Annotated in this window: 50 protein-coding genes and 1 pseudogene (1 of these 51 only partly in view); 34 read left to right on the top strand and 17 right to left on the bottom strand. The window is 40.3% G+C overall.

Translation table 11 applies throughout. The features are described 5' to 3' along the window. The 3 genes from NH454_RS14900 to NH454_RS14915 all read right to left on the bottom strand — a co-directional run. A protein-coding gene (locus NH454_RS14900) for a PAS domain-containing methyl-accepting chemotaxis protein (protein ID WP_138558234.1) crosses the window boundary here: on the bottom strand, positions 1–79 show its 5' portion. It extends 1,238 nt beyond the left edge of the window; 79 of the gene's 1,317 nt are visible here — the first part of the coding sequence; it begins with the start codon at positions 77–79; its stop codon lies off the left edge, out of view. A gap of 208 nt (positions 80–287) precedes the next feature. After that, on the bottom strand, positions 288–1,604 hold the full coding sequence (locus tag NH454_RS22370) for a PAS domain-containing methyl-accepting chemotaxis protein (protein ID WP_063529392.1): 1,317 nt from the start codon (positions 1,602–1,604) through the stop codon (positions 288–290). Positions 1,605–1,701: 97 nt separating this feature from the next. Continuing rightward, positions 1,702–1,956: a YfhL family 4Fe-4S dicluster ferredoxin gene (locus tag NH454_RS14915; protein WP_135926816.1), complete on the bottom strand. Its 255-nt coding sequence runs from the start codon at positions 1,954–1,956 to the stop codon at positions 1,702–1,704. Positions 1,957–2,558: 602 nt separating this feature from the next. On the opposite strand from NH454_RS14915, the gene NH454_RS14920 reads away from it, so the two are divergent. The 11 genes from NH454_RS14920 (at position 2,559) to NH454_RS14970 (ending at position 17,078) form a co-directional block, all read left to right on the top strand. After that, complete coding sequence (locus NH454_RS14920; protein ID WP_253039490.1) at positions 2,559–5,531, top strand: TonB-dependent receptor; 2,973 nt, start codon at positions 2,559–2,561, stop codon at positions 5,529–5,531. A gap of 207 nt (positions 5,532–5,738) precedes the next feature. Further along, entirely contained in the window at positions 5,739–7,277 is a 1,539-nt protein-coding gene (locus tag NH454_RS14925) for a tryptophan halogenase family protein (protein ID WP_253039492.1), read from the top strand. Beyond that, positions 7,274–8,761, top strand: coding sequence for a tryptophan halogenase family protein (locus NH454_RS14930; RefSeq protein WP_253039493.1), 1,488 nt, complete (start codon positions 7,274–7,276; stop codon positions 8,759–8,761). The genes NH454_RS14925 and NH454_RS14930 overlap by 4 nt, the downstream gene beginning before the upstream one ends. A 494-nt stretch (positions 8,762–9,255) precedes the next feature. Beyond that, positions 9,256–10,584 (top strand): GH1 family beta-glucosidase, encoded by a 1,329-nt coding sequence (locus NH454_RS14935; protein WP_253039494.1) that lies wholly within the window; start codon positions 9,256–9,258, stop codon positions 10,582–10,584. 13 nt (positions 10,585–10,597) lie between these two features. After that, positions 10,598–12,130 carry an MFS transporter gene (locus NH454_RS14940; protein ID WP_253039495.1) on the top strand — a complete coding sequence of 511 codons (1,533 nt, stop codon included), beginning with the start codon at positions 10,598–10,600 and terminating at the stop codon, positions 12,128–12,130. 34 nt (positions 12,131–12,164) lie between these two features. Further along, positions 12,165–13,172 carry a LacI family DNA-binding transcriptional regulator gene (locus NH454_RS14945; RefSeq protein WP_253039496.1) on the top strand — a complete coding sequence of 336 codons (1,008 nt, stop codon included), beginning with the start codon at positions 12,165–12,167 and terminating at the stop codon, positions 13,170–13,172. A 68-nt stretch (positions 13,173–13,240) separates the two neighbouring features. Next, a complete protein-coding gene (locus NH454_RS14950) occupies positions 13,241–13,582 on the top strand; it encodes a MerR family transcriptional regulator (protein WP_063527686.1) in 342 nt (113 codons plus the stop codon). Between the two features lie 309 nt (positions 13,583–13,891). Next, positions 13,892–14,584 carry a DUF4336 domain-containing protein gene (locus tag NH454_RS14955; protein WP_199527513.1) on the top strand — a complete coding sequence of 231 codons (693 nt, stop codon included), beginning with the start codon at positions 13,892–13,894 and terminating at the stop codon, positions 14,582–14,584. Positions 14,585–14,766: 182 nt separating this feature from the next. After that, complete coding sequence (locus tag NH454_RS14960) at positions 14,767–15,339, top strand: NAD(P)H-dependent oxidoreductase (protein ID WP_199527512.1); 573 nt, start codon at positions 14,767–14,769, stop codon at positions 15,337–15,339. Positions 15,340–15,443: 104 nt separating this feature from the next. Next, a complete protein-coding gene (locus NH454_RS14965; protein WP_063530194.1) occupies positions 15,444–16,217 on the top strand; it encodes a class I SAM-dependent methyltransferase in 774 nt (257 codons plus the stop codon). Between the two features lie 201 nt (positions 16,218–16,418). Then, a complete protein-coding gene (locus tag NH454_RS14970; RefSeq protein WP_135926808.1) occupies positions 16,419–17,078 on the top strand; it encodes a LysE family translocator in 660 nt (219 codons plus the stop codon). 60 nt (positions 17,079–17,138) lie between these two features. Here NH454_RS14970 and NH454_RS14975 read toward each other — a convergent pair whose 3' ends face one another. The 7 genes from NH454_RS14975 to NH454_RS15005 form a co-directional block, all read right to left on the bottom strand. Further along, positions 17,139–17,927, bottom strand: coding sequence for a LytTR family DNA-binding domain-containing protein (locus tag NH454_RS14975; RefSeq protein ID WP_135926807.1), 789 nt, complete (start codon positions 17,925–17,927; stop codon positions 17,139–17,141). Continuing rightward, complete coding sequence (locus NH454_RS14980) at positions 17,924–18,910, bottom strand: histidine kinase (RefSeq protein WP_253039497.1); 987 nt, start codon at positions 18,908–18,910, stop codon at positions 17,924–17,926. Before NH454_RS14980 ends, NH454_RS14975 begins: the two co-directional genes overlap by 4 nt. Before the next feature lie 129 nt (positions 18,911–19,039). Further along, positions 19,040–21,571 carry a glycoside hydrolase family 3 protein gene (locus tag NH454_RS14985; protein WP_253039498.1) on the bottom strand — a complete coding sequence of 844 codons (2,532 nt, stop codon included), beginning with the start codon at positions 21,569–21,571 and terminating at the stop codon, positions 19,040–19,042. A 37-nt stretch (positions 21,572–21,608) separates the two neighbouring features. Further along, entirely contained in the window at positions 21,609–22,385 is a 777-nt protein-coding gene (locus NH454_RS14990) for a family 16 glycosylhydrolase (protein WP_138558242.1), read from the bottom strand. Positions 22,386–22,451: 66 nt separating this feature from the next. Further along, positions 22,452–25,142: a TonB-dependent receptor gene (locus NH454_RS14995; RefSeq protein ID WP_138558243.1), complete on the bottom strand. Its 2,691-nt coding sequence runs from the start codon at positions 25,140–25,142 to the stop codon at positions 22,452–22,454. A 232-nt stretch (positions 25,143–25,374) separates the two neighbouring features. Beyond that, positions 25,375–26,124, bottom strand: coding sequence for a subclass B1 metallo-beta-lactamase (bla, locus tag NH454_RS15000; RefSeq protein ID WP_135926802.1), 750 nt, complete (start codon positions 26,122–26,124; stop codon positions 25,375–25,377). Positions 26,125–26,403: 279 nt separating this feature from the next. After that, complete coding sequence (locus NH454_RS15005; RefSeq protein WP_253039499.1) at positions 26,404–26,976, bottom strand: cytochrome b; 573 nt, start codon at positions 26,974–26,976, stop codon at positions 26,404–26,406. 473 nt (positions 26,977–27,449) lie between these two features. On the opposite strand from NH454_RS15005, the gene NH454_RS15010 reads away from it, so the two are divergent. The 3 genes from NH454_RS15010 (at position 27,450) to NH454_RS15020 (ending at position 30,166) form a co-directional block, all read left to right on the top strand. Continuing rightward, complete coding sequence (locus NH454_RS15010; RefSeq protein WP_063527308.1) at positions 27,450–27,662, top strand: DUF2061 domain-containing protein; 213 nt, start codon at positions 27,450–27,452, stop codon at positions 27,660–27,662. A 402-nt stretch (positions 27,663–28,064) separates the two neighbouring features. Continuing rightward, positions 28,065–29,108, top strand: coding sequence for an iron-sulfur cluster-binding domain-containing protein (locus NH454_RS15015; RefSeq protein ID WP_253039500.1), 1,044 nt, complete (start codon positions 28,065–28,067; stop codon positions 29,106–29,108). Then, complete coding sequence (locus NH454_RS15020; RefSeq protein ID WP_253039501.1) at positions 29,105–30,166, top strand: acyl-CoA desaturase; 1,062 nt, start codon at positions 29,105–29,107, stop codon at positions 30,164–30,166. The genes NH454_RS15015 and NH454_RS15020 overlap by 4 nt, the downstream gene beginning before the upstream one ends. Before the next feature lie 29 nt (positions 30,167–30,195). Here NH454_RS15020 and NH454_RS15025 read toward each other — a convergent pair whose 3' ends face one another. Then, positions 30,196–30,552 carry a helix-turn-helix domain-containing protein gene (locus tag NH454_RS15025; RefSeq protein WP_054553546.1) on the bottom strand — a complete coding sequence of 119 codons (357 nt, stop codon included), beginning with the start codon at positions 30,550–30,552 and terminating at the stop codon, positions 30,196–30,198. Between the two features lie 127 nt (positions 30,553–30,679). On the opposite strand from NH454_RS15025, the gene NH454_RS15030 reads away from it, so the two are divergent. The 6 genes and pseudogenes from NH454_RS15030 (at position 30,680) to NH454_RS15055 (ending at position 35,434) form a co-directional block, all read left to right on the top strand. Further along, a complete protein-coding gene (locus NH454_RS15030; RefSeq protein WP_105181677.1) occupies positions 30,680–31,261 on the top strand; it encodes an NAD(P)H-dependent oxidoreductase in 582 nt (193 codons plus the stop codon). Positions 31,262–31,270: 9 nt separating this feature from the next. After that, complete coding sequence (locus NH454_RS15035) at positions 31,271–31,819, top strand: redoxin domain-containing protein (protein WP_135926799.1); 549 nt, start codon at positions 31,271–31,273, stop codon at positions 31,817–31,819. Positions 31,820–31,828: 9 nt separating this feature from the next. Next, complete coding sequence (locus NH454_RS15040) at positions 31,829–32,194, top strand: hypothetical protein (RefSeq protein WP_240704567.1); 366 nt, start codon at positions 31,829–31,831, stop codon at positions 32,192–32,194. Positions 32,195–32,206: 12 nt separating this feature from the next. Continuing rightward, on the top strand, positions 32,207–33,409 hold the full coding sequence (locus tag NH454_RS15045; RefSeq protein WP_253039502.1) for a low temperature requirement protein A: 1,203 nt from the start codon (positions 32,207–32,209) through the stop codon (positions 33,407–33,409). Positions 33,410–33,682: 273 nt separating this feature from the next. Continuing rightward, positions 33,683–34,489: pseudogene (dkgB, locus tag NH454_RS15050) on the top strand (2,5-didehydrogluconate reductase DkgB); the annotation flags it as partial. A 60-nt stretch (positions 34,490–34,549) separates the two neighbouring features. After that, the gene (locus NH454_RS15055; protein ID WP_253039520.1) at positions 34,550–35,434 is read left to right on the top strand and encodes an alcohol dehydrogenase catalytic domain-containing protein; all 885 of its coding nucleotides are present in this window, start codon (positions 34,550–34,552) and stop codon (positions 35,432–35,434) included. 37 nt (positions 35,435–35,471) lie between these two features. On the opposite strand, the gene NH454_RS15060 is transcribed toward NH454_RS15055, so the two are convergent. Further along, positions 35,472–36,326: a DUF417 family protein gene (locus NH454_RS15060; RefSeq protein ID WP_253039503.1), complete on the bottom strand. Its 855-nt coding sequence runs from the start codon at positions 36,324–36,326 to the stop codon at positions 35,472–35,474. A gap of 274 nt (positions 36,327–36,600) precedes the next feature. Between NH454_RS15060 and NH454_RS15065 the strand changes: the two genes are divergently transcribed. The 4 genes from NH454_RS15065 to NH454_RS15080 all read left to right on the top strand — a co-directional run bounded on the left by NH454_RS15065 (position 36,601) and on the right by NH454_RS15080 (position 39,849). Continuing rightward, positions 36,601–37,431: an AraC family transcriptional regulator gene (locus tag NH454_RS15065; RefSeq protein WP_253039504.1), complete on the top strand. Its 831-nt coding sequence runs from the start codon at positions 36,601–36,603 to the stop codon at positions 37,429–37,431. Positions 37,432–37,457: 26 nt separating this feature from the next. Further along, positions 37,458–38,060 (top strand): LysE family transporter, encoded by a 603-nt coding sequence (locus NH454_RS15070; protein WP_199527504.1) that lies wholly within the window; start codon positions 37,458–37,460, stop codon positions 38,058–38,060. A 59-nt stretch (positions 38,061–38,119) separates the two neighbouring features. Beyond that, positions 38,120–38,830, top strand: a complete 711-nt coding sequence (locus NH454_RS15075; RefSeq protein WP_253039505.1) for an AraC family transcriptional regulator — start codon at positions 38,120–38,122, stop codon at positions 38,828–38,830. 98 nt (positions 38,831–38,928) lie between these two features. Continuing rightward, positions 38,929–39,849 (top strand): EamA family transporter, encoded by a 921-nt coding sequence (locus tag NH454_RS15080; protein WP_253039506.1) that lies wholly within the window; start codon positions 38,929–38,931, stop codon positions 39,847–39,849. A gap of 101 nt (positions 39,850–39,950) precedes the next feature. Here the strand turns inward: NH454_RS15080 and yegQ are convergent, their stop codons facing one another. From yegQ to NH454_RS15100, 4 genes are all read right to left on the bottom strand, one after another. After that, positions 39,951–41,336, bottom strand: a complete 1,386-nt coding sequence (gene yegQ / locus NH454_RS15085; RefSeq protein ID WP_253039507.1) for a tRNA 5-hydroxyuridine modification protein YegQ — start codon at positions 41,334–41,336, stop codon at positions 39,951–39,953. Positions 41,337–41,680: 344 nt separating this feature from the next. After that, on the bottom strand, positions 41,681–42,166 hold the full coding sequence (locus NH454_RS15090; protein ID WP_135926792.1) for a hypothetical protein: 486 nt from the start codon (positions 42,164–42,166) through the stop codon (positions 41,681–41,683). 79 nt (positions 42,167–42,245) lie between these two features. Further along, entirely contained in the window at positions 42,246–44,867 is a 2,622-nt protein-coding gene (locus NH454_RS15095; RefSeq protein WP_138558254.1) for a hypothetical protein, read from the bottom strand. After that, on the bottom strand, positions 44,867–45,478 hold the full coding sequence (locus NH454_RS15100) for a hypothetical protein (protein ID WP_199527499.1): 612 nt from the start codon (positions 45,476–45,478) through the stop codon (positions 44,867–44,869). Before NH454_RS15100 ends, NH454_RS15095 begins: the two co-directional genes overlap by 1 nt. 720 nt (positions 45,479–46,198) lie before the next feature. On the opposite strand from NH454_RS15100, the gene ndk reads away from it, so the two are divergent. From ndk to NH454_RS15150, 10 genes are all read left to right on the top strand, one after another. Continuing rightward, positions 46,199–46,630, top strand: coding sequence for a nucleoside-diphosphate kinase (ndk, locus tag NH454_RS15105; RefSeq protein ID WP_036972405.1), 432 nt, complete (start codon positions 46,199–46,201; stop codon positions 46,628–46,630). A gap of 170 nt (positions 46,631–46,800) precedes the next feature. Beyond that, a complete protein-coding gene (locus NH454_RS15110) occupies positions 46,801–47,931 on the top strand; it encodes a bifunctional tRNA (adenosine(37)-C2)-methyltransferase TrmG/ribosomal RNA large subunit methyltransferase RlmN (protein WP_135926790.1) in 1,131 nt (376 codons plus the stop codon). Positions 47,932–48,045: 114 nt separating this feature from the next. Beyond that, the gene (gene pilW, locus NH454_RS15115; protein ID WP_253039508.1) at positions 48,046–49,815 is read left to right on the top strand and encodes a type IV pilus biogenesis/stability protein PilW; all 1,770 of its coding nucleotides are present in this window, start codon (positions 48,046–48,048) and stop codon (positions 49,813–49,815) included. Further along, the gene (locus tag NH454_RS15120) at positions 49,812–50,684 is read left to right on the top strand and encodes a RodZ domain-containing protein (protein WP_253039510.1); all 873 of its coding nucleotides are present in this window, start codon (positions 49,812–49,814) and stop codon (positions 50,682–50,684) included. Before pilW ends, NH454_RS15120 begins: the two co-directional genes overlap by 4 nt. 5 nt (positions 50,685–50,689) lie before the next feature. Beyond that, complete coding sequence (gene ispG / locus NH454_RS15125) at positions 50,690–51,808, top strand: flavodoxin-dependent (E)-4-hydroxy-3-methylbut-2-enyl-diphosphate synthase (protein ID WP_054553525.1); 1,119 nt, start codon at positions 50,690–50,692, stop codon at positions 51,806–51,808. Positions 51,809–51,940: 132 nt separating this feature from the next. After that, positions 51,941–53,215, top strand: a complete 1,275-nt coding sequence (gene hisS, locus NH454_RS15130) for a histidine--tRNA ligase (protein ID WP_138558258.1) — start codon at positions 51,941–51,943, stop codon at positions 53,213–53,215. 24 nt (positions 53,216–53,239) lie between these two features. Next, complete coding sequence (locus NH454_RS15135) at positions 53,240–53,860, top strand: tetratricopeptide repeat protein (protein ID WP_135926786.1); 621 nt, start codon at positions 53,240–53,242, stop codon at positions 53,858–53,860. 9 nt (positions 53,861–53,869) lie between these two features. Beyond that, a complete protein-coding gene (gene bamB, locus NH454_RS15140; RefSeq protein ID WP_135926785.1) occupies positions 53,870–55,048 on the top strand; it encodes an outer membrane protein assembly factor BamB in 1,179 nt (392 codons plus the stop codon). 75 nt (positions 55,049–55,123) lie between these two features. Beyond that, the gene (gene der, locus NH454_RS15145) at positions 55,124–56,593 is read left to right on the top strand and encodes a ribosome biogenesis GTPase Der (RefSeq protein WP_135926784.1); all 1,470 of its coding nucleotides are present in this window, start codon (positions 55,124–55,126) and stop codon (positions 56,591–56,593) included. A 118-nt stretch (positions 56,594–56,711) separates the two neighbouring features. Next, positions 56,712–57,092 carry a VOC family protein gene (locus tag NH454_RS15150; protein WP_135926783.1) on the top strand — a complete coding sequence of 127 codons (381 nt, stop codon included), beginning with the start codon at positions 56,712–56,714 and terminating at the stop codon, positions 57,090–57,092. Positions 57,093–57,104: 12 nt separating this feature from the next. On the opposite strand, the gene NH454_RS15155 is transcribed toward NH454_RS15150, so the two are convergent. Continuing rightward, a complete protein-coding gene (locus NH454_RS15155) occupies positions 57,105–57,545 on the bottom strand; it encodes a MarR family transcriptional regulator (RefSeq protein WP_135926782.1) in 441 nt (146 codons plus the stop codon). Positions 57,546–57,671: the final 126 nt, after the last annotated feature.

A 57,671-nucleotide genomic window follows, 5' to 3' on the forward strand; every position in this document is an offset into this window, starting at 1 on the left:
TATCTTTTACTTGCATAACACTAAATAATTCATTCTCTAAATCGGCAATTCTATTCTTCAATGGCTGAGTAAAAAACATGGCTCTTCTCACCTTAAAATCATATGAAAACAACACAGAGCAGTACTCTAAGAACTACATGAGCTGTAACTTTTAATGATTTTAGCCGAATTGAATGAATAAAAACTCAGCTTTTACGACAATAAGAAGTTTCTCGGGTGAAAATAAGAAATAATTTAATTTTTTGAAATAATAAAAAACCTAGTAAAACTAGGCTAAGCATATAAGACTATTTAAGTTTGTTTACAAACTGACCAATTGTATCAACCACCTGTTGAGCGCCATGCTGAATATCTTCCATCACCTTACCCGAGTCATTTGACAACGAGAGCCCTTGCTCAGCTTGTATCTTACCTTCTTCTATCACTTTTACGGTGTTTTTGGTTAGTGACTGGTTGTGTTGTACTACATCAACAATTTCTTCAGTTGCTTTTGAGGTTCTTGAAGCTAACTGCCTTACTTCATCAGCAACCACAGCAAACCCTCGCCCTTGGTCACCTGCTCTAGCTGCTTCAATTGCAGCATTAAGCGCTAGTAAATTGGTTTGTTCAGCAATACTACTAATACTTTCTACGATATTTGAAATTTGCTGTGACTGCTTATCGAGCGCCGTTATTTCCTCTGCAGCTTGCTCCATTTGCTGAGCAAGATCTGCCATCACCTTCATCGTGTTACGCAAAACATCAGCTCCTTGCTGAGCCAGTTTGTCCGTCTCAACCGATGTGCTGTAAGCTATTTCTGCAGCTTGCGTGGTTGCCAGTTCACGGTTTACTTGTTCAGTAATAACCGTTGCAAACTTCATAACTTTATATTGCTCACCAAAATCATTAAAAATAGGATTGTATGACGCTTCAAGCCACACGGTGTTACCGTATCGGTCAACACGCTTGAAACGATCAGCAATAAATTCTCCTCGCCTTAATTGCTGCCAAAACTGCGCATATTCAGATGACTCCACAACCTCTGATTCACAAAAAATACGGTGATGCTTGCCAACAATCTCTTCTTTCTTATAACCCATAGAATCTAAGAACAGCTGGTTTGCATTAATGACTTTTCCTTCAAGATCAAATTCAATAACAGCCATTGAGCGGTTTATCGCATTAATAACATCACTATTTTCACGAGATGTGGCAATTACATCCGTACATACAGAACCATAAATAGCATAATAATTAAATTCACCATGCTCATTTAAAACTGGTTGAACAATAATACACAGCCACTCAACCTGCCCATCATAACGAGCAACCTGCATTTGCCCTACCCAGTGTCGTTGATTTGCAAGTGCATTATTTAAGTCTGAAAACTGATAAGTATTGCGTGATTGAGGGGTTATAATCGTTTGAAAAGGAGCATCAATTAACTTTTCATGTGGATAACCAAACTCATTTAAAAAGTTTTGATTCATGTAAGAAATCGTACGATCTTTACGAAGTTTCAATACCAGCATTTCTTCATCAATGCCTGAAATAAGGCCCTTGAGTGGATGGAGCTCAGCATTTAATGCTGCTATTTCATTTTGTAATGCTTTATTGAACCACATATAACGCCCTAGATTAAATCACTAACATATTGTTGTTAATGTGATTGTAGAACATTCAGTATGAGATGCTAGTTTTGGGCACTTATATCGATAAGGATTAGCAAGCCTGTGAGGTTAATTTGACATACTTGTCGGCTAATTCATCTAGTGACTCTCGGTGATTTGGGTCTGGCTTAATGCAGTCAATTGGACACACACTCACACAGGTAGGATTATCATAATGCCCAACACATTCAGTGCATTTGTTAGGGTCAATTTGATATATCTTCGCCCCCATATAAATAGCCTCATTCGGGCACTCAGGATCACACATGTCGCAGTTAATACATTTGTTATTGATGAGTAATGCCATGACACACCTTTAAGCACGATGATGGAGTATTGCCTTTAAAAGCTAATCTAGAATTCAAAAAGCAGCGAAAATTGCAGCCGCGTAATATAGATGGCTGCGAATGAAGTTTCTTTGATCTAGATCAAACGACAAGCCACTCTGGAAAAGTAATTACTTTGGCCGACAATTCACTTAACCATAAACAATTGCAAACTCCTTAAGTACACTTTAACAGAAGCAAGTTTGCTTATTTAAAACCCTAAAAAGAGCCAACTCATTTTTACTATCCGTTATTTAAAAACACTGTATTTCATATAGTTACCATCTTGACTTTACTTTTTAAGCTCCTGAAATAAAAACAGTTTTTAAATATTTCGTTGCGATAGAAGCTGTCAAAACCGACCCATTCCTCGTTTAATTTTCACACAACTTTTTTAACAATTTATTGATATAGCTGTTGACGTAAACTGCAAATCACACTACCCTTTTCTGGAAGCGCTTTCATAAGGGCGATTTTCAACCTCTTTATGGTAGCGCTTCCAGATGCATTTAATAATCTATTTTCGACAACAATATCATGCCCTAATTGCATGAATAACAATGATAAAAATGAGGGAAACCTGATGCCAAGCCATAACTTCAAAAGAACAAAGTTAGCTTCTAGCTTATCTTTGCTTTTAGGTGCTAGCACCTGCTTTTCTGCCTATGCAGAGCAGTCTGAACACAACGATGACATTGAAGTCATTCAAGTAACAGGATTTAAAGGTAGTATTAAAGAATCAACCCAATTAAAGCGCTACTCTTCAGGTGTTGTTGATGCTATTTCATCAGAAGATATAGGTAAATTCCCAGATACTAACCTAGCAGAATCTTTGCAACGTATTACAGGTGTATCGATAGACCGTAGTAATGGTGAAGGCTCAAAAGTAACAGTACGTGGTTTTGGTCCAGACTATAATATGGTGACTTTAAATGGGCGTACTATGCCAGCAGCCTCACTTCCTGCTGGCGGTGGCTCTCCAAATTCTAGTGCATATGATTTTGCTAATTTGGCATCAGAAAGTGTTAAGTCAGTTGAAGTCTATAAAACCGGAAAAGCAAATATTGCATCAGGTGGTATTGGGGCCACAATAAACATTAATACTGCCCGCCCTCTAGACAATCCAGGTTTAATTACCAATGTTGGTGTAAAAGCTATGCACGATACAACTAATCGTGTCGGCGATGATATTACACCAGAAATCTCAGGTATCTTTAGTTGGACTGACGAAGAAGCGAAGTTTGGTGTATCACTTACTGCAAGCGTTCAAAAACGTGATAGTTCGGCAGCAGGTGCTTTTGTTAACGAATGGAGAACGACTGCATACGACGGCACAATTCCTCAATCTGCAGATGACATCATCATCGAAAATGCACCTGCAATGGGGCAATATTATTCAATGCCTTCCGATCTTCGTTACACAATCGCCGATCGCGAACGCACTCGAACAAACGCTCAGCTAACACTGCAATATAGTCCTGTAGAGTCACTTACCGCAACACTTGATTACACTTACTCTCAACAAGAGTTATTCGAGTCACGTGCTGAGCAGTCAATCTGGATGGATAACTATAAAACGCACTTAATCTTTGATGACAATGCGGTTAAAACACCAATCTACTATAAAGAAGAACGCCGCGATCTATCAACGCGTGACCTAGGATTAGCGTTACAAGAGCTCAATCAACTTAATAAAAATGACTCTATTGGTCTTAATCTTGAATACTTTGTAAATGACCAACTCAGTTTTGTATTTGATGCGCATAGTTCAAAAGCAACGAGTGAGCCCGATGCGCCTTATGGCAGCTGGGTAAATGCAGGGTTAGGAGCGAATATTGTCGCTTCTCAAGAAGTCGATTTTAGTCGTGATTTACCCTCTATGGTGATTGATTTTGATGATTGTAGTCGTACTAATTTAAACTGTAATGGAGTGTTAGACCAAGATGATGTTGGTACTTCTATACTTGATTCTAACTTTGCACGCCAAGAATCAACGGTTGATGAATTCCGATTACTTGGTAAATATGAAATTGAGTCAGGGGTAATAGACTTTGGTATTGAGTCACGCTCAATGGAAAGTCATTCATTGCAGTCACTTACTCGTAATACGATGGGTAACTGGGGTATCGAAAACCCTGGTGAGTTACCTGATGGCTACCTTGACCCGACAAATTTCTTAAGTGAATTAGACGGCTACAATACCTCAGGTTCATTTGATCAAGGTTTCACTGGCAGTGCGTCAGAAATTGGTTATTGGGCAGCAAGCCAATACGGGTTTAATTTTGCAGCAGATGGCGCATTTGCAACAAACCGTACTATTAAAGAAGATATTCAAGCTGCATTTGTACAATATAAGCATCAAGGTGAAATTGGTGATATGCCATTTAACCTCTTAGTTGGTGCTCGTTACGAAACCACAGATATCACATCAACAGCAAATATTGACTTACCAAATGCCGTCGCTTGGGAAGGTAATAACGATTTTAATGTGCGATATGGCACTGACAAACAAGATTACTCTCTAAGCTCTGATTATAATCACTTTCTACCTAGTATCGATTTTGATATTAACGTGGTTGATGATGTAAAAATTCGTGCTTCATATAGCACCACAATCGCACGACCTACTTATGATAATTTAAGCTCTGCAGCAACGGTTGGAGTACCAACGGGGCCAAGTTTAATTCCAGGTACCACTAATGCACCAGCTTCAACGGGTAACCCAGGCTTAGTACCGCTTGAATCAGATAATATCGATGTTTCAGCTGAGTGGTACTACAGCGATGTTAGTTATGTTTCTGTCGGTTATTACAATAAAAAAGTTGATAATTTTATTGGCTTAACACCAATGACTCAAAATTACTATGACTTACGAGATGTTTCAGCAGGTCCCCGCGCTCAAGCAGCAAAAGCTGAACTAGAGGCTAGAGGTCTTGCCGTTACTGACTCAAACCTATTCCAAATGGTTGCGGCTATGGAAAATGGAGTTGCTTTTGATTCAATGACTTATGAAGAATTTGAAGCAGCCTACGATATCTTGCCTAACAGCGATGATCCACTAATGGAATTTACAGCTCAAGTTCCTACTAACAATAAAGACGCAAAAATTGACGGATATGAATTTGCTATCCAACATTTCTTTGGTGATTCGGGCTTTGGTATTCAAGCAAACTACACGATTGTAAATGGCGATGTTGATTTTAATGTCGCAGCAGATCCTACGACAACGCAGTTTGCATTAGTAGGTTTAAGTGACACAGCTAACTTAATTGCAATGTACGAAAATGATAAGTTTCAAGCTCGTATAGCCTATAACTGGCGTGATAAATTCTTAAACAATGCAGCTCGCTATGTAAATGAACCTGCATTTACTGAAGAGTATTACCAGGTCGATTTTAATGTAGCTTATAACTATAGTGAGAAACTCTCTTTCTTTTTAGAGGGAATTAACATTACAGAGCAAGACAACCGCCAACATGGACGATACAAAGCGCAGTTATGGAATTTAGACAAAAATGGTGCTCGCTACAATTTAGGTGTACGTTATAACTTCTAAGCTATTGCTGAAGCAAGAGTATACGGTCTAATAGCAATTTACTTAATATGTGGGCTCTTGGGGATAGAAAGGCGTTATTTTTTAGTTATTCTTAATTAGATATTTTTAACGCTAATAGCGTCAATTTAGATCCCTAAAAGTTCACGATTAGCGTGAATTGATAAAAAGCCGCTCCTATTGAAGCGGCTTTATATTTAAAGTAAGCATATGAGCAAAATAATTAATAATATTGTGATCATTGGCGGTGGCGCTGCGGGGTGGCTTACAGCCGGATTACTAGCAAAAGAACATCCACATCTTCATATCACTCTCATTGAATCTGCTGATATTGGTATTTCTGGTGTTGGTGAAGGCACATGGCCGTCAATGCGAAATACATTACAGCGAATTGGGGTCAAAGAAACTGACTTTTTACGTCAATGTGATGCGTCCTTTAAACAAGGTTCAAAGTTCATCAATTGGCGAGGGGAACAGCAAGGAGATAACTATTATCACCCTTTTATGATTCCTGAAGGCTACTATGAATATGATGTTCATGCTGCTTGGAAGCAATTATTTTCTCATCAAAAATATGCTGATGCTATGAATATGCAAAGCTTTATTTGCCAAGCAGCACTAGCGCCAAAACAGATTAATACACCACAGTATGCTGGTGTTACAAATTACGGCTATCATTTAGACGCTCATAAATTTGCACGCTTTTTAACACAGCATTGTGTAAATACGCTTAACGTAAAGCATATTGTTGATAATGTGATTTGTGCAAATAACGATGAGCAAGGCTACATTAAAAGTGTCAGCACACAGCATAATGGAGCGATAACAGGTGACTTATTTATTGACTGTTCAGGTAGTCAAGGGCTATTAATCGCCAAGCATTATCAAATCCCGTTTTTAGATCAAAGCCACATTCTATTTAATAACACAGCAGTAGCAGCCCAAATACCATACGAAAGCCAATCTCAAAATATTGCCTCTGCGACATTATCAACTGCACAATCCGCAGGTTGGATTTGGGATATAGGTTTACCAACCAGACGCGGAATTGGCTATACATTTAGCGATAAATATTGTGACGAAGCAAGCGCAATAGAAACACTAAAAAGTTACGCGGCACAAACGATAGGCACTCAACAAGCAGACACAATTGAAACACGAACACTTCGTTTTACCCCGGGTTACAGAGAAATATTTTGGCATAAAAACTGTGTCGCGATTGGCATGTCACAAGGATTTATAGAACCATTAGAGGCATCTGCGTTAGCCATGGTTGAACTTAGTATCAGTATGCTAAGTGAGCAGATGCCTGTAGACCAAGATCACATGCAGTTATTGAGTACCCGGTTTAATAAACGTTTTAAATACCGCTGGGAGCAAGTCATTAACTTCCTAAAACTTCATTATGTATTGAGTAACCGTGATGATAATGGTTATTGGCATGCTAACCGCAACCCTAATAGTATCCCACTTGAATTACAGAACCTGTTAACACTGTGGCAGTATCAAGCACCCAGCCGATTTGATTTGGTCGAAAATGAAGAAACCTTTTCTTCTGCAAGTTATCAATATGTGCTTTACGGTATGGGGTTTGAAACCAGTCTAACCACAAAACTTGATGGCCAAAAGTGCCACAAAGCAGAGCAACTATACCAACTCAACCGCAACAAGATTGCACAATACTTACAAAAATTACCCACTAATCGACTGTTATTAGAACAATTACAAGGGAGTAAGGTGGCAACATGAGACAACAATCAATTAAACAGGTGATCATCGCTGGCGGCGGAACTGCCGGTTGGATGACCGCAGCTGCGTTAGCCAAATTACTAAATAAAGATATTAAAGTCAGCTTAGTTGAATCGGACGACATTGGCACCGTAGGTGTTGGCGAAGCAACCATTCCACCTATTCGTACCTTTCATAAATTACTAGGTATTGATGAAAAACTTTTTATGAAAGCTACCCAAGCAACCTTTAAATTGGGGATCAGCTTCGAGAACTGGCACAAGCCACAAAGTGACTATATTCACTCATTTGGTATGACAGGTAAAGAATGTTGGGCTGGCGAGTTTCATCATTTTTGGTTACATGCAAAAAAAATGGGGAATAAAGACGACTTTGGAGATTACTGCTATGAATTACAAGCAGCTAAACAGGGGAAATTTGGTATTAACCCTCATAACCCAATTAATTATGCATTTCATATGGATGCTAGCCGTTATGCGGCATTCTTACGAGAGTTCGCAGAAAATCTAGGTGTAAAACGCTTTGAGGGCAAAATTGAACGAGTAAATAAACATGCTGATAATGGCTTTATAAAGAGTTTATTGCTCGATGACGGCACAGAGATAACGGGTGACTTCTTTATTGATTGCACTGGTTTTAAAGGTTTACTGATAGAGCAAGCCTTACATACTGGTTATGAAGACTGGTCACATCTATTACCTTGCGATAGTGCAGTAGCAGTTCAAACGAAAGGGACACCCGAAATCGCTCCTTACACGCGTTCCATTGCTCATCAATCAGGTTGGCAATGGCAAATTCCTTTACAAAATAGAGTTGGCAATGGCTTAGTCTATTGTAGCCGTTATTTATCAGACCATGATGCAACTCAGTTATTATTAAATAATCTAAGCAGTGAAACTCTCACCGAACCAAAAATTATCAAATTTAAAACTGGCCGACGACGCAAGGGTTGGAACAAAAACTGTTTAGCGCTGGGTCTTGCCAGTGGTTTTTTAGAGCCTCTTGAATCAACCAGTATCCACCTCATCATGACTGGGATTATTCGCTTTATGCGATTATTTCCTTTTACAGGCATAACCCAGCACGCTATTGATGAATACAATAAACAATTACAGTCAGAGCTTGAAAGTATTCGTGACTTTATTGTTTTGCATTACAAAGTCACCGATAGGGATGACAGTGAATTTTGGCAGCATTGTAAAACAATGGAAACACCTAAGTCACTTGCTCATAAAGTCGCATTGTTTAAAGAGACTGGACGGGTTTTCTTAGATGATGGTGATATTTTCCGCGTCGACTCTTGGGTGCAAGTCATGCTTGGGCAAGGCATAATGCCAGAGCAATACCATCACGTAGCTTCTTTGATGAATGATAAAGAGCTAAGCCGATTTATGCAGGGGATCAAACAGCAAATAGCGCAACGCTTACAACAATTACCGACACATAGAGCGTTTATTGAACAATACTGCCCTGTAGATACTTAAGTCTAAAAAAGGCATTACTATTGCTAAAATATTTATAATTAAACAAACTGTAAAGCCACATCAAAAATGTCGGCTTTACCTTAATTGTAAGCTAAATGATGTCTCTTTTGACGATACTTATAAGCGTTAAACCTTCCTAACTATTGAAGAGCTGAGCGTGCTGGCTGTAAAAAGTTAAAGCTAGCAACATAATACAGCACCTAGCTTAGTTACGTCGTTATTAGCTCTTAAATTAGCGCTAAACTTATAAAACCAACAAACCATTAACCTATTAATTATTAAAAGATAAAGCAGATTTTCACTGTATATTTAGGGCTAAATAAAATAAACGGTTGACCGTTTGCAGATTAGCCTCTAACCTAAATATGGAAGCGCTACCACAAAACACCAAACATCCTTATAGGGTGTCACGGTAATTTTATGGAAGCGCTACCATAAAATTTTAAATTTAGCCGCAAGATTTACTTGCTCTTGTTTACCAAAGGTTTCATTTCATGACTCAGCTCACGTTACCAAAAAACTCAACAATGCTTAGCAAAGACTTTATCTATGGCGTTGCGACAGCTTCGTTTCAAATAGAAGGAGCTGCCGATAAGCGCCTTCCATGTATTTGGGACACCTTTTGCGCGACTCCAGGAAAAATCGCTGATAACTCAAATGGTAATTTCGCTTGCGAGCATGTCAAAAAATGGAAAGACGATATTGAACTAATCGACTCTTTGGGTGTAGATGCTTACCGTCTTTCTATTTCATGGCCAAGAGTCATAAAATTAGATGGCACTTTAAATCAAGAGGGTATTAACTTTTACATTAATATTTTAGACGAGTTAATGCGTCGAAATATTAAAGCATTCGTCACTTTATACCACTGGGATTTACCACAGCATTTAGAGGATAAAGGCGGCTGGTTAAATCGCGAAACTGCTTACGAATTTGCGCATTATGTAGACCTAGTTAGTCAGGCCTTATCAGGAAAAGTCTATTCATACGCGACCTTGAATGAACCTTTCTGCAGCTCTTATTTAGGCTATGAAATTGGTGTTCATGCCCCTGGGATCAAAGGCCGAGAATTTGGACGTAAAGCTGCCCACCACTTGCTGCTTGCACATGGCTTAGCTATGAAAGTACTAAATAAAAATAGCCCAGAGTCACTTAACGGTATCGTACTTAACTTTACTCCTTGTTATCCTGTATCGTCTAGCGAAGCCGATTTAGCTGCTACAGCTTTTGCTGATGACTACATAAACCAATGGTATATGAAACCTGTAATGCAAGGAGCTTACCCTGACATTATCGAACAGTTGCCAGCCGCTCATAGACCTGACATTCTAGCTGGCGATATGGAGATTATTTGCCAACCATTAGACTTCTTGGGCGTTAACTTTTATACCCGATTACGTTATGAAGCAAGTGACACTGATTATTATCATGAACTGCCTCATCAAGCGCCAATGACAGATATCGGCTGGGAGATATATCCACCAGCATTGACTGAGTTATTAGTCTCTTTGCATGAAAAATATGAGTTACCGCCAATCTATATCACTGAAAATGGCGCTGCGATGGCTGACAAAATGGTAGATGGAGAGGTAAACGATCAAGACCGTGTTGACTATTATAATGCACACCTAAATGCTGTGAATGACGCAAGATTACAAGGCGTAAACATGGCTGGCTACTTTGCATGGAGCTTAATGGATAATTTCGAGTGGGCAGAAGGTTATTCAAAACGCTTCGGAATTGTTCATGTTGATTACGATACACAAGTACGAACAGTAAAGCTAAGCGGTAAAGCATATAGTCAGTTAATCACGCGCCGATAATAAGACAACAATAATGATAAAACACACTCTTCCTATCTACGAAAAAATAGGCTACGCGATGGGCGATGCCGGCGCTAATTTAGTTTGGCGTGGTGCCTTGGCCTATTTAGCCGTTTTTTATACAGACACATTTGGTATTTCTGCCGCCGCTGCTGCGTTACTTTTTTTAGTTGTGCGCTTATCAGATGGCGTGACAGATATAATAATGGGGATGATTGCAGATAGAACGCAAACACGTTTCGGTAAATTTCGTCCTTGGATATTGTGGTCAACTCCTTTTCTAGCCTTGTTTATGGTGTTGTGCTTCACAACACCTGACATAAGCCCAGCAGCTAAGCTATTTTATGCTTATTTCACTTATATAGGGCTCACTCTAGCTTATACGGTAAGTAACGTACCCTACTCTGCTTTAATGGGGGTTATGACTGGTGATGACCTAGAGCGAACTAAACTGTCTGGCTTTCGCTTTGCCGGAGCATTTGCAGGTGGCTTATTAGTTATGGGCTTTTTACCTGATTTAGTTGCATACTTTGGGCAAGGAAATAGCGCACAAGGTTACCAATACACTATGTATGTATTTGCGGCCTTACTCACTGTACTCATGTTAATCACGTTTGTAAGTACAAAGGAGCGCGTTCAACCTGCAACAAACACGCAAGTTTCACTAAAAACTGAGCTAACTGATTTAAGTAAAAGCTTACCTTTTATCATTCTTCCTTTATTGGCGATCACATTATTTTTCTATTATCGCGAGCTCTACTCCGGTTTGTTTTTTGCGGCAACAATGATTTTTATGACTGTCGTAATTCGTCGCTTACTTGCAAGCGATCATAGTAAGCTAAGTGGCACTCAACGAGATATGGTTGATTTACTTACAAATAAACCATGGCTGATCTTATTAGGTATGGGCTTTTTAACAATGATGTTTAATGGCATTAAATATGGTGTCATTGCTTATTATTTTAAATATTACGTAGGTAATGAGCTTTTAACTGGCCAATACTTTATAGCTTTATTAATCGTCTCAATTTTCGGCGCGTTAAGTACAGGAAAATTAGCTGAGATTCTGGGTAAACGTACTTTGTTTATCGCTTCATTATTACTAAGTGCCTTCTTTACCATTTGTTTCTTTTGGCTGCCAAATGATAACCTCAGCCTGATCTTTGTTATGGGTTGTCTGTCTGAATTCTTCGCAGCCATGATGCCTACCCTGTTTTTTACGATGCTTGGGGATAGTGCTGACTATTCTGAGTGGAAAAATAAACGCCGTGCCACTGGCCTCATATACTCAGCAGGAACTTTCGTGCAAAAAACAGGGGGTGGATTTGCCGGAGCCTTAGTGCTTGTTGTACTTGCAAGTTATGGCTATGACGGAATGGACGAAACCACCATTGCACACTCACTCGATGGCATGATACTACTAATGAGTTGGCTACCAGCAGCGTTTGCTCTACTAGCCGCAGCACTGATGGCCTTTTATCCATTAACATCTGAAATGACAGAAAAAATAACAGAAGACTTGGCAATTAGGCGTGCAAGTCTGTAAATTAAACAGTTAAGGTTTATATCAAACAGTAATTATGGCAACTATTTATCAGGTATCAGAGCTCGCTGGCGTTTCTTTATCAACCGTATCTCGGGTGTTAAATGAAAATGATTACGTCAGCAAAAAAACCAAACAAAAAGTCCTCGATGCGATGGAGCAGCTAGGTTACAAACCAAATTCGATAGCGCGCTCTCTTGCTTCAAATTGCACCAATAGTGTGGGGATTTTAGTCTCTGAACTAGACGGTGCATTTTTTGGTGAAATGATGTCTGCTATTGAAGCCCAATTAAGGGCAGCTGGTAAACATGTCATTATTACGCCTGGACACAGTGAAGAAAACAAAGAAAAAAGTGGCTTAGAATTTTTAATTTCTCGTAACTGTGATGCGATCATCGCCCACGTTGAAGCCGTAAGTGATGAATATTTAGTAAAATTAAATAAAGGTAAAACCCCAATCTATCTAATCAGTCGCTATGTAGATCAAATGAAAGAAAACTGCATTAGCCTCGATAACGTAATGGGTGGGTATTTAGCGACTAAGCACTTACTTGAGCAAGGCCATAAACAGATTAATTACATAGCAGGCCCTTTATTCAAGCCAGATGCTTATAACCGACTTGAAGGCCACAAAAAAGCGCTAAAAGAATATGGTATTGCATTTGACGAGCAGTCTCTTTTCGTGGGTGACTTTAAAGAAACAGGCGGATACAAAGGCTTACAGCATTTCTTCAACATCAATAAAGAATTTACAGCTGTTGTATGTGCAAATGATGAAATGGCCTCGGGCGTAATGAAATGTGCAAGAGAGCACAAGCTTGATCTTCCTAAAGATCTGGCAATCATCGGCTTTGATAATGTTCATTTCACAAATTATTTATATCCAACTTTGACGACCGTTGATAACCCTGTCGAAAAAATGGGTATTATGGCCGCGAACTTAGTGTTAAAACAGGTGTATAAACAAAATCGCGCTAATATAGAGCATATATTTACGCCAAACTTGTTGATCCGCGATTCAACAACACGTTTAACCAGATCTTAATAAAAAGCGAATACGATATCGCTTGTTAAAAAGTAACGAACAAAATTGCTATAGAAATGGAGAAGCAGGTGTTTATCGGTGAAGTAGCCAAAAAAACCAATTTATCCGTTAAAACAATTCGCTTTTACGAAGAAAAAGGCCTCATAACAACCCCTCAACGTCAAGGAAAATACCGTGTTTATACAAATGAACACATAGAGGTATTAAAGCTAATCTCAGAAGCAAAATTACTAGGGGTTACACTCGCTGAGTTGAAGGGTTTTATAAAGTATGAAAACGGGCAAGCAAACTGGGCCGAGATTAGAGAATTTTTGTTGCATCTTAAGAGTCGATTGCAAACACAAATTGAGCAGACAAAACAAAAAATCGCCCATATTGATTCATGTGTTGGCCTTATTAACATCAAATAGTTAGTTGACTCTCCCCTTAAGTGGAGAGTTTATAATCGCTGTAGGTTATTGATTTAATCAAGCTAGATAGCATACACAGTGTGCTTTCAATAAAGTCGTTTTTATATTTTCAAAAATTGGGCCTTTAATAACTTCGATTTCATACCAATTCGCTCTATTAGGTAGCAATTTAGACAAATTAAATCTCGTTGATAACGGGGCAAAGATTACTGATTTAGTTGTTCTAAATAAGAAATCATTAATGCAGGTAGCGACAGGCTTAATCCCTGAAAATAATTAAGCGTTCTTACGAATTAATTAAGGAAGATCATGGAAAAGTTAGCAACCGACATTTGGATTTTTGATGGTGAAGCAGTAACGTTCTTTTTTTTACCTTTTACAACCCGCATGACTGTTATTAAACTCGCGAATGGCGATCTATGGGTGCACAGTCCTATCCACCTAAGTGATGCCTTAAAGAGCCAAATAGACCAGTTAGGCCCGGTTAAATACCTTATAGCTCCTAATCACTTACATCACTTGTTTTTACCACAATGGATTGCAGCGTATCCCGATGCTAAAACTTATGGCACTAGTGAGGTCATCAAAAAGCGCAATGATATCTCTTTTGATGCATCCCTTAATGACGACTTGGACTGGCAGTGGCAGGCAGATATTTCCCAAGAGTTATTTACAGGCTCACCCTTTATGGAAGAGTGTGTGTTTTTCCATAACAACTCAAAAACATTGATTGTGACTGATCTGATTGAGAACTTTTCTGGTGACAACTTTAAGGCTTGGCAAAAATGGCTCGCAAAAGGTGCGGGGATCTTAGCTCCTAACGGAAAAACACCGATAGATTGGCGCCTCAGCTTTATGTTTAAAAAGCCTCAAGCTAGACAGCATTTTGAAAAAATATTGGCTTGGGAGCCGGAAGTTATCATTATGGCTCATGGAGAATTAATAAAACACCACGCCATGGGGTTTTTACGTGAGTCGTTTAGTTGGCTTAATAAAATCTAACTATATTGCACCTGTTGACCACTTTATAAAAGCGTTTATATCAGTTTAGTAACTGCACTTACGGAAATTTCGTCGGAACGTTGACTGAACAAAATTTCAAAGTTTTTTCAGATAGTGATTGACTCTCCCGTTAAGGGGAGGCTTTAGAGTAGCAATTATTTCCTAACACAAAGGTCTTGATTGTGAAAAACATACTCATTTTAAACGGAAACCCAAAACCCAATAGCTTTGCTGACTCTTTAGTGGATGCATATGAATGCACTGCTAAAGAAACGGCAAATATACGTACTTTTAGACTGTCTGAAATGGACTTTAACCCAGATCTCAGCTTTGGTTATGATCAGGTACAGCCGTTAGAGTCATGCTTAGAAGCATTTACAAATGCACTCCTTTGGGCCGATCATCTCGTGCTTATTTCGCCAGTTTGGTGGGGTAGCCTACCCGCTAAATTAAAAGGGCTGTTTGATCGCGTTTTTTTGCCTGGGGTTACCTTTACGTTTGAACAAAATAGTTTACTTCCAACACCACTTTTAACCGGCAAAACAGCAAGACTTATCCTAACCATGGACACCCCAAAGGAGCTAATAGATCAATTAGCACAGCCTATTTTAGAGCAGTTGGGTCGACACACGCTTGAGTTTTGCGGTTTTGCACCGCCAAAAGTTAACTTATTTGGCTCAGTTATCTTATCAAGCGACAGGCAAAGATCGGACTGGCAGACTACTGTGAGAGAACTGGGTTCTCAATGTGACTAAAGGCTTATGTTTGTTGTGTAAAATATAATATATTATTATTTCTATTAGGCATTGCTGCAATGATTGAGCAGTGCCTAATTAGAAGTTAGCTGGATAGGACGCATATGGATTATATTAAAGTAAATAGAGATACATGGAATAAAAGAACTGATCTTCATACCCAGTCTAGTTTTTACAATATACCAATGTTTAAAAATGGGAGAAACTCACTCAATCCCATCGAGCTCGCCCTACTCCCAGATGTGAAAGATAAATCGCTATTGCACTTACAGTGTCATTTTGGTCAAGACACGCTCTCTTGGGCAAGGCTTGGCGCGTGTGTAACAGGTGTTGATTTGTCGCCTACTGCAATTGAGTATGCCAATGAGCTCAAACAAAACTTAAATTTAGAAGCCACTTTTATCGAAAGTAATGTTTACGATTTTGACGCTATCAACCAGCAACTTTTTGATATTGTTTACACTTCTTATGGTGTTCTAAATTGGTTACCAGATTTAAATCGATGGGCTAAAGTAATTGCTAACTCTTTACAAGCTGGCGGCACTTTATGTCTGGTTGAATTTCACTCTTTTAATGAGTTATTAAATGGCTACTCTTATTTTCATGACTCTGAACCTACCATTGAAGAAGAAGGAACATACACCGAAAATTGTGATGGTACAAAGTCAAAAACAGTAACCTGGAGTCACTCAATTAGTGACATTATAAACTCACTCATTCAGGCTGGTTTGACGATAGAGTCATTCGACGAATACCCATATAGCCCTTATGACTGCTTTGAAGGCTTAGAGTATGTTCATGATAAAGGCTACCAATTACTTCACAAAGGACATCAAGTTCCTTTAGTGTTTTCGATTAAAGCAAGAAAAGGATGTTAATTTGACCCATTTAATTTTTGAATATGGCAATTCACTTAATTAAGCAATCTACTCTGAGGCAATAAAACCTCGCTAATAACACGGCAATAATTTCGTTATTTAGTGGTTCTAAATAAGAAACTTTAACGCAGCTAGCGACACGTTTTATCCCTTAAAATAATTAAGTATTGCAGATTGGTATTATTATTTTTTGAGGAATTTATGGATATTAATTTAATCAGTATATTTGTTTCGGTTGCAGCTGCACACTTTCTTGCATTGCTAAGTCCTGGGCCCGATTTTGTTTTGGTTGTTAAAAGTGCATTAAAAGGCAATCAAAAGAATGCGATTGGTGTAGCACTTGGGATTGCAACAGCTAATGCAGTGTATATTACCTTATGCTTAATTGGAGTTGGTGCCATATTATCCACCTCAATTGGTTTGATGGTAACGCTCAAAGTTATTGGTGGCTTATTTTTGATGTATATAGCCTATCACGCCTTAAAAGCCCCTAAAAATGCCTATGCTAATTTCTCGACAAATACCAAGGCATCCACTGAATTTTCATTATCATGCTTTTGCAAAGAGTTTGTAACTGGGTTTCTCTCAGGTATTTTAAACCCTAAAAACTTATTATTTTATTTAAGCTTGTTTACTGTTGCACTAACCCCTGAGGTCAGCATTAGCTTTAAAGTGCTTTTAGGAGTATGGATGACATTAGTCGTCTTTTTTTGGGATGTGGCAATTATTTATATGTTGTCAAAAACGACTATCAGACAAAAATTCATTAGAGCCGCATTTTATATTGATAAAGTAACAGGTGTCGTTCTCGGTGCGATAGGGTTTAACATTCTAAAATCAGTTTGGTCAAAACAGCCGTAAATACTACTGCATAGTAAGGTGCTGTTTATAACGCGGTGTTGTAAAACAGCACCGATTTATTTAAATCAGCTTTTTTAATTGCTTACTGTAGGTTCGACTTACTTTTAAGGTTTTACCTGTAGTTAAGGTTGCCATGTACTCTGAGTTGCGCAATGGCTCAAGCTGTCTTACATAGGCTAAGTTAACAATTGTCGACTTATGGATCCGCAAGAATGCCTCTGGCAGCATATTACTTTCGAGTTCCTTTAATCTTGCTCGCATAACATGGGTATCGGTAGCGGTGTGCACACACATATAATCGCCAGCCGCATCAATCCAAAGAATATCGGTGAATGAAATTATTTGAATCGGGTTTTTAGCATCCCGGATAACCAAGTGATCACTGTCAAAATTATAGTCTGACTGATTAGCAGAGTGTTTGTTTTGCTCTGACTTGCTACTCACTTCTTGTTGTAGCGCTATCAACTCACTTTTTTGAAATAGCTTTACTTTACTTATAACTCTTTCAATAGCTTCAGCAAGTCTATCTAGTTTTACCGGTTTTAATAAATAATCGATGGCTCTAACTTCAAAAGCTTGGACCGCATGTTGATGAAATGCTGTGACAAAGATGACCGCAGGACATGCCTCAGGTTGAAAATGCTTTATCAATTCAAAACCTGATTTAGAGGGCATTTCGATGTCTAAGAAAATTAAATCTATTTCTTTGTTATTTATCAGCTCAATTGCATCGTCAACACTGCATGCACTACCAACAATATTAATTTCAGGAAAATGTTCGAGTCGAATACGTAAACCTTCGACGGCGCTGTATTCATCATCAACCAGTATCGTGTTTAGTTTTATCATTTATTATGACCACTCATAGGTAATGTTATACATATCCAAGCACCACCTTCGCTTAAGTTGCCCTTTTCTATACGGTGTGACTTTCCGTACATTAGCTTTAAACGCTGCTCACAATTGGCTAATCCGATACCTCTTTTGTTGGTACTTTCCTCACCAAATCCCTTGCCAGTATCAGACACTTTTATATTTAAATAACTCTTCGTTTTTTCTATTGCAATGGTGATACACATTTTCTGGTTTGAACACATACCATGCTTTAAAGCATTTTCGACAAGGGGTTGAATCAACATAGAGGGGATCAACAACTCGTTGCAACCATCGGCAACAGAAATATCAACAACAAGCTTATCAGTAAATCGACACTTTTCTATATCCAAATAATTGCTAAGAATGCCAATTTCTTCCTTAATTGTTACCTTCTCAAGTGGATCTGTATATAAGCTGTGGCGCAATAGATCACACAGTTTTTCGAGCATTTTGACAGCTTCTAAACTTTCTTTCTTCAAAATCAATGTACAAATCGCATTTATACTATTGAACATAAAGTGGGGATTAAGCTGATAACGCAGCATTTTTAATTGTGACTCTTTTGCTAGGTGTGTGGCTTCAGCTGCTTTTTGCGTTTGCTCTAAGTTATCTAAATAAATCTTGATCCCATAATAAAACGCGGCCCATGTTGAAAGCACTGTTAATGACGCCGACGTCCATGTACCAAAGTCAAACCACGTCATTGGTTGCCAAAAGTTTCCATAAAACCACTGCAGCGTAATCCACTTTATTTGTGTCCAAATTAACGTCGCAGTTATAACAACGACAACATGAAGCGCAATCTTCAGTTTTAGCTCAATAAAATTGATATAGGAGAATACTTTTCGCAGGAACAGGGTAATTAAAAAGCCGCAGATTGTATCAATAATCAGATGCGGGATATGGATAGTCCAAGGCTCATCACTTGGTACTTTAATCATTAATTCGGTTAGCATTGCGTAAACAACCCAACCACATATCTGAAACAGCCAAAATAAGTGGCTGCGGGGGTTACTAGTATTCAAATTATTCAATCCATAAGGTAAAGCTGATGGGCATTACTTGCTCATCAGCTTTACTAAGATTTAGTCAGAGCATGAGAGTAAATAAGCATCTGCATTTGGTTTACTAGTCAGTGCTATATCCGCAACAGCTAAGCTGGCAGCATTTGCTGAAACGTTTAGCACCTCTGTCACCTTGGTCATAGTATTTAACGCAGATGGACAATTTAACGGTATCGCTAACGTATGCCATTTCTTATCATTCATCAAGGCTTCTATTGATTCAAACTTAATGTTACGCATGCAATGGTTATTGTTACACATTAATTGTATTTGAGTCGCTTTACTTGGCGCTGTGTTAACTCTCATTTTAAGTTCAAGAATAGCTGACTTACTTGCATCACTGAGTACTTCAGGCTGCTGATAGCTTAAGCTCAAAGTAGCTTTCTTTGCGCCTGCTCGCCAAATGAATTGTCTTGCATCTTCCTGATAAGACAAGTTAACTGATTGCATTAACAAACTAGCACCATCACCACTGGTTGCAGATGAACCTGTTGTTTCGATGGCAGCGGTATTTGCGTCTTTTAAGCGCCAAACTAAGTTCTCTGCTAAGCCTCTAACAAACAGTGGCTTTGCGTCTTCATTAGCTTGCTTTTTAGGTGATGTTTTTTCACTCAGTAAAGGCACATTAACCGTGTCTTGGTAGGTTAATCCGTAGTCGTAAGCAAACAATGGATCATAGTTTTCATCACCTAAGTTTAATGTGTATTGCGTGTCATACTTTGGCCATGAAAAGCTCAACTTACCTGAAAAATCATGTTGAATGTTGCCTTTCTTATCGGTCAATAAAACATCTGCTACGCCCTCGCCTTCTGAGCCAGGTAACCATGCAGCAACAAATGCATCAGATGCATTGAGTTCTTTATTTATCCAAAGTGGTCTACCGCTCAAAAATACAGTAACAACCGCAATGCCGTCTGCTTTTAACTTTTTCAATAATGCTAGATCTGCTTTTGTTTTATGCTGATATTCAAGATATTCGATATCACCAAACCACTCTGCATAAGGTTCTTCGCCAATAACAACAATAGCTACATCAGGTTTGACCGAGTAGTTTCCGGTTTCATTAAGTTCAATTTGCCCACCGGCATTTTCAACTTGCTTCTTTAAACCAGCAAAAATTGACGTCGCATTTGGAAAGTCGTCATTGGTGTTGTCTGTGCCTTGCCACGAAACACTCCATCCACCTGCTTGCTTTGCAATACTATCGGCACCATCACCAGCAACCAGTATCTTGCTTGTTGCTTTAATTGGCAGTATTTTGTCATTATTTTTCAATAATACTAATGATTTACGAACAGCTTCTCTAGCAAGCTCACGGTGCTCGGCAGCACCTAACCATTCAGGATGCTGAGATTCAGATCGGCTTGATGGTTTACCTCTTGAGAATAAGCCCCATCTGATCTTCGCTCTTAAAAAACGTCGAACAGCATCATTAATTCTTTCTTCAGAAATAGTACCCTCTTTCACTTGCGCAACCGTGTTGTGATAAAAGGCTTCAAAGTGCTCTGGAACCATAATAACATCAACACCTGCATTGATAGCTGCAGCACATTGCTCTAAATCACAACCCTCAACAAATTTGTGAGCATTCCAGTCACTGACAACAAAGCCATCAAAGCCCATTTGCTTTTTAAGTACCTCTGTTAGCAAATACTTATCACCGTGCACACGTTGACCGTTCCAGCTATTAAAAGATGCCATAACTGACTGAACACCTTCATTTATTGCTGAAAAATAGCCAGGACTATGAATATCTCTCAAACCTTTTTCATCAATAATAGTGTTGCCACGGTCTATACCACGCTCAGTTCCACCATCACCAACAAAGTGCTTTGCTGTTGCAATACGATTTGTTCCTGTTAAGAAATCATTGTTGATGCTTCCCTGAATACCTACAACCATTTCGCCTGCGTAATCTTTAACTAAATCAGGGTTCTCAGAATAACTCTCATATGTTCTGCCCCACCGATCATCTCTGACCACTGCGACAGTAGGCGCAAAACTCCATTCTATTCCGGTTGCAGCAACTTCTTTTGCTGTCGCTTGACCAATGCGTTTAATTAGCTCTTTATCTCTGGTTGCACCTAAACCTATGTTATGTGGAAATAACGTAGCTCCATAAACATTGCTATGTCCATGCATTGCATCTGTGCCCCAAACCGTCGGAATTGCGCTTCCATCTATCGATGCATCTACTGATGCCTGATACATCTCATCGGCATATTGAAGCCACTGTTTCATCGAGGCACGTTTATTACCATAAGGCGCGGTGTTACCACCATTTAAGTAGGATCCAAAGCCATACTTGCGCATCTGTTCGACACTTAAATAGCCTATTTCAGGTTGAACCATTTGTGCTACTTTTTGCTCAATTGTCATTCCTTCAATGAGCTCATCAATTTGCTTCTCAACAGCAGGGTCTTGTTTGAGTTTAGTGTTTACATCAGGCCAGTTTACCTGTTCGCTGTCGATGGCATGTGAAAGATGACTATAAACAAGCCCAATAAGAACCAATGGGCTTAATAATAATGGTGGAAATTTAAATCTAGACATTTAAAACCTATAATACAACACGTTGAAAAATAAATAGTTAGTTAGGTATGTATTCAATAAAATCATAATATACCCAAGATGAAGCACCATAATATTGCCCAGGAAAGTAATTGGCTTCTTGTGAGTTATCGCCGTGCCAGTGATTAATCATAATTTTGGTGTTATCAACAGGCCAAGCGTATGCAGGTATCTCATTATTTGCCAGCACACCATCACCATTATCTTTATAAACGGTACGAATAGTTTGCTCTTGGCCATTGGCATCATACAGATACCAACGAATAACACTGCTAGACCAATCAAAGCCTATCATGAGCAGATTTTCACGGTAATCAAGCCCAAATTGGCTTAAATCGATGTCTTGTTCCCAGCTTTGATATAAACCACCTTGCGGTTGATAGATAATATTTGTATGTACAACATTACCAAGTGAGGGCAGCAATTCAATGTCTATTTCTTGCCATGCTCGACCTGGACTATCCCACCATGAGGTATAAGTGAATATCGATGAAACCGTACCAGCAACATTGCCTGACTTTAATCGACCTTGTACCTTGCCATAACTGTAAAACTGATTGCTCTGTAATTCTGAGCATGTGCCTTGCGATAAGGTTAGTGTTAAGCCATGCTCGCTGGGGCTTTGCATATTAGGCTCAAAGGAGCACCCAAATGGCGTGCCATTGTCACCTTGTCGTGCAGTCCAAATACTCGTGTTGTATCCCCAAGAAAAGTTATCTTTGAAGTAGTTTGCACTTAAACTAGGGGATAAAAAAGCAACACATAAAGTTGCTAGAGGTAGCCATAATTTTTTCATTTTTTTGCCTCTTAATCTGGTTAGCTCTCATATTGCTGAGCAATATGAGAGCGCTTAATCGTAAGGTTAAAATGAGAAACCGGCTCTAACACCATAGTATCTCGGCATGCCAAAACTACCTTTTGGTACACCTTTACTTGTGTTGTTCCAATATTGAATGGTCTCATCAGAAGCGTTGTTAATGAATAACTCCGCATACCATTTTTGGCTTTGAGGCTCATACTTCAAAGATGCGTTATAAACGGCGAATGCATCTCGGCTATCATCAATATATTTTGTCGCTTCGTCTGAAACTGCAAAATCCATATCATCTAAATGTTTATCAAGATTCCACACCGTTGAATACGATTTATCTTTCCAACTTGCGTTAAACCAACCATGAATAAAGCCATACTCACCTAAATTGAACGTATGCGTATAACTAATATTCGCAGTGTATTTAGGTGTCATTGCTAGGTTGTTACCTTTGAGGTTTGTCGCTAACAATGTGTTTTCTGGATCTTTTGATTCTTCATAAGAGATATCAAATAGATACTCTGAATCATAATCCCACTTAGTATTCCAATCTTCCGTAATTTTAGCGTCAGTCCAAGTTACGTAACCTGTAATGCGACCATTTGGATATGGCTTCCAGTCAAATTCAAATTCAATACCTTTAATTGTTGATGCTGGAACATTCTGAGTGTAATAAGCAATCACAGGTTGATTTTGATAATCAAGAAGAGGCTCGCCATCATCACCTAAAATCGGTGTTCCGTTATCATCTTCCACAACTGATAAGCGTTCAACATTACCGATCGAACCAACCGATGCATATTGCATATCTGTATAGTCTGTATAGAAAAAAGCAGCTTTTAAATTCAGTGAGTTATCAAAAAAGCTTGATTTAGCCCCTAGCTCCCACGTTAATACTTCTTCTGGATCAAACTTCGTTTCAAACCGGGTAACATCACCGGTTCTATCGTTAACTACTTCGTATACATCACCAATGCCACCCGCTTTAAAGCCACTCGCTAAATATGCATACAGCATGGTTTCTGATGAAATGTCATAATCTAAGCCAACACGGAAGTCATGATGTTGCCAGCTTCCTTTGTTGTCATTTTCAAAGTAGGACGCATATATAGATGGGTCTTCGTAATAGTCGACTGGCAGATTGTTTAGGTCTGTTCTATTTAACCAACCTACAGCACACCCATCGGCATTTGAGCATCGATACGTTCTGCCGCCTTTGTCTTGCTTAGTTTCATCACTAAAACGATAGCCTAAAGTTGCATGTAACTTCTCGGTTAGTTTGTATGTTCCTTGACCAAAAATGGCAAATGCATCTGTTGAGCGATCAGGTTGATCCCAAAACGCTTTATCATCCATTGGATTATCATAATAACCCACGGTTGTGGTTTTTTCGTGGAAGTAGTTTGCCCCTACAATCCATATGAAGTCACCATATTCATCAGATTGAAGTTGTAATTCTGTTGAAAACGATTCAGCCCCAGTGCCGTTTAAAAAGTAGGTTGCACCATCCCATGGGTCAAGACCTACTTCACTGTCTTGTGCTGACTCTCTTTTCATGTCTTCATAACCCATCAACCAAACGATATTGTATTCGTCATTTAGGTTATAATTTAATGTGTTGCGAAGATAAGTGATGTCTAAATCTAATTGTCCAGGAACATTCACAACCGCTTGATAAGTGTTGTCACTTGGCAAGAAATTTGAGCAATCGCCCCCCATTTCAGCTGGACGTCCTCTTAACTTATCACAGTTAACTAAATCAAGATTATTGTTGCTGTTATTTACGTACTTTTGGAAAACCGTATGGTTTGAGAAATTACCATTTAATGGCTCCCAAAGTGTGCTCACACGGAATGAATATTCATCTGCATTGTTATAAAAATCACTTTTATCTGCAGGTGTTAATGCGCGAACTTTTTGTGCTTCAGGATCGGTACCAGCACCATCAATCCACCAGTTTTCTCTTTGAGTAACAGTTTGACCAACACCTTGATAAGAGTCTTCTGATATTACAGGTGCATTTAATACATCATCAGAAAGCCTGCGAGTATCGTACTGGTTAGGATCATAGTAGCCTTCTAAATAAGAATCACGCTTCAAACCTTTTGCTGCGAAACGAACTGCAAATTCCTCGTTAATTGGAATATTAACAACGCCATCAATGTTTTTGCTGTTGTACTTACCTGCCTCAACATTCACATTACCAAAGAAATTTTCAAATTGTGGCTTTGCAGATATAACATTAATACTACCAACCGTAGAATTTCGGCCGAATAAGGTGCCTTGAGGACCACGTAATGCTTCAACACGGTCAATATCGTACATCAATGCAAGCGCACCTTGCATTCTCGGTGAATACACACCATCTAAGTGCACACCAACCGCTGGATCACCTAGCTCTGTTAGATTGGTTGAGCGTACCCCGCGCATTGAAATAACGGGTGCTGATTGGTCGGTTGCTGTTGAAATATCAAGGCTAGGAACAAGGTTCGCAATATCCTTAATATTATTAACACCATTTTTTTTAAGCTCAGCTTCTGTTAACGCCGTAATTGCTACCGGTGTTTCCATCAACTTCGTTTTGCGTTTTGTTGCCGTAACAGAAATGATTTCTAAGCCACTTTGCGGCTCTTTTGATACTTTATTGTCAATATCCTGCTGATTTTCGTTTTGTGCATGTACAGGTAATGAGCAAGCTAAAGCGACAGCAACTGCTAATGCCTTTTTATTTATTGTGTGCATATTCAACCTTTAGATGTGTGTTCAAATTTAAAAGTATTTACTTTTAATTAACAGTATCTGCAGGTTCATTTTTCATTACCAGTCAAATTCGGCAAGACGAGTTTGAAATAATACAAAGCGAATTTAAAGTTACTTTTACGTTGGGTTTTACGTACTTTTTGAGCGCAGACCACAAGGAAATAAAGGGGCTTTAAACTGTTCAGATTTAGTTTAAAGCCACCATCATCAATGTCTATTTAAGGTGATCGGATATTAATTTTTCTGTGTGAGAGAGCAACTCATATCCGCCTACATCACCATGCCCAGGAACAACCATCACTGCGCTTTTAAATTGTTTATTTAATTGCTTTGTTATATTTAGCCAAGAATGAATGTCGCCATGAACTAAGTTACCAACAGATGATGACTGAAGTGATCGAACCGCACAACCACCAAATAAAATTCTTTTTTCAGGTAACCATGCCATAACATTGTCCATTGCATGCCCGGCCCCTGGATAAAACAGCTCAAGTGAGCCAAATTTAACAACTGAGCCTGCTTCTTTAAGCTCTTTAATGGTATTGTTTGGCACTGCCGCTCCTTGCTCTGTCGTTAGCTGAACAGTTAATGGATGGGCAAAAACATCGATCCCCTTAGATTCAAGTACATCAACTCCTGCTGCTCGGTCACCGTGGGCATGTGTAACAAATGCTTTGCTTACTGGCAGTTTAATTTCAGAGTGTATTGCTTCGAGAAGATCTAAAGTGAGTAACTCTCCCCACGCAGTGTCGATAAGTGTCAAACTATCTCCTTCTTTAACAATTAAGCCATTTGAAGGAAATCGTGTACCATTTGGGTAAGTATAATAAGATGTATGCAGCCACACCCCTTCATCTAGCGCAGTGATAGTGACTTGATTAGGCTTGCTATCTTGCGCTGCACCATGAAAACTACATATTAAAAGAAAAAAAACAAAATAACCGAGCATCCTAAATTTCATCATCGCTCTATATATCCCTGAATTAAGACCAAAAAAAATAAATTATAATAAAAACTACCAATAGGTAGGAATATAATTATGAAGCACTATTTATTTGTAAGTCTATAAGAAGTAGTACTATTTTTTAGTGATATAGAAAGCGAGTATGAGAATTAGTCAGTTATAGCTTTTAAGATGTTCGCTAACTAATTCTCTTCAGTGTGATTGAAGAAAGTGGCAATAGTGGCTCTTTGCGCCATAAACATAACACCATAAATCATGGTATGTGGCTTCAAGGTTTAACTACTCAGACTTATCTAAATGTTCACTTTTTAGAGGTAACATACGTTTTAAAGTGTTATCAGCCAAAAAGTAATGGTGAACTAATGCAGCAGCGGCATGTATACCTATTAAGTAGTAGCCAACTTCACCCACTGTCTCGTGTAATTCTTTAATCGTTTTAGCAAGGTCTTTATTTTCACTTGCTAAAGGAGGAAGCTCTAAGCCAAAAAATGGCACTGCTTTACCAGCCATACTCAATATCAGCCAACCTGCTATTGGCATTGCAATCATGAAGACATAGAGCGCAAGGTGCACTAGTTTAGCCAATGTATTTTGCCACTTTGCAGGCTCAGGTTTTATCGCAGGCGTTGAGCCTGCCAGTACACGCACCACTAACCTGATACCTACTAGAGCTAAAACAGATAAACCCAACATAAAATGCCACATTTTAAAAGCGTCGCGGGTTTCTGTACCTTTATCAAACAACTCGCGCAATTCAATACTGCCAAAAACAGTGACGATTAAAATAAACATAAGCCAGTGCAATACAATAGAAAAAGTATTGTAATGAGTCGTTGTATTTTTAATATTCATAATGCCTCTTTAGTAAAAACGCCTTTAGATAAGTGCCCAATTTATACGTAATATAGACTCACAATTAAGCTATCCTTTGAGCGCTCTTGTTGTAATGATCTAAAACAAAAAATGAGCTATCTAAAATTATCTTGTTTACTTATTAGCGAAACTCTACTGTACTTGTTTAAACTTAAAATAAACTTAAGTCATTTAATTATATAAGCTTACTACTCTTTATAGCCCTCAAGATCCGCCTTACATTATCGTGAGCAATACGCAGTTTATTACCCCAACTGACAAGCATATTTCCGAACAACTCTCACCATCTACTTCTATTTGAGTTCGTAGAATTTGAAATAAAACTTCATGAGCATTACCGTGAAAATTACAATCCACTTTTCCGATTACAATAATCTTTTTATTCCATTTTAAAGATTAAAAATAATGAGCAATACTAAACTCATCAAATTATGAGAGTTAGGGTATTCAAAATGATTAAAACAGTTACTTTTGCAATAATGCACTTCACAATCGCGTTTACAGTGACCTACTTTTTAACAGGTAGCTTTTTAATTGGTGGCTTGGTTGCCATTGTTGAGCCTGCGGTCAATACGGTTGCGTTTTACTTTCACGAAAAGGTGTGGCGCAATCTAGAGAGTAAGGATAGCTTCAAACAAAACCCAGATGGGATAATGTTTGCATAAGAATTAACTAGATTGAATTGGCTCACAAAGCAACGAATACCCCATCTTACATCTCAAACTGTCAATTTAGCTTTGCCACTAGGGCCGGTGGCAAAGCTGCAAACTAAACTGGCTATTGTTGTTAAGCTTTATAGCCAAATTCAAACACGTCCTGTAAATGAGCTCTACACTCTCACTTCCCTGAATAATTACCTACATGAGCTGAACCTATCAAGCATATCCCCATGAATTAAAATAAAAAGCAGCTATTCCTAAAGCTCTCCTTATCACATTTTAAATTCTTAAAAGTTGAATAAAGCTCCGTCAATTTAGAGCTAATACTCAAATTAGACTTGCAATTATCACTTTTCGACTTACACTTGTGCGCTAAGTGAGCGTACAGCTGTAAGCTAAAGGCAAAAAATGAGCGCGTTATTTAATTCATTATCAAAACACTTATTACATCATCAATCATGGTCTGGATACTGGGAACCTGTGATCCAGTGCTTTAAACCTGGCTGGCGCGAAGGCTACTTTCGTGCACAAGTAAAACACGTACAAGTGTTTGCTGAACAAAGTGTTGAGCTGGTTCTTGAACCAGAAAAAGCATGGCCAATTCATCAAGCAGGCCAGCATATTGCGTTAACTATACAAACAAATGGGCGATTGCTAACGCGTGTATTTACCATCGCAAGCGAACCACACATGGCAAAACAGCAAGGTCAAATTAGGTTACTGATCCGCAGTCAAGAGATAGGCGCGTTTACATCAAAGCTAACTAGTCTGAAGTCTGGGCAATGGCTTAATATTTCTGAGCCTAAAGGCCAGTTTGTTATGCCAAATACTGCTCGCTCTTTAATTATGCTTGCCGGTGGTTCTGGCATTACGCCATTTATAGCTATGCTTAAATCTATACCCGCTGATAGCAAAAAAACCATAACCTTGCTTTATTACGCAAAACCAAACAGCCACTGGCTTAAAGATGAGCTTGAGCAACTAAAACAATCACTGAGCAATTTTGATTACCACTTACTTGAGCGCAGCAAAGATGGCGATGCGACGACATGGCTGACACCAAATGCGCATAAACACTGGTTAGTATGCGGCCCAACTTCTTTGTATAACCAAGCAGCCACTTTAGCTGAACAGTTAGATACACCTATAAATAGTGAGCATTTCAGTGCAGTCCCAGCTGTTTTAGCAACCACTGATAAGCACGAATTAACACTCACTCATCAGGGCAAAACATTCACTATTGATAACCAACAAACCCTGCTTTCTCACTTACAAGCAAATAAGCAACCGGTGACAGTTGGCTGTGGTATGGGCATTTGCCATCAATGCCAGTGCGTTAAAAAGCAAGGCATCGTGCGTGATATTCGTACCGGTGAGCTCTCTGATAGCTCAGAGCAATTAATTCAACTTTGCATATCGCAACCAGTCAGTGACGTGGAGTTATCAGCATGAACACAACAAAAACAGTCAATTTTGAAAAATTAGCAGCTCAACTCGATAGCGTTAAAGCAGATGTAAAATCAAAACTCGGTGAGCAAGACGCGAAATACATTCGCCGCGTTATTGTTTGCCAACGAGTGTTTGAATGGAGTGGCCGAATTCTATTAATGCTAGGCTTTATTCAGCCTGTTTTATGGCTCGTGGGGGTGCTTAGTTTAGCCACTGCAAAAATCCTCGATAACATGGAAATTGGCCACAATGTGATGCATGGCCAATACGACTGGATGAATGATAAATACATAAATTCAAAGTCTTACGAGTGGGATATAGCGTGCGATGGGGCTAGCTGGAACCGCGTTCACAACTACGAACACCACACCTATACCAATATTATTGGTAAAGATCGCGACTTCGGCTATGGATTACTGCGCTTATCGAATGACTTTCGTTGGCGGGTAAAAAACCTTTGGCAGTTTGTTACTTACCTATTACTCAGTGTGCTGTTCCAATGGGGTGTGTCGTACCATGAAATGGCAGCCGAGCGAGTATTTTTTGGCAAGAAAAAAGATGACCGCGATTACAAAGTACCGCACAGCGAACTGAAAAAACGCTTTTTTAGTAAAGGAGCACGCCAGTTAGTGAAAGACTACCTGCTCTTTCCATTGCTTGCTGGGCCTTTATTTTTGTGGGTTTTCACAGGTAACCTAGCGGCTAACTTATTACGTAACCTATGGACCTCAACCATTATCTTTTGCGGGCACTTTACCGGTGAAGTTGAAACATTTAACCAGCAAGACTGCGAAAATGAATCGCAAGGTCAGTGGTATTACCGCCAAGCGTTGGGCTCATCAAATATCAAAGGGGGTAATCTGTTTCATGTAATGACTGGGCACTTGAGCTATCAAATAGAGCACCACTTATTCCCAGATTTACCCGCAAAACGTTACCGCGAAATAGCCCCTAAGGTGCAAGCTATCTTTAAAGAGCACGGCATCCACTACAATACCGGCGGCTTCTTTCGCCAGTACTTTTCTGTAGTAAAACGAATTGTACGCTACTCTTTTCCGTAAGTAATACACGCCAGTGCATAGCGCTGGCGTTAAATCTCATTCGATTCAGACCAAACCCGTAACTCATCGAGAATATGCAGTGCTGAGCGACCAAAGTCAGTAAGCTCATAGGTCACCGCTATCGGGCGGGTGCTAATAACATGACGGGTGATCATCGCTCTACTTTCAAGCTCTTTTAGACGTTGGTCTATCATCTTTTTGCTTGCACCACCCAGCATACGCGTTAAATCATTAAAACGCACAGGGCCATCTTTTAAATGATAGATAATAGATCCCGTCCATTTACCGCCAATCAAACGCATGCCTTTTTCAATAGCACACGGCTCCATGCAAGCATTTAAAACTTTTTTTCTACCCTTACTATCTGTTTCTACTGAACTTTCCAAAACATCCTCGCATTTTTCAGACTAGTTACAAAAAGGTGACTGGTTGATTAAATAATCTAGGTTACTATTATATACCACAGAATGTATTTTGAACACGATAAAGTAACTAGCAAACGGATACTCAACTATGAAAAACGTATTAATTCTTAACGCACATCACTATTACCCTTTTTCTGAAGGTAAGTTAAATGCTGCTTTAATCGAAAAAGCCGACGCTTTTTTTCAAGCAAAAGGCTATCAAACTCGGGTGGTTAATACACAAGACGAATTTGATGTAGAAACTGAACTTGAGAACCATCAATGGGCAGATATCGTCTTTTTGCAATCACCTATTAACTGGATGGGTATGACTTGGTCATTCAAAAAATACATGGATGAAGTGTACACCGCGGGTATGGGTGGAGCGCTTTGCCATGGTGATGGTCGTCATCAAGACAATCCAAAAGCCAATTACGGTAAAGGCGGAACCTTAAATAACACTCAATACATGATGTCGCTGACTTTAAATGCACCTGCAGAATCATTTGCAGATGCCACTGACTTTTTTGAAGGTAAAAGTGTTGATGACCTTGTTTTCCCAATGCATATGAACTTTAAGTTTTTCGGTATGCAAGGGTTACCTACTTTCGCCTGTTATGACGTGATGAAAAATGCAGACATCGACAGCGACTTTGCGCGCTTTGAAAAACACTTAAACGAGAACTTTTAAGGAGCACTCATGAGTAACGAATCTGTTTATAGCAATAAACTCCATCCGGGCAGTGCATTTCCTAGTATTAGTGCTGCACTTTTGAATGGTGAAGAGGCTGTTCTTGGTCAACCTCAACACGGTGCAAGCTGGCAGCTTGTTGTTGTTTATCGTGGTAAGCATTGCCCTTTATGTACTCGCTATTTAAACAGCCTCGAGCAGTACAAAGCTGCGCTATTAGAAACGGGTGTTGATGTAATTGCTGTTTCAGGTGATAGCAAAGAGCAGTTAGAAGCGCATTTAGAACAGTTATCTGTGTCATTTCCACTTGCTTACGGTTTGACTACAGAGCAAATGCAAACATTAGGTACTTACATATCTGATCCCCGTTCACCGCAAGAAACAGATCACCCTTTCGCAGAGCCTGCTCTGTTTGTGGTTAACGAGCAAGGTAATGTACATGTGGTTGATTATTCTAATAACCCATTTGTAAGACCTGATTTAGCAACCTTGGTAAGTGGGCTTAGCTGGATACGCGACCCAAAAAATAACTATCCAATTCGCGGTATGCATAAGTAGAGAGTAGCCATGAGCAAATTTACAACTTTGCTGATTGGCTTGGTGAGCATAATGATGTGCTCACCACATGCCTTTTCAGCACAACTCCCCCATGCACATATTGCTTCACCTAATCACTATGAAGTATTGCTAGATAACAGTGAAGTACTTGTTTTGCGTATGACTTTAGCACCAGGTGAGCAAGATAATTGGCATAAGCATAATGCTGAAACTGTCTACTTTGAGACAGGTGGAAAGGCAACCATCAGTACTAAAGAGTCACAAACAACACTTGAGATCCCCAATGGCTATGTGATGTGGCATGACGCATGGACTCATCAAGTCAAAAATGAGGGTGAAACCACCATCACTGCAATTATTGTCGAAAGGAAATAGATAGGATCAATTATGGCATTAGAAAACCACCCAATGTGGCGCTTACCTAAGCATCACCTAGATTTAAAAAGTTCACATGACCATGTTCATTGGGTTGAATTATTTTATGATCTTATCCATGTGGTAATCATTTTTCTGCTAGGTAATTTTTTAAGCGACCACTTACATTTAAGTGGTTTTCTTACTTTTGCAGGTTTATTCATCACCGTATGGTTCGCGTGGGCTGACTCCAGCGTTTTTAACTCACTCTATGTCAGTACCGATGTAAAACATCGGCTGATAATGGCCTGCCAAATTGTCACAGCCATGGTTATGGCAGCCTCTATTCCCCATGTACTTGACAAAGGCTGGACATATTTTGCATTGACCTATGCAGCTAACCGACTTATTACAGCGTATCTATTTCATCGCACCAATCAATTGGGGATCGAATCAACTAAATTAGCACGCAGTGTGAGCCGTAACTACTTTGCACTTGCCATTATCTTTGCGACCACAGCTTTTATGCCTGCACCCTATCGTTATTGGGTATTTGGCACTGCGATTGCCGCTATCCAAGTTTTGTATATGGCTCCAAAAATTGGTGTACTTGAAAATAAACGTTTTTTACCACGCCTTGGGCATATGTCTGAGCGCTTTGCCCTTTTACTGCTCATTGTCGTAGGCGAAGGTTTCTTTAAATTGGTGATTACTTTATCAGAAAAAGGAATTTATAAAGTCGACCCCTCTGTACTGGCTAACTTTATGTTTGGCGGTATTGCAGTATTTGTTCAATGCTGGATTTACTTTGACTTTGTTGGCAATGGTAAACCTAAGAATCAACATAAATGGACACTCGTAAGTTGGTGGTTAGCACACCTATTTTTAATGTTATGTGCAGTTATGGTCGGCGTTGCGCTCGCCGGCGAAGTGAAAGCTGGGTTTTGGCAACCTTACCCACTTAAATATGGTGTCATTGGCTGTGTAGGGTTAGCAGGCTACTTATTGAGTTTATTGTGGATCCAGTTAATGATCGAACACCGTGTAGCCCATCGTTTTGCAACAGCTAAAGTAAGAATGTTTGGCGTTATACTCGCTTTAGTTACCATTCCCATTTTACCCCATGTGCCTTCGCTCATTGGCAACTTACTTTGGGGCACAGCACTGATTTCACAAATTGCCTACCCTGTCACTCGCGCATACTTTACACTTTCAAAAGAAGAAGCTAATTCATAACGATTAAAACACCTTTGCAAAAACGACAAAGGTGTTTTGTTATCCCTGCTGTTTTTCGTAAAGACTTTCCTAGCAATAATATCGCTATTCAATCGCCCCTCTTTAGGGGTTGAAACAAGCATTAACGGACTCATGTCATAACTAAAGGCAATGAAAAATGCCGGTGTGAATCACATTGGCCTGCACTTTAGACGTAACGAATTACCCATCGAATGGGCATTAAAGCACATCGGCGAATATGTTTTGCCCAAGTTCCATAATTAAGGAGTTATGATGTCACAATCAATTATGCCAAAACTGGGTTTTGGTACATTTAGATTACAAGACGAAGTTGCATATCAAAGTGTGCTAACAGCTATTGAAGAGGGCTTTAGACACATCGACACCGCGCAAATTTACGGTAACGAAGAAGCTGTTGGCCGAGCGATTAAAGACAGTGGTGTTGCACGTGGTGAGTTATTTATTACCACCAAAGTATGGAATGATAAGTTAAATAAAACGGACTTTATTAACAGCGTAAAAGAAAGCCTGACTAAGCTCCAACTAGATTACATCGACTTACTGCTTATTCATTGGCCAAGCCCAGCCAATGGCGAAAGCATGGATGAGTACTTAACCGAGTTACAATCAGCAAAAGAGCTTGGTTTAACGAAAAAAATTGGTGTTTCAAACTTTACCACTGCACAAATGGAAGAAGCCTTAAATATTTTGCCAAAAGGCGCGTTATTTACCAATCAAGTAGAAGTACATCCCTACCTAACCAACCAAAAGGTACGTGATTTTTGTGCGCAAAACGACATTCTCGTTACCGGCTATATGCCATTTGCGGTAGGTAAAGTACTTAAAGATCCAACCATTAAAGCGATTGCAGACAAACACCAAGTGAGCACCGCTGAAGTGGTCATTGCTTGGGAATTAGCGCATGATATGGTGACGATACCGTCATCGACCAAACGCGAAAATATGGCTACCAACTTAAAAGCCCTTTCGCTTAGCTTAAGCCAAGACGAGATTAATCAAATTGATGCCCTTAGCTGCGGCGACAGGCAAGCCAACCCAGATTTTGCTCCTAACTGGGATCATGATGAAGTAAAAACAACTCACGCTTGGCAATTTCAAGGTGCTGATAAAGCACTCGGTTTGGGATTAAAAGATGTACCAGCACTAAAAGCAGGGCAAATTTTAGTCCGTAACCTTGCAATTGGTATCAATCCAGTTGATTGGAAGTTTATCCAAGCTGATCCTATTAATTGGCCAGATGCACACACGCCAGGCGTAGACGGTGCTGGGGTTGTTGAGCAAGTTGGCGATGGCGTCGACACTAAACTAATTGGTAAAACCGTCGCTTATCATCACAGCTTGAGTGAAAACGGCAGCTTTGCTAAACACGCGGTGCTTTATGCTGAACGTGTTATGCAGGTACCAAAAGAGTTAGCTGCTAATGTTGCTGCTGCATTGCCTTGCCCACTTCTTACTGCATGGCAAGCCTTTAGCAAAATACCATTACGCAAAGGCGAAAAAGTTTTAGTTACCGGCATGGGGGCTGTTAATAAACTACTGACGCAAATGCTGAACCACAGTGGCTTTGAAGTTCATGCATTATCAAAAAGCTTAACGACAGAACAAGCTGAAAAACTTGGCGTTAAGTTAGTATTACGCGACGCGCCTTCTGAAGGTGGCTACTTTGCACTCTTTGATGCTAACGGCCCTGAAGAAGCTAAAAAGTTAGTGCCACTCCTAAAAGCAAATGGCCATGTGATCAGTATATTAGGACGTATTGAAACACCTGTAGATGAGCCATTTACGCGCACTATTTCTTATCACGAGATTGCCCTTGGTGCATTACATGATTATGGCGATACACAGCAATGGCAACGCCTTGTAAGTGATGGAGAAAAACTCCTTAATGACATTGCTTCGGGTAGTTTAAATGTTGAAGAACCTACTGACTTTGAATTTAACAATCTCAACGATGCGCTTGAGTTTTCTAAAGTTCAAAAGCAAAAAGCCGTTGTAGTTGTTTAGTTCTCATTTTAAAGGCCTCTAATGAGGCCTTATTATTTTATTCTGCTGTTTGATTAGGTGTTTTATTAATTACAGCTAAGTGATAGATAATCACTAAGTTCGCAATAAACCACAGATCTTTAATCACAAATTGACCAAGTCCTGCTAAAACGGTTGTACTGCTAAGCGCATTCGGTGCGGTAATTAAAAATGTTTGTGTCATGATAAAAACAGCACAGCAGGCAAGCCCAGCTAACACTATTAGTTTGTTGTTCTTAATTAACAAGCCAACACAAAGCAACAGCACACTGACAATATCAAACACGCCAATCACATTCGATGCACCCTGCACACTAAAAACCTGATACAACCACGACATAAACGGCGATGTTTCTACAAGGCTCACAATTCCCTTCGCTTCAAAAGCAAAAAACTTCATGGCGCCAATCCAAACCAGCACTAATGCCACCGATGCATAATTCAGAGCAATATGCGCTTTATCAGTTAAAGCATCTTTGTAAAACACAAATATAAACAGTGGAATAACAGCAAAATACTTAATGATCCCCTGCCCCGAACCAATCACAGGGAAGCCCCCTTCACTAGCAAGCCAACGATTAGCGCCAAGCAGAGTTAGTAAACATACCAGTGAGATAGCAAGTGCGGTGACGGTCGGAAGCGCTTTATTAATAAACCCCAAATGTGAATGAAGGCTGGTAATGCCAACAAAACAAAATGCAAAGCCTGCTATCATACTCATTAAATGAGCAGGCACCTGAGCGTCTAAACCATAAAACGAAAATATACTGCCAATGGTATTGGGGTTTGCCCCTAAGATAAAAGACAAGCCCAATAACGAAAAGCTGATAGTGATAAGTGCAACCACTAAATTATTTGCTGTACGTAAATTCATTTAACCCCCACTTTACTGCTTATTTAAAAGACCCAAGTTAGGGATAAAAACATTCACACTAAAATCAAATATAAGAAAAGCCAGACCGGAACTATTTATAAGAAATTGAAAAATAAATAAAATCATCACTGCTATTTGCTGTTATTCGCTGTTAATTAGGCAAAAATAAATCTCTCCCATTCAATATCAGCAATTTTGTTCAAGTTTTTAGGTTGCCTGCTTCGCTATATTGGCGTAGGAATAATAACGAAGCGCACAACCTTCAGGAGCATCTGTGAGCAAAGACAATCACTTTAAGTACATCAACAACGAACAGCATCAGAGCATCTCGATGTTGACTGCGACTATGAGTGATTTTACCTATGCAAAGCATGCTCACGAAGAGTATTCAATTGGCATTACTCTACAGGGGCGGCAAGATTTCTTTTGTCGTAATGCGTTTTATAAAAGCGTACCTGGCAATGTCATTTTGTTTAATCCTGAAGATATTCACGATGGTCACTCTGGCACTGAGCAAAACCTAGAGTATCTAATGCTGTACATTCATCCCGATGAATTTCAGCCGTTGTTCAAAGCGCTTGGGTATAAGCAAGATTGCACATTACGTATGGCAAACACCTTGTATGCTGATCCATTACTGCGTAATCAAGTGATTAACTTATCGAGGCTTTTACAAACCAATAGCACCAGCAAAATAGAGCGAGAAGCTGCGCTATTGCAAATGGCGCAATCTTTAGTAAGGCTAAACGGTAGCCTTGATTTACCGGCTTTAAGCACCCGAGTTGATAGCTTACTTCTGCGCGCAAAAGACTATATTTTGGCAAATATCAACAATGACATTGCTATTGATGACATTGCCCATGCTGCCACTATGTCTAAGTTTCATTTTATCCGCCGCTTTCGCGAGCACTTCGGTATTACTCCACATCAATATGTTTTGAACTGTCGTATTAATTATGCCCGTAGAGCGTTACAAGTTGGCCGCGATGCCACCAGCGTAGCGGTTGAATCTGGCTTTGCAGATGCCAGTCACCTCAATCGTAACTTCAAACGAGTATTCGGTATGACACCAAAACAATTTCAACTGCAATGGGCTCGTAGATAGAGCTAAATTACTGATTTGGAGCTGTTATGGCAGATATTTTTGCATATGCTATTGGCATTATGTACACCCCTGGGCCAATCAATTTACTCGGCTTAAGTAGTGGCTTAAATAAACAAACTCGTTCACACCTTGGATTTTTTATTGGCGTGGGTAGCGCGATGTTTATCTTATTTGTTCTGCTTGGCTACCTTGGCTTACAAGTGATCAATCCGCAGTTTTTGCCTTATGTGAGCTTAATTGGTTGCGGCTATATTTTGTATATTGCTTGGAAGGTTGCAAAAGCAAAAGTACAGGTGAATGATACCTCAGCGGATGCCTCACTCAGCTTTTTCGATGGCCTGTTTATGCAGCTATTAAATCCAAAAGCCTTGGTGGCCACTTTGCCAATTGCTACGATTCAGTTCCCAAGCGCAGATATTACCGGCGCTGCAATCGTATTTTGGTCTCTTATTTTAGCCATTCTTGCCTTTGGTGCGCCTACAAGTTACTCGTTAGCGGGCTTAATGCTTGGCAAGCAAGTATCACGGCCGGGTGTTTTTAATGTGTTTAATAAGCTGATGGCTATTTTGTTGGTTTATGTCGCACTAATGATTGCCTACGAGCATGTGCTAACCCCGTTAATGGCCTAAAATTGATCATCCCTCGCAAACAGGCATAATAGCGTTATTCAGCAAACGGTTATCACAAAATGATGCAAGGCAATCTATCTATCCGCTCTTACAGTACTAAGCCTGTTAGTCATAGCCATGACTATCATCAACTTGTACTGCCCTTAAAAGGTGTGATTGCTATTAGTGTGGGTGATTTTCAAGGTAAAGTCGCCCCCGGTGAATGCGTGGTTGTCAAAGCCTCGCAAACACACCTGTTTAACGCAATGCCAGAGGCGCGATTTGTGGTGGCCGATATGCCAAAGCTACCAGATAACCTAGCCACTGCTGAGCGCTGCGTGTTTGCAATTAATCAATCACTTTGGGCATTTTTGCAGTTTGTGGCAAAGCAACTTGAGCAAGCGGTTAATCGTGAATTAGAACTTGCCATGTTTAACACCTTCAATTTGCTGTTAGCTGAGCAAATTATGCAGCCTAAGGTCGACAGCCGTATTAGCGAGGCCCTGCTTTATATCGACAGTCACTTAGGTACTCCTCTTCAAATCAAACACCTTGCCAGCATTGCCTGTTTAAGCCCAACGCAATTTAAGCTGCTGTTTAAGCAACAAACGAGATTGACTGTCATGAACTATGTAACCAAACAGCGAATGGAAAAAGCCCAAGCCTTACTCAGTCATACCGACTATCCGTTACAACGTATTAGTGAGTTAGTTGGTTACAATGATCTTTCATCTTTTAGCCGCAGTTTTTCAAAGTTCTTTGGTTTATCACCGAGCAAATTCAACAAATAACTTTAGTTTTAAACGCCAACAAAACCGTCCTTTTTGTCAAAAATTGTGCATCGATTTTGATTATGCTTTTGATATCTTAAATTTAAAGCGAATCATCAATGAACCATACCATCGCGACCATTGCCGTTTTAGTTGCCAGTGTGTTTTGGGGCACAACAGGCACGGCCGCAAGCTTTGCACCAGACATTAACCCTTTTGCAATAGGTGCGTTTGCGATGGGGTTTGGCGGCGTATTACTTTGTTTAACCTCACTAAAACAGCTAATAAACAATGCGAGTACACTACGTAAGCACTACAGCCTAACCTTGCTCGGCTCGGCTTGTGTGGCTATTTATCCGCTGGCATTTTATACCTCTATGAATAGTGCTGGTGTGGCAATTGGTACTGTTGTTTCGATTGCCAGCGCGCCTTTATTTACCGTCTTATTAGAATACTTAATTGAGAAAAAGCCCATTGCAACTCGCTGGCTAGTCAGCTTTTGCTTTGGTGCTATTGGTATTGGCTTTATCGCGTTAGGTAAAGAGCATAACCTTGCTGCTAAGGGGCTGTTTAGCCAAAACATCGGCATTTTACTTGGCTTAATTGCAGGGCTTACCTATGCAGGTTATTCATGGGTTGCCAAACGTTTAATTAGCAACGGCGTTCATTCAAGAGCGACTATGGCAAGCCTATTTGGCGGCGCAGCATGTGTGCTTTTGCCTTCGTTATTGATCACTGGAGATGCGCTTTTTGCCTCAGTTACCAACACCTGCGTGGCGCTTTACATGGCCATAGTACCGATGTTTTTAGGTTATTGGCTATTTAGTATTGGCTTAAAAACCATCGCGGCCAGCCAAGCCGTGCTCATTACTTTACTTGAGCCTATCATCGCCACCATACTGGCTATTGTGATTTTAAATGAGCAATTTCAGCAAATTGGCTGGCTTGGAATTGGCTTAGTGAGCATTAGCTTGATAATTCAAACGGTCAATTTTAAACGAATATTAGTGCGCTACTCGAAACGTTTACTTATACCCTGAATTAAAATAATTAAAGGGGAAACCCAAAAGGACAATGTCTTGATAATATAGATTAAATGAATGCGCTAAGTCAGTTTAAACTCACTTAGCGCATGTTTACTTTAGGCTGTTTTAAAAGGATTACGCGTATCTTGGTTAGCATCAAGATTGCGCATCAAAATTGCGTGATCTAAATCGATATCTTCTGGCAGAGGAATTTTAACAATATGGCCTGAGCCTTTTGCATCGCTAATGGCTTCGCCTTTTTTGTTTTCCATAAAATCTAGCTTGAAGTTGATATTCCCTTTTGGCGTCATAAGCTCGAGTGAGTGACCAGTACAGAATTTATTTTTTACATCAATTTCAACTAAGCCATTATCGTTGCGGCCTAATACCTCACCCACAAACTGCTGTTTATCTGATACCGAATGACCGTACTCATAGTTTTGATAGTCTTGATGTGCATGGCGCTTTAAAAACCCTTCGGTATAACCACGGTGTGCTAAGTTTTCGAGAGTTTTAAATAAGTTTGCATCAAATGGGCGACCAGCAACCGCATCATCTATGGCTTTACGATATACTTGCGCAGTACGAGCAACATAGTAGAAAGACTTAGTTCGGCCTTCAATTTTTAAACTATGCACGCCCATTTTTGTAAGCTGATCAACATATTGAACTGCACGTAAGTCTTTTGAGTTCATAATGTAAGTACCATGCTCGTCTTCAAAAGCAGGCATGTACTCGCCAGGACGGCCTTGCTCTTCAAGCATAAATACTTCGTTACTTGGTGCACCATCCCCAAGTGTTGGGATCACCGCTTTAGGGTCGATTTTATGCACCATTTCGCCAGTTTCATTTTCGGTGCCGGGTTTCACATCGTAATTCCAACGACATGCATTAGTGCAAGTGCCTTGGTTTGGATCGCGTTTATTAATATAACCTGATAACAAACAACGGCCAGAGTACGCCATACATAGTGCACCGTGAACAAACACTTCAAGTTCTGTATTTGGGCATAGTTCACGAATTTCAGCGATTTCTTCAAGCGATAATTCACGCGACAAAATAACTCGCTCAATACCCTGCTGAGCCCAAAAGTTCACTGTGGCATAGTTGACTGCATTCGCTTGCACAGATAAGTGAATCGGCATGTCTGGCCACTTTTCACGCACCAACATGATAAGCCCAGGATCAGACATGATCAGCGCATCTGGCTGCATCTCAATAACTGGCTCAATATCTCGTAGGTACGATTTAACTTTGGCATTGTGAGGAGCAATGTTCGACACCACATACAATTTTTTATTTTGCGCGTGCGCTTCGTTAATACCGATTTGCAGGTTATCTAGGTCAAACTCATTGTTTCGAACACGAAGACTATAACGAGGTTGCCCAGCGTAAACAGCATCTGCACCATAGGCAAAGGCATAACGCATATTCTTTAAACTACCTGCTGGTGATAACAACTCAGGCGTAAAAGGACGAGGGGTCAAAATAGGTGACGACATGAAAGCTCCATACATCGAACCGAGTACAAGTCGGTTGCATGAATTAATACGATAATGAAGCGCGGGAGTATAATAATCTGCCCAGTAATTTTATTGATCTAGATCATGATTCAATAAAACTCAGCAGCACGGTTATACCAATACGCTTAATTAAGGGATCTCTTTTGAGGCAATAAAACCTTGTTAGCGACAGGTTTGATGCTTCAAAATGTTTAAGTATTATTGCGAATTGGTATCACATAGCATGCATATGTATAAATGATGTCTAAAGCAAAAAGTGACCGTAAGATGGTCACCTTTATAGCAAAGTCGACTGACGAGCTATTCTCATTAAAGTTATCGCCTTAAACTCCTGATAAACGCTCTCTGCGCTTTTTCCAAAGTAAAAACTGATAGCCAAGTAAACCGTCAGCTTGCATATTAATACGCCCCCCTGCGGCTTTTTCAATTTTCAACTCAGCGGGCTTGCCTGCTTGCTGAAACTCAAATAGATAAAAGCGCGTAGTTTGTTTATTTAAGTGAATAGCGAGCTGTTGCCGAGAGTCATTATAAAAGCTTATTAGGCTATTATTCTCAAATTGATACCTAACATTTTTATTTGTCGCTATTAACTTAGTCATAAGTTTGGCGAAGCTGTCATTCCAATTTGCTGACTTTTTCGCATATTCTATCGATGCTGGCGCATCTAATTCCCATACAGTCATTAATTCGCTGGGAAATTCACTTTTATCTTGGTAGTTATCTGTTGTTGGGTTTGATTGTGCCCATCCATTAAAAGAAGTAAAGCTTAACAACAAGGCGGCAGCATAGAGTGGGATTCTTTTAAACATTGAAAACTCTTTGATACTGTAAAAATTAAAATAAAGACCCACTTTTCAGTGGGTCTTATGCGCTTAACAAAATAAACGATTAGTCATCTAAGTGCGCGCAGCGACCAAATTCAGCACCTAGTTTAACTGCCTCAACCACTTGCTTAGGGAAGCTAAGCTCACGGTCGCGGCCGTTATCACATACAAATGCTTTATTGGCATCAATTTCGATTGATAGTGTTAGTCCAGCCACACCAGCCATAATCTCAGAGCCATTCGCACTTAAACCAAACATGTTATCGGTTAAGATACCTTTTGCTTCGGTTACGCCTTGTTTACCAAAGAACTCTTCTGTTGACATCCAACCAATACCTTTAAGGTAAATAGCGCCAACAAAACCGCCCGCTAATGGGCTACCAGCACGACCCGTAATTACTGACAAGTCGTCGTTTGCATCAAGTACCATGACTGAAGGTAAGCCAAAACCTAATTCAACTAACTCTTCATGGCTGTAGCCTAGGTCACAGTAATTAGTCCAAAAGCTTACCGCTGGAATGTTGTCACACCAACGCAGGCTACCAATTTGCTCTGTGGTATTTGATACTGTGTCCCAAACTTTAACGCCAACAGCACGACGGTTTTCAATTGCACCAAACGCAACATAGCGACCATCAACAGAAATAACTGAGTTATCAATCGCACCAAACTCGGTATGAGTATCAACAAGTTCACCATTTACCCAAGCAATTTGGGTAAAGCCATTTGTAGAACCTGTAATAGTCTTACCATTGCCTGATATACGGTCAGCTCGAGCCCATGCTGTACGACGGATCTCGGTATCACCATCTACTAGAGCGATTTCTTTACCTGAACCATATGAACGGTCAACCATCTTAGTACCTGGTAACAGTGTTGCCTTACCTGTTTTAACATCCCATACTGTTGGCATACCGACAGAACGAGCGCCTTCACCTTCTGCACAGCGGTTAGTTCCGTCATAAGGGAAGCGTGTATTACCTACGACAAGTTTACCCGCATCATCCATATCCCAAACACTTTGCGAGCTAAAACCTTGCTGGCTAGATAACGCACAGCTATTACCCGTCAAGTCTTCAAGCATTGATACGTGGCCTGAGTTAATATCCCAGATACCGCCTTGCATAATTCCGTTGTCATTAAAATGTGCGGTGATTGCTGCTTTAGTTGCAGTTTTATTCATCGCAGTATTTGTAGAGCTCAGTAATGCGTATCCATCAGGGCTAACTAATGTGTCAAATGACTTAGTCGCGCTGTCATATAAAAATGGGATACCTGATGACGTTGTTCCTAGCGCCTTCTTACCATTTTTCGCGTGGTCCATAACAAATGCTGAAATAAGTGGTGTATATTGGATACCGTCTTGATAACCGTTAAAGATCATCTCAACTTGCTTTGTCTCGCCTGCTGAAACAACAATTTCAGTTAAAGCACACGCATTATCTGTACTTGGGTCCGCACTTTCATTTTCATTCCAATACTCTGCTTCTGACAGAATATTTGTTTGCTGAGTTGGGTAGCCGCCAGCATTAATCTCTTGGGTATAAAGTGCATAACGCGCACCCGGAGTTAAACCATTAATAGTAAATGATCCATCAGGTCCAATACGACCTTGAGTCATATTACCTGACTGCTGACTGATCACATCTTCATAAGGATTATCAAGATTTCGAGCTATCAAGTTAATACCTGAGTACTCAACGCCTTCTTTTGTAAAAAGCTTGCCTTGAATGCTACCAAACTGTGATTTGTACTCGGCTGTTGGGTAAAGATCAGAGATGTTTACAATATCGTCTTTTACATTAATGGTATGCTGATTAGAACCTGCGCTTGAGCGAACATTAATAAACGGGAACATTGTTTCAATCGCTGAAAAATCTAGCATACTTGAGCTGGTAAACTTAGTTACACCAGCACAACCAGGCACACCATCGTATTGCGGACTATAGCTTGCCGACATATACACTAAATGACCATTTGCTTGAGAGTGAGACATATTAATCGCATGACCGAACTCATGGGTAAATACCCCACCTACTTGCGTGCCGTCAGTATCGTTAATATCAACATACCAGCCATTCATCAACGCAGTGGCTTCTAATATTTCACCTGTTTCTTCATCAGCCCATTCTGGGAATGCAATACCAAGCACTGAATTGCGAGGCACACCAAAATAGTTTTCTAAAATTCCACCGTCGGTGTCGTAGTTAACCCAAAAACCATAGCCGTTTTCAACGCCATAAATTTGGTCTACATTTTCAGCTGTTACATCAGCAATGCCGGTTTTTTCAAAGATTGTGCCTTGAATAGACATCTCAAATGTTGATGTTTCAACATCAGACCACTCTTTTACAGCGTTCGCTGTCACTGCATTTGCTTGCTCAACTGTTAAAAAAGTATAGTCACGGTCTAGCTCTGTATTCGCTGGGATCACAGTGCCATCAGGTAAGGTAACATCAATGTTAAATACGGTACCTTTTTCAAGCACACTAAATGTTTCAACATCATTACCATCTTTGTCTTTGATCAGCTGACCACCATCGGTCCAAACAGGAATACTGCCATTTGAAGTATCCCATTTGTAAGGCTGCATAGTTTGTTCATGAATATACAAAGGGCCGCCAGCTAATGCACCGGTTGATACTGTTGCTAGCGCTAATGCTGCTGCGATTCTTGAAAATTTCATTATTGTTGCACTCCAGATAGTTTACCCACTAAATCCATAAAAACACCTACATCAACCGCACCTGGTGTGGTTAAAAGGTTCTGTTGTTCAGCTGACAACTTACTGGTGTCTAACCCTTCAAAAACGCCTTGATTAGCAAAAATATTTTCTACCTTACCGTTACGTACAACAAACTTACCTTGTGCCAGACCTACCGTAGTTTGAAAGCCTGTAATAGATGCTGGTTTATACATAAAAGCAATCACTTGCTCGCCTTCGCGCCATTTAGAAAATCCCTCAGGTGTAGCCCCTAAGTAAACTTTGCCATTACCCATTGAACGAGGCTTAATCAAACCAAACTGGCGAAATGTATAAGTTGAGTCTTCTTTTACTTTGCCTTTTGCATCAGACGAAACTTCAATGGTCACTTCAGTATAAGGGCGGTTATTATCAAAACCGTCAGTAACACTAACTACGCGTCCTGAAATGATGCTTTGTGATTCCACCGTCATCTGTTGCAAATTTTGTTGTTTTAATTTCATTGCATTCGCTGCTGGCGAAAGTGTCAGCATCGTGCCTAAAGCAAAGGCCGAAGCACATGACAGCTTGGTAAACGCGCTGCGTAATTTCATTGATATCTCCTTCAATTATTAGAATTGTTTTCTCAGAACTGAACTTTGCCCATGACAAAGAAGCAATCCGTTACTAATTTATGACTGAATAGAAGTCGGAATTCACGTAAAACCATGTAGCGTTTTGTACACCCAATTTTAACATTTGAGTTACATTTTGATATAAGGTGAATTACTAACCACTAATTAAAGAGTGATGCAAAAAGTAGAGTTAAAACACTAATTAAGAGGGGGGAATAAAAAACAAAAGGATGATAAAGAATAGAAAACCCAGACTTAAATGAACCTAAAATTAACAACTGTACATTAATTGTTAATTATTTGTTTAAGCTAAATAAAGCTAACTTCAGCTTTAAAATTTGAATGCCTTAAAACTAAAAAAACACCTCGTTATTGCTTAGTAAATATCAGTGAAAATAATGTGCTGATTTTGCACTTCAGGCCTGACATTTAGCATAGAGTTCGAAAAACATCTTTATCTACATCAGCGACATTAAAGGTAAGAGTATCGAGTACAAACTATGCACCAATTACTTTGGTATCATTAACTTACCATACGATTATTGGTTCACTGCATGACTTCTCTAGGGAAAATTTATACATTCATAAAAATGCCATCACGCTAATGTTTAATTAAATTAGGAATTTTCACGTAAAGCGCGTATAATTCGCGCCCGTTAATATTTATCCTTTTATATTCAAAATTATTGGAGCATAAAGATGGCTTTAGAGCGTACTTTTTCAATCGTAAAACCTGATGCAGTTGCTAAAAACCACATCGGTGCAATCTACAACCGTTTCGAAACTGCGGGTCTTAAAATTGTTGCAGCTAAAATGGTTCACCTTTCAAAAGAGAAAGCTGAAGGTTTCTACGCTGAGCACAGCGAGCGTCCTTTCTTCGGTGCTTTAGTTGAGTTCATGACATCTGGTCCAGTAATGGTTACTGTTCTTGAAGGTGAGAACGCAGTACTTAAAAACCGTGAAATCATGGGTGCTACTAACCCTGCTGAAGCACTAGCTGGTACTTTACGTGCTGACTACGCAGACAGCATCGACGAAAATGCTGTTCACGGTTCAGACGCTGTTGAATCAGCTGCACGTGAAATCGCATACTTCTTCGCTGACGAAGAAATCTGCCCACGTACTCGTTAATTTCGAGTTCACAGCTAAGTCTGTGATGCAGAAGAAAAAGGGCTTTCGGGCCCTTTTTTAGTCATTAGCTAAGCCTATTATAAATCTGTTTAGCTAATGACTAAGTCGATTAAATAATATACAATCGCGCACCAAAACTACTTACCACCGTCACTGATTGAGGTTGTTTCATGACCACTGAAAAAAAGATTAATTTGTTAGATTTAAACCGAGACGCAATGCGTGAGCTATTCGTATCGTTCGGTGAAAAGCCATTCCGTGGCGATCAGGTGATGAAATGGATTTATCATTTTGGTGTAGACAATTTTGACGACATGACCAACGTCAATAAAAAGCTTAAAGAAAAACTAAAAGCTGAATGCGAAATTGTTGCCCCAGAAATCTCTGTTAAGCAAGTGGCAAGTGATGGCACCATCAAATACGCCCTATTGCTTAAAGGTGGCCAAGAAGTCGAAGCTGTTTGGATCCCTGAAAAAGACCGTGCAACTTTATGTGTTTCATCACAAGTTGGTTGTGCTCTTGAATGTACGTTCTGCTCTACAGCACAACAAGGCTTTAACCGTAACTTATCTGTGTCTGAGATCATCGGTCAGGTTTGGCGCGTAGCAAAAGACATTGGTTTAGACGGTGACAGCACAAAACGCCCTGTGACTAACGTGGTAATGATGGGTATGGGTGAGCCTCTGCTTAACCTTAAAAACGTCGTACCTGCGATGGAGCTTATGATGGACGATTGGGGTTTTGGTTTATCAAAACGTCGCGTTACTTTAAGTACATCTGGCGTGGTGCCTGCGCTTGACTTATTAAAAGAGAAAATCGACGTAGCGCTGGCTATTTCACTGCACGCACCAAACAATGAGCTGCGTGATGTACTGGTACCAATCAATAAAAAGTACCCAATCGAAGAGTTTTTAGCGGCGTGCCGTCGTTATATTGATGGCTCTAAAGCAAATAAAGATGTGACTATCGAATACGTTATGCTGCAAGGTGTGAACGACAGCACAGATCAAGCACATGAATTGGTTAAAACACTAAAAGGGACGCCTTCAAAAGTGAACCTTATTCCGTTTAACCCATTCCCGGGTAACGAATATGGTCGCTCAAGTAACAGCCGCATCGACCGTTTTTCAAAAGTACTACAAGCAGCGGGCATTACCTGTATTGTGCGTCGTACACGCGGTGATGATATTGATGCAGCTTGTGGCCAATTAGTCGGCGACGTTGTTGACCGCACTAAGCGTTTAGCGAAGAAGAAAATGCGCGAAGATAACGCAATTGCGGTAAATGTTCACCAAGCATAATCACAATATTTAAAGTAAAGCCTTTGTGCTAAACCTTTTATTTTTAAAATAATAGATGCAACACAAAGGCTTTTCGGTAAGATAGGCATACGGAATCAAAGAAGAGATTAGGTAATGCGATCTATACTTGCCCTAACAGTTAGTACATTGGCATTAGCAGGATGTGTCACAGAAAATAGCTACGACGGCAGTAACAGACCCGTTGTTGAAAAAGAAATAAACAACAGTGGTGCGGCGCGCACCCGTATAGCCCTTGCTTTACAATACTTAAAAACAGGCAATAATTCTCAAGCTAAGTACAACTTAGAACGTGCTGCCGATTTTGCACCTGATATTCCCGAAGTTCATTATTCTCTTGCCTATTATTATCAACAGGTTGATGAACCAGAACTCGCCGATAAAGCCTATCAACGCGCATTAAAAATTGCTCCAAATGATCCAAACACCTTAAATAACTATGGTGTATTTTTATGTGGTATTGGCGAATACGACCGTGCCGCTGAAGAATTTCTAAAAGCTATCGCAATTCCTAGCTATATTCGAGTTGCAGAAAGTTATGAAAATTTAGCTTTGTGCGCAATTGAGTTTGATGACTTTGATAATGCAGAAAAATACTTAAAATCAGCTTTAAATCACAGTTCACAACGCGCTTCATCGCTGATCACTCTCGCTGGACTTCATTACGCTAAAAGTGATTTACACAAAGCAGAAAGCGTTTTAGAAAAGTACGAATCAACAGGCCGTGTTACCCCAAGAGCATTAATGCTCAGTTATTTAATTCAACAGCGAATGGGCCACATCGAGAAAGCTGAAAAAACAGCCGGGATCATTTTACAAACTTATCCAGGTTCGAGCGAAGCAAAGATAATTTCATCAGGCCAAAATAAACGCTCAGAATTTGAAATTTTACGCGAAAAATATCGTCAAGCTCAGTTAGAAGAGCTACAAATTTCAAGTGATAACTTAGCTGTGAGTAAAGAGCAGCCAAAAATTCGTATCGTAAAGAAAAAAGTACCGCAAACAAAGGCACGAACAGGTCAAAGCACGGCTCTGTCTGCTGAATCTAACTCAAAACCAGCTGCGCAAGCGCTAGCAACAACATCGAGTAATGATCAACAAGCATACGCTATTGAACCATCAACAATTGATGAAAATAAAAGCCAGCAGACAGCTGCAAAGATTGAAACTGAAAGTACCGGCTTTAAAACAGTTACTTCAACACCAAAAAATAGTAACCAAGTTGTCGATACGTCAGCCGTAGTAAGCGCGCTATCTGTTGACGTTACCCCACAGACCACTGCCTCAGTCAGCTTACCAAATACTAAAAATGATGACGTGACGATTGTCTCGTTTGGTGAACCACAATCTGCTTATAAGCCAGAGCCCTCGGTTTCATCAAATCAAGTCGAAGCGGACAGTTCAGGCAGTGTGGTATTTTACGAAGCACAAAAGGATGAAAGCGTATTTAGTACCGACTCTGGGTTTTCATCTACATCAAGCCAACCTAGCTATAATGTGAGTGCAGAGCAAGTACAACTCCCCATGCTAAACCCAAGTGTACCTGCGCTGAATATTCCCTACCATATTATTCAAAATGGCGAAAACCTATTTAGCATTTCGGTGCGATACAATGTTAAACTACAGCAGATTTTGCAGTGGAATGGCTTCAAAGAATCGGATCGGGTCGAAAACGGCACCAAAGTGTATTTAAATGATCCGAACATTTATCACACGATCACTGAAGGTGATACGTTGTACAGCATAGCCACCCAGCATGGCGTGTTAATTGATCAATTAATGCGCTGGAATAAATTGAGCCCAGACGTTGCCCTTGAACCTGGGCATAGACTCTTATTAGTGGACCCTGACTCATACTCATTATGAATGAAGAAAATAACCTAGAACAACCGCAAGAAACGCTCGGCCAAGCGCTAAAAAAGCGCCGCGAAGAAGCAGGAATGAGCCTTGAGCAACTTGCCAGTGCATTAAAACTATCCGTTTTACAGCTGCAACGCCTTGAGAACGATGAGCACGAACTACTCGGCCCTATTACGTTTGTAAGAGGCTACATTAAAAGCTATTGCCGTGAGCTTAAAATTGATACTCAGGCAATTCTTGCTCTTTTACCTGAGCAAGTTGAGCCAGCTAAAAAGTCAAAGATGCAGAGCTTTTCGCGTCGTACAGAAAAAGAAGCAAATGATAACCGCTTGATGCTGTTTAGTTACTTTATCTTAGCAGTGATCATTGGCTCATCGGTTTTTTGGTGGTGGCAAAATAGCTCACCAGCACTTGAAGAACAAACCGCGACCGTAATGCCAAGTCAGCTCGAAACCAGTGAACTTACACCTGCAACAGAACAGTTGAGCAGTGAAACTGAGCAACTTAACGCGCAACCAGCAACAAGTTCAGTGCCACCAGAGAGTGAAAATGCACAACCTGCTACCAATAATACCAACGTCGTTGAAGCTAAAAAGCCTATTGAAGAGCAGAGTAATTTAGACCCAGAGCACAGCACTGTGGTAATGCACTTCAATGAAGACAGCTGGGTAGAAATTCACGATGGCAATGGCGATCGTATCGCATTTGGAGTTAAAAAAGCCGGTTACGTGATGACCGTAACAGGTCCTCAGCCGTTTAATGTTGTACTTGGCAAACACCAAGTGGTTGATATTACTTTTCAAGGTGAAGCCGTCGACACCTCACATTTTGCCAAAAATCGCTTAGCCAAATTTACTTTACCGTTATCAGAGTAATCGCAATGTTTTCAGAATCTCCTATTAAACGCAGAAAATCGACCCGTATTAACGTAGGTAATGTACCAATTGGTGATGGTGCACCAATTGCCGTTCAGTCGATGACCAACACCAACACCTTAGATATCGATGCCACGGTTGCGCAAATTCAAGCTATTCAAGATGCGGGTGCCGATATTGTGCGCGTATCTGTGCCGACCATGGAAGCGGCTGAAGCATTTAAAAGCATTAAAGAGCAAGTCACTATCCCGTTGGTAACGGATATTCATTTTGATTACCGTATTGCATTAAAAGTGGCTCAGTATGGCGCGGATTGTTTGCGTATTAACCCTGGTAACATAGGTAGCGAAGAACGTATTCGTGCCGTTGTAGACTCAGCGCGTGAGCACAATATACCTATTCGAATTGGTGTCAACGGCGGTTCATTAGAGCGTGACTTACAAGAAAAATACGGTGAGCCAACACCAGAAGCCTTGCTTGAGTCAGCAATGCGCCATGTTGAAATCTTACAGCGTTTAGACTTTGATCAATTTAAAGTATCCGTAAAAGCCTCTGATGTATTTTTAGCGGTGGGAGCATATCGTCTACTAGCTAAAGAAATCGACCAGCCTTTGCATTTAGGTATTACCGAAGCAGGTGGTATGCGTTCGGGCTCTGTTAAATCAGCTGTTGGCTTAGGTATGCTGCTTGCCGAAGGCATTGGTGACACACTACGCGTTTCACTTGCTGCCGATCCGGTACAAGAGATCAAAGTGGGTTTTGATATTTTAAAATCATTACGCATTCGCTCACGCGGTATTAACTTTATTGCCTGCCCGAGTTGCTCACGCCAAGAATTTGATGTGGTAAGCACCATGAATCAGCTTGAAGAGCGACTAGAAGACGTGGTTGAGCCTATGTCAGTGTCTGTTATTGGTTGTGTGGTAAATGGTCCAGGCGAAGCACTCGTTAGCGACATAGGTCTTGCAGGAGCTAACCGCCGTTCTGGTTTATACATTAACGGTGAGCGTCAAAAAGCACGTATTGATAACGATAACATTGTTGATCAGCTAGAAGGTTATGTGCGTGACTTTATCGCCAAAAAAGAGAAAGAAACGCCAATCGACATCAAAATCGTTGAATAATTCGCATATACTCGGCAAACCCTCAGGTTTGCCGTTTACCTTTATCGCCCAAACGGTATAATAGCGGGTCAATTTTTTAGTTTTTCTTGATGCGCGATTTTTCAGCGCAAGTACAGTATTTAGGATTTATCAGTGGCAAAACAAATTCAGGCAGTTCGTGGTATGAACGATTGTCTGCCAGGCGATACGCAAATTTGGCAGAAAGTAGAAGACATTTTACGTGAAACAGTTTCATCGTTTGGTTATCAAGAAATTCGTTTTCCAATTGTTGAATCAACCGACCTTTTCAAGCGCTCTATCGGTGAAGTGACTGATATCGTAGAAAAAGAAATGTATACCTTTGCTGACCGTAATGGCGATAACCTAACACTTCGCCCTGAAGGTACTGCAGTATGTGTGCGTGCAGGTAATGAAAACGGTTTACTGTATAACCAAGAACAACGCTTATGGTACATGGGTCCGATGTTCCGCCACGAGCGCCCACAAAAAGGCCGCTACCGTCAATTCCACCAATTTGGCTTAGAGACATTCGGCATCGCCACTGCTGATATCGATGCAGAAGTTATTTTGCTGACAGCCCAATTATGGAAAGAGTTTGGTATTAGCGAACACGTTCGTCTTGAGCTTAACTCACTGGGCTCAAATGAAGCGCGTGCTGACTACCGTGATGCGCTTGTTGCCTATTTAGAACAGCATGTAGATGTACTAGACGAAGACTCAAAACGTCGTATGCACACTAACCCATTACGCGTTTTAGATAGTAAAAACCCTGATGTACAAGCAATTTTGACTGATGCACCTAAATTATCAGAGCACTTAGACGCTGAATCAAAAGAACATTTTGCAAATTTATGTGAACGTTTAGACGCTGCTGGCGTCGAATACACGGTTAATGAAAAACTAGTGCGTGGTTTAGACTATTACAACCGCACTGTGTTTGAATGGGTAACCGATAGTTTAGGCGCACAAGGCACTGTTTGTGCCGGTGGCCGTTATGATGGACTTGTAGAACAACTCGGTGGTAAAGCAACCCCTGCAGTTGGTTTTGCTATGGGTCTTGAGCGTTTGGTGTTATTACTTCAAGCCTTGGAATGTGTTGGTGACATCCGCCGTAGTGCTGATGTATATTTGGCAGCCATGGGCGACAAAGCAAGCATTCAAGCGCCAATTATTGCAGCTCAATTACGCAATGACGTTGCTGGCCTTCGTGTTATGGTTCACGCTGGCGGCGGCAACTTTAAAAAACAGTTAAAACGCGCAGATAAAAGCGATGCACTCGTGGCCGTTATTATCGGTGAAGATGAATTAGAACAAGGCGTTGTGACAATTAAGTACTTACGTGAGCGTAAAGAACAAGTCACCTTAAAACTAGAAGAAGCGAAAACGCTACTAGCTGAGCTTATTTAAGCCCAGCTAGCAACAGAGGTAAGCATGGAAATTTATTCAACTGAAGAACAACAAGCAGAAGCAATCAAACGCTTTTTCCGTGAAAACGGTTTAGCACTAGGTATTGGTATCGTAGCTGGTTTAGGTGGACTATACGGGTGGAAAGCGTATAACCAAAGCCAAATCACCAATGCAGAAAATGCATCTGATTCATTCAATCAACTTGTTGAAAGTGGTGCCGTGCTAGAGAATGCGGATAACTTCATTAAAAACAATAGCGAATCAAGTTATAGCACATTAGCTGCTTTTGTTGCTGCAAAAGAAGCAGTAGAGAAAGGTGACCTTGATACAGCAAGCGAAAAGCTAAACTGGATCATCACTAATGAACAAAATAAAGAGCTAAAAGCAACGGCAACAATGCGTCTTGCACGTGTTCACCTTGCACAAAAACAATTTGAGCAAGCATTAACAACCTTGAATGCACAGCTACCAGCATCATTCACCGCTGCAGTTGCTGAATTAAAAGGCGACGTTTATGCTGCACAAGGCGATAAAGCAGAGGCGCGCAGTCAATACCAAGCTGCTGCCGACAATGGTGGCCTTGATAACAATCCGTTATTACAAATTAAACTTGATGACTTAGCACAAACTAGCCCAGCGGCGTAAGGGGTTAAGATGAAAAAGTTAACAGCGGCAACACTTGCTCTGTGTATCGCAACCCTAACTGGGTGTTCGTCAAGTGATGACGAAGAAGAACTTGTATTACCGCAAATTGTTAATCAATTTGAAACGGACGTAGTGTGGCAAGAATCAATTGGTGATGGTGTTCAACACTATTTTTCACGTTTAACACCTGCGGTACACGATGATGTGGTGTATGTTGCAAACCGTGAAGGCCTAGTTGAAGCGCTATCGCTTGAAAATGGCAACACGCTATGGCAAACAGACGTACGTGAAAATGCATCTTTTTGGCCTTGGGAAACCACAGAAAGTGCCAAATTATCGGGTGGTATTTTACAAGCTTACGGCAAGATTTATATTGGCTCTGAACACGGCTATTTAACAGCCCTTGATCGCGAAACCGGTGAAATTGTTTGGCGCAAAACAATGCCTGGCGAAGTACTTGCTAAACCAGCTGCAGGCGATGGCCTAATTTTTGTAAACTTAGCTTCTGGCAAATTATTAGCTGTGCACCCAGATACAGGTGAAGAGCGCTGGCGCTTTGAACAAGAAGTACCACCGCTAACATTGCGTGGCCAAAGCTCACCAACCGTCGCAAATGGTGGTGTATTACTTGGCCTTGAAACAGGCAAGCTAAGCGTACTAATTTCAGAAAACGGTTACTCTGCATGGAGTGCTGAAATTGCCACACCAAAAGGGGCATCTGAATTTGAGCGTTTAGTTGATGTGGATACTCAAGCACTGATCAGCGGCCCATATGCTTACGCAATTGCCTATAATGGTAATTTAGCCGCTGTTGATATTCGTTCTGGTAATGTTGTTTGGAAACGTGAATATAGCAGCTACCGTGATTTATCTATGGATAGCCAGTCTATCTATGTAGTTGATAGCGATGGCGTTGTTTACGGTCTAGATAAGACATCAGGTATTGAGCGTTGGAGCCAACCGGCACTACGCGGCTGGTACTTAACAGGCCCAACTGTGGCTGGTAAGTATTTAGCACTGGGTGACCAAGAAGGTAACCTGCACTGGTTAGACAAAGAAACGGGTGAGCTTGTATCGCGCGAAGACTTTGACAGCTCAGGCTTCTTTATCGAGCCTGTTGTTGCCGGTGACAAATTAATTTTATACACCCGAGATGGTGAAGTTAGCGCGGTTAAAATCCCAAACTAACTTACTAATAGTAAACGTTATTTTTCTAAGGCTTCGCTTGGCGAAGCCTTTTGTTGTTTTTTTAAGAGGTAGTTTATGCTTCCCGTGATCGCTCTTGTTGGGCGACCCAATGTGGGCAAATCCACATTATTTAACCGTTTAACACGTACTCGTGACGCCCTCGTAGCCGACTTTCCAGGCTTAACACGAGATAGAAAATATGGCCAAGCTGACTACGATGGCTATGAATTTATCGTGGTAGACACGGGTGGTATTGACGGCTCTGAGCAAGGTATTGAAACCGAAATGGCTGAGCAGTCGCTATTAGCGATTGAAGAAGCCGATATCGTGTTATTTTTAGTTGATGCTCGCGCAGGTATGACTGCTGCCGACCAAGCGATTGCTAACCATCTACGCAAACAACAAAAGAAATGTTTTGTTGTAGCAAATAAAGTAGACGGTATTGATGCAGACTCATATTGTGCTGAATTCTATCAATTAAGCCTAGGTGAAGTGCATCATATTGCAGCGGCTCACGGCCGTGGTATCACGCAACTCCTTGATACGACTTTACAGCCAGTTATTGCTGAACTTGCAAGCGAAAGTGAAGAGCTTGAAGAAAGTGATGACGAACTAATTGATCTTTACAGCGAAGATGAAGAAGGCGAAAACAGCGAGCAAGCCTTTGCCGACAAGCCTATAAAGCTTGCTATTATCGGTCGCCCTAATGTTGGTAAGTCAACACTTACAAACCGTATCTTAGGTGAAGAACGTGTAATCGTTTACGATATGCCGGGTACCACCCGTGACTCTATCTATATTCCGATGACACGTAACGATAAAGAATACATCCTTATCGATACCGCAGGTGTTCGTAAGCGTAAAAAAGTAAGTGATGTTGTTGAGAAGTTCTCAGTTATTAAAACATTACAAGCAATCGAAGATGCCAACGTCGTGTTACTAGTGGTTGATGCGCGCGAAGGTATTTCTGATCAAGACTTAAGCCTACTAGGCTTTGCTTTAAATGCAGGGCGTTCTTTAGTTGTTGCTGTAAATAAGTGGGACGGCCTTGATGATTACGTTAAAGAGCGTATTAAGTCAGAGCTTGACCGCCGCTTGGGCTTTATCGATTTTGCACGTTTGCATTTTATCTCTGCCTTACACGGCACAGGTGTGGGTCACCTATTTGAGTCAGTAGACGAAGCCTACGAGTCAGCAACTAAACGTATTAGCACAGCTATGCTGCGTCGTATCATGGATATGGCACAAGCCGATCACCAACCGCCACTTGTTCGCGGTCGTCGTGTTAAACTTAAATATGCTCACGCAGGTGGCTATAACCCACCACGTATCGTGATCCACGGTAACCAAGTTCATGACTTACCTGATAGCTATAAACGCTACTTAATGAACTATTATCGCAAAGCATTAAATATCATGGGTACGCCAATCAAAATTGAATTTAGAGAAGGCGACAACCCTTACGCTGGTCGTACTAACAAAGTGACCTTATCGCAAAAACGTAAAATCCGTGCGTTTGCGAAAGAAAATCGCAACAAGTCGTAGCCAATTGCTAAACTAAGTGTAAAGTATTAAAAAAACCTTGTGAGTATGACTTACAAGGTTTTTTTATTACTAAAACTATGCTTTATTTAATAAACGAACAATAAATAGAGCAACATAAATGGACTTTTTAAGTCAGGTTATTTACGTCGATAACGTAGAAGAAGTACTCGACTTTTACTATCAAGCATTTGGTTTTAATACCAATCATATCAGTGATGATGCCGATTACGGTGAACTTGTTACAGGGCCTGTTAAGCTTGCTTTTGCAACCCATCCGCATGCGCAATCGTATTTTAAGCAAGGGTATATTCGTGCCCACCCTAAGCAACCTGCACTTGGTTTTGAGCTAAGGTTCAGCTGCCATAATTTAGTAGAAAGTTACGATAAAGCAGTGCTTGCTGGCGCTGAGCCATTGTGTCCGCCAACTAAAAAAGACGCCCAGCATTATGCGTATGTTCGTGCTATTGAGGGCACCTTGGTATGTTTAGTAGAAGATTAGCCTTTGGTAAGGTCAGTCTTTTGTAAGATCCGTTTTAGTAAGGTCAGTGTGTAGCTCAAGGGTTAACTCGCGTAATAACTCGATTCGCTCCAAACTCATGTTTGAGCGCGCCATTAACTTAGCCGTTAATGCTTCGGCATCAGTTTTAAGCTGCATGCCCTGCTCTGTTAATGAGATTACTTTTTTGCGCTCATCTTCATTCGATACCTGACGCGTCAATAAACCTTTCGTTTCTAAGCGTTTAACTATTGGTGTTAAGGTGCCTGAGTCTAAGTGCGTATCATGAGAAAGCGCTTTTAAACTCACCTGATTTTTATACCAAAGTGAGTGCATCACAATATATTGCGGATAGGTCAAGTCATAAGCTTCAAGGATTGGTCGAAACGCTCTGATCAACGCATTTGTTGCACTGTATAAAGTGAAACACACATTGTCTGATAAGTTGTTGCTCATGCTATTACCCTAAACTGAAATACAGCCGTATTATTGCCTTAATTTAGTTTGCGCGCAAATTATTTTCTGACGATCTATTGCCTTTTACCGTAAACTTCATTAAATTGGCCACAAATAGTTTGCGCG

It is taken from the genome of Pseudoalteromonas sp. Ps84H-4 (assembly GCF_024124645.1).
GTDB classification, from domain to species: Bacteria; Pseudomonadota; Gammaproteobacteria; order Enterobacterales; family Alteromonadaceae; genus Pseudoalteromonas; species Pseudoalteromonas lipolytica_C.

Bases quoted from the DNA above. Each gene is read 5' to 3' on its own strand.
- NH454_RS15080 (WP_253039506.1), top strand. From the start codon at position 38,929: ATGAACCATACCATCGCGACCATTGCCGTTTTAGTTGCCAGTGTGTTT.
- NH454_RS14985 (WP_253039498.1), bottom strand. From the start codon at position 21,571: ATGTCTAGATTTAAATTTCCACCATTATTATTAAGCCCATTGGTTCTT.
- NH454_RS22370 (WP_063529392.1), bottom strand. From the start codon at position 1,604: ATGTGGTTCAATAAAGCATTACAAAATGAAATAGCAGCATTAAATGCT.
- NH454_RS15100 (WP_199527499.1), bottom strand. From the start codon at position 45,478: ATGAAATTACGCAGCGCGTTTACCAAGCTGTCATGTGCTTCGGCCTTT.
- NH454_RS14930 (WP_253039493.1), top strand. From the start codon at position 7,274: ATGAGACAACAATCAATTAAACAGGTGATCATCGCTGGCGGCGGAACT.
- bla (WP_135926802.1), bottom strand. From the start codon at position 26,124: ATGATGAAATTTAGGATGCTCGGTTATTTTGTTTTTTTTCTTTTAATA.
- NH454_RS15030 (WP_105181677.1), top strand. From the start codon at position 30,680: ATGAAAAACGTATTAATTCTTAACGCACATCACTATTACCCTTTTTCT.
- NH454_RS14940 (WP_253039495.1), top strand. From the start codon at position 10,598: ATGATAAAACACACTCTTCCTATCTACGAAAAAATAGGCTACGCGATG.
- der (WP_135926784.1), top strand. From the start codon at position 55,124: ATGCTTCCCGTGATCGCTCTTGTTGGGCGACCCAATGTGGGCAAATCC.
- NH454_RS14955 (WP_199527513.1), top strand. From the start codon at position 13,892: ATGGAAAAGTTAGCAACCGACATTTGGATTTTTGATGGTGAAGCAGTA.
- NH454_RS15110 (WP_135926790.1), top strand. From the start codon at position 46,801: ATGACCACTGAAAAAAAGATTAATTTGTTAGATTTAAACCGAGACGCA.
- bamB (WP_135926785.1), top strand. From the start codon at position 53,870: ATGAAAAAGTTAACAGCGGCAACACTTGCTCTGTGTATCGCAACCCTA.
- NH454_RS14925 (WP_253039492.1), top strand. From the start codon at position 5,739: ATGAGCAAAATAATTAATAATATTGTGATCATTGGCGGTGGCGCTGCG.
- NH454_RS15040 (WP_240704567.1), top strand. From the start codon at position 31,829: ATGAGCAAATTTACAACTTTGCTGATTGGCTTGGTGAGCATAATGATG.
- NH454_RS15120 (WP_253039510.1), top strand. From the start codon at position 49,812: ATGAATGAAGAAAATAACCTAGAACAACCGCAAGAAACGCTCGGCCAA.
- ndk (WP_036972405.1), top strand. From the start codon at position 46,199: ATGGCTTTAGAGCGTACTTTTTCAATCGTAAAACCTGATGCAGTTGCT.
- NH454_RS15070 (WP_199527504.1), top strand. From the start codon at position 37,458: ATGGCAGATATTTTTGCATATGCTATTGGCATTATGTACACCCCTGGG.
- NH454_RS14920 (WP_253039490.1), top strand. From the start codon at position 2,559: ATGCCAAGCCATAACTTCAAAAGAACAAAGTTAGCTTCTAGCTTATCT.
- NH454_RS15135 (WP_135926786.1), top strand. From the start codon at position 53,240: ATGGAAATTTATTCAACTGAAGAACAACAAGCAGAAGCAATCAAACGC.
- NH454_RS14995 (WP_138558243.1), bottom strand. From the start codon at position 25,142: ATGCACACAATAAATAAAAAGGCATTAGCAGTTGCTGTCGCTTTAGCT.
- NH454_RS14980 (WP_253039497.1), bottom strand. From the start codon at position 18,910: ATGCTAACCGAATTAATGATTAAAGTACCAAGTGATGAGCCTTGGACT.
- NH454_RS14970 (WP_135926808.1), top strand. From the start codon at position 16,419: ATGGATATTAATTTAATCAGTATATTTGTTTCGGTTGCAGCTGCACAC.
- NH454_RS15005 (WP_253039499.1), bottom strand. From the start codon at position 26,976: ATGAATATTAAAAATACAACGACTCATTACAATACTTTTTCTATTGTA.
- NH454_RS15035 (WP_135926799.1), top strand. From the start codon at position 31,271: ATGAGTAACGAATCTGTTTATAGCAATAAACTCCATCCGGGCAGTGCA.
- yegQ (WP_253039507.1), bottom strand. From the start codon at position 41,336: ATGTCGTCACCTATTTTGACCCCTCGTCCTTTTACGCCTGAGTTGTTA.
- NH454_RS14945 (WP_253039496.1), top strand. From the start codon at position 12,165: ATGGCAACTATTTATCAGGTATCAGAGCTCGCTGGCGTTTCTTTATCA.
- NH454_RS14965 (WP_063530194.1), top strand. From the start codon at position 15,444: ATGGATTATATTAAAGTAAATAGAGATACATGGAATAAAAGAACTGAT.
- ispG (WP_054553525.1), top strand. From the start codon at position 50,690: ATGTTTTCAGAATCTCCTATTAAACGCAGAAAATCGACCCGTATTAAC.
- pilW (WP_253039508.1), top strand. From the start codon at position 48,046: ATGCGATCTATACTTGCCCTAACAGTTAGTACATTGGCATTAGCAGGA.
- NH454_RS14990 (WP_138558242.1), bottom strand. From the start codon at position 22,385: ATGAAAAAATTATGGCTACCTCTAGCAACTTTATGTGTTGCTTTTTTA.
- NH454_RS15090 (WP_135926792.1), bottom strand. From the start codon at position 42,166: ATGTTTAAAAGAATCCCACTCTATGCTGCCGCCTTGTTGTTAAGCTTT.
- NH454_RS15095 (WP_138558254.1), bottom strand. From the start codon at position 44,867: ATGAAATTTTCAAGAATCGCAGCAGCATTAGCGCTAGCAACAGTATCA.
- NH454_RS15075 (WP_253039505.1), top strand. From the start codon at position 38,120: ATGATGCAAGGCAATCTATCTATCCGCTCTTACAGTACTAAGCCTGTT.
- NH454_RS15150 (WP_135926783.1), top strand. From the start codon at position 56,712: ATGGACTTTTTAAGTCAGGTTATTTACGTCGATAACGTAGAAGAAGTA.
- NH454_RS15045 (WP_253039502.1), top strand. From the start codon at position 32,207: ATGGCATTAGAAAACCACCCAATGTGGCGCTTACCTAAGCATCACCTA.
- NH454_RS14935 (WP_253039494.1), top strand. From the start codon at position 9,256: ATGACTCAGCTCACGTTACCAAAAAACTCAACAATGCTTAGCAAAGAC.
- NH454_RS15020 (WP_253039501.1), top strand. From the start codon at position 29,105: ATGAACACAACAAAAACAGTCAATTTTGAAAAATTAGCAGCTCAACTC.
- NH454_RS15015 (WP_253039500.1), top strand. From the start codon at position 28,065: ATGAGCGCGTTATTTAATTCATTATCAAAACACTTATTACATCATCAA.
- NH454_RS15060 (WP_253039503.1), bottom strand. From the start codon at position 36,326: ATGAATTTACGTACAGCAAATAATTTAGTGGTTGCACTTATCACTATC.
- NH454_RS15155 (WP_135926782.1), bottom strand. From the start codon at position 57,545: ATGAGCAACAACTTATCAGACAATGTGTGTTTCACTTTATACAGTGCA.
- NH454_RS14915 (WP_135926816.1), bottom strand. From the start codon at position 1,956: ATGGCATTACTCATCAATAACAAATGTATTAACTGCGACATGTGTGAT.
- NH454_RS15010 (WP_063527308.1), top strand. From the start codon at position 27,450: ATGATTAAAACAGTTACTTTTGCAATAATGCACTTCACAATCGCGTTT.
- NH454_RS14975 (WP_135926807.1), bottom strand. From the start codon at position 17,927: ATGATAAAACTAAACACGATACTGGTTGATGATGAATACAGCGCCGTC.